General features: G+C 43.2%; 58 protein-coding genes, 1 tRNA gene and 2 pseudogenes (2 of these 61 cut by a window edge). 41 read left to right on the top strand and 20 right to left on the bottom strand.

The window, feature by feature from the left end:
* Positions 1-27, top strand: the 3' portion of a protein-coding gene (gene aspS, locus MU515_RS02755) for an aspartate--tRNA ligase (protein WP_260258846.1). Its footprint begins 1,764 nt before the window's first position; the window shows 27 of its 1,791 coding nt (coding positions 1,765-1,791); the start codon falls outside the window, past its left edge; its stop codon occupies positions 25-27.
* 69 nt (positions 28-96) lie between these two features.
* Here aspS and MU515_RS02750 read toward each other — a convergent pair whose 3' ends face one another.
* The 3 genes from MU515_RS02750 to MU515_RS02740 all read right to left on the bottom strand — a co-directional run bounded on the left by MU515_RS02750 (position 97) and on the right by MU515_RS02740 (position 2,176).
* Positions 97-510 carry a BLUF domain-containing protein gene (locus MU515_RS02750; RefSeq protein ID WP_260258845.1) on the bottom strand — a complete coding sequence of 138 codons (414 nt, stop codon included), beginning with the start codon at positions 508-510 and terminating at the stop codon, positions 97-99.
* The gene (locus MU515_RS02745) at positions 507-1,232 is read right to left on the bottom strand and encodes a GGDEF domain-containing protein (RefSeq protein WP_260258844.1); all 726 of its coding nucleotides are present in this window, start codon (positions 1,230-1,232) and stop codon (positions 507-509) included. The genes MU515_RS02750 and MU515_RS02745 overlap by 4 nt, the downstream gene beginning before the upstream one ends.
* Positions 1,233-1,489: 257 nt before the next feature.
* On the bottom strand, positions 1,490-2,176 hold the full coding sequence (locus MU515_RS02740; protein WP_260258843.1) for a pseudouridine synthase: 687 nt from the start codon (positions 2,174-2,176) through the stop codon (positions 1,490-1,492).
* A gap of 289 nt (positions 2,177-2,465) precedes the next feature.
* On the opposite strand from MU515_RS02740, the gene MU515_RS02735 reads away from it, so the two are divergent.
* Positions 2,466-4,691 carry an NADP-dependent isocitrate dehydrogenase gene (locus MU515_RS02735; RefSeq protein WP_260258842.1) on the top strand — a complete coding sequence of 742 codons (2,226 nt, stop codon included), beginning with the start codon at positions 2,466-2,468 and terminating at the stop codon, positions 4,689-4,691.
* Between the two features lie 61 nt (positions 4,692-4,752).
* On the opposite strand, the gene cspD is transcribed toward MU515_RS02735, so the two are convergent.
* Complete coding sequence (cspD, locus tag MU515_RS02730) at positions 4,753-4,974, bottom strand: cold shock domain-containing protein CspD (RefSeq protein ID WP_260258841.1); 222 nt, start codon at positions 4,972-4,974, stop codon at positions 4,753-4,755.
* 463 nt (positions 4,975-5,437) lie between these two features.
* On the opposite strand from cspD, the gene clpS reads away from it, so the two are divergent.
* From clpS to MU515_RS02715, 3 genes are all read left to right on the top strand, one after another.
* Positions 5,438-5,758: an ATP-dependent Clp protease adapter ClpS gene (clpS, locus tag MU515_RS02725; RefSeq protein WP_260258840.1), complete on the top strand. Its 321-nt coding sequence runs from the start codon at positions 5,438-5,440 to the stop codon at positions 5,756-5,758.
* A gap of 44 nt (positions 5,759-5,802) precedes the next feature.
* Positions 5,803-8,073 (top strand): ATP-dependent Clp protease ATP-binding subunit ClpA, encoded by a 2,271-nt coding sequence (gene clpA, locus MU515_RS02720; RefSeq protein ID WP_260258839.1) that lies wholly within the window; start codon positions 5,803-5,805, stop codon positions 8,071-8,073.
* Positions 8,074-8,170: 97 nt separating this feature from the next.
* Positions 8,171-8,821, top strand: a complete 651-nt coding sequence (locus MU515_RS02715; RefSeq protein WP_260258838.1) for a hypothetical protein — start codon at positions 8,171-8,173, stop codon at positions 8,819-8,821.
* A gap of 36 nt (positions 8,822-8,857) precedes the next feature.
* Here the strand turns inward: MU515_RS02715 and MU515_RS02710 are convergent, their stop codons facing one another.
* The 3 genes from MU515_RS02710 to MU515_RS02700 are packed head-to-tail and all read right to left on the bottom strand — an operon-like array spanning position 8,858 to position 11,248.
* The gene (locus MU515_RS02710; RefSeq protein WP_260259173.1) at positions 8,858-9,499 is read right to left on the bottom strand and encodes a YdcF family protein; all 642 of its coding nucleotides are present in this window, start codon (positions 9,497-9,499) and stop codon (positions 8,858-8,860) included.
* 4 nt (positions 9,500-9,503) lie between these two features.
* Positions 9,504-10,325 carry an NAD(P)H-binding protein gene (locus MU515_RS02705; RefSeq protein ID WP_260258837.1) on the bottom strand — a complete coding sequence of 274 codons (822 nt, stop codon included), beginning with the start codon at positions 10,323-10,325 and terminating at the stop codon, positions 9,504-9,506.
* Between the two features lie 29 nt (positions 10,326-10,354).
* Positions 10,355-11,248, bottom strand: coding sequence for a LysR family transcriptional regulator (locus MU515_RS02700; RefSeq protein ID WP_260258836.1), 894 nt, complete (start codon positions 11,246-11,248; stop codon positions 10,355-10,357).
* A gap of 90 nt (positions 11,249-11,338) precedes the next feature.
* On the opposite strand from MU515_RS02700, the gene MU515_RS02695 reads away from it, so the two are divergent.
* The gene (locus tag MU515_RS02695; protein ID WP_260259172.1) at positions 11,339-11,767 is read left to right on the top strand and encodes a PACE efflux transporter; all 429 of its coding nucleotides are present in this window, start codon (positions 11,339-11,341) and stop codon (positions 11,765-11,767) included.
* A 53-nt stretch (positions 11,768-11,820) separates the two neighbouring features.
* Here the strand turns inward: MU515_RS02695 and MU515_RS02690 are convergent, their stop codons facing one another.
* On the bottom strand, positions 11,821-12,051 hold the full coding sequence (locus MU515_RS02690) for a TIGR02647 family protein (RefSeq protein ID WP_260258835.1): 231 nt from the start codon (positions 12,049-12,051) through the stop codon (positions 11,821-11,823).
* Between the two features lie 384 nt (positions 12,052-12,435).
* On the opposite strand from MU515_RS02690, the gene focA reads away from it, so the two are divergent.
* The gene (gene focA / locus MU515_RS02685; RefSeq protein ID WP_260258834.1) at positions 12,436-13,293 is read left to right on the top strand and encodes a formate transporter FocA; all 858 of its coding nucleotides are present in this window, start codon (positions 12,436-12,438) and stop codon (positions 13,291-13,293) included.
* Positions 13,294-13,370: 77 nt separating this feature from the next.
* Here focA and MU515_RS02680 read toward each other — a convergent pair whose 3' ends face one another.
* Both MU515_RS02680 and MU515_RS02675 read right to left on the bottom strand, forming a co-directional pair.
* A complete protein-coding gene (locus tag MU515_RS02680) occupies positions 13,371-13,532 on the bottom strand; it encodes a hypothetical protein (protein ID WP_260258832.1) in 162 nt (53 codons plus the stop codon).
* Between the two features lie 212 nt (positions 13,533-13,744).
* Entirely contained in the window at positions 13,745-14,536 is a 792-nt protein-coding gene (locus MU515_RS02675) for an ABC transporter permease (RefSeq protein ID WP_260258831.1), read from the bottom strand.
* Between the two features lie 439 nt (positions 14,537-14,975).
* Between MU515_RS02675 and torE the strand changes: the two genes are divergently transcribed.
* The 20 genes and pseudogenes from torE (at position 14,976) to MU515_RS02575 (ending at position 34,691) form a co-directional block, all read left to right on the top strand.
* Positions 14,976-15,152, top strand: coding sequence for a trimethylamine N-oxide reductase system protein TorE (torE, locus tag MU515_RS02670; protein WP_260258830.1), 177 nt, complete (start codon positions 14,976-14,978; stop codon positions 15,150-15,152).
* Positions 15,153-15,202: 50 nt separating this feature from the next.
* Positions 15,203-16,387, top strand: a complete 1,185-nt coding sequence (gene torC / locus MU515_RS02665; protein WP_260258829.1) for a pentaheme c-type cytochrome TorC — start codon at positions 15,203-15,205, stop codon at positions 16,385-16,387.
* 24 nt (positions 16,388-16,411) lie between these two features.
* Positions 16,412-18,868 carry a trimethylamine-N-oxide reductase TorA gene (gene torA, locus MU515_RS02660; RefSeq protein WP_260258828.1) on the top strand — a complete coding sequence of 819 codons (2,457 nt, stop codon included), beginning with the start codon at positions 16,412-16,414 and terminating at the stop codon, positions 18,866-18,868.
* Positions 18,869-19,070: 202 nt separating this feature from the next.
* Positions 19,071-20,810: pseudogene (locus MU515_RS02655) on the top strand (glycoside hydrolase family 36 protein).
* 105 nt (positions 20,811-20,915) lie between these two features.
* On the top strand, positions 20,916-21,437 hold the full coding sequence (ruvC, locus tag MU515_RS02650; RefSeq protein WP_260258827.1) for a crossover junction endodeoxyribonuclease RuvC: 522 nt from the start codon (positions 20,916-20,918) through the stop codon (positions 21,435-21,437).
* Between the two features lie 106 nt (positions 21,438-21,543).
* Positions 21,544-22,161, top strand: a complete 618-nt coding sequence (gene ruvA, locus MU515_RS02645) for a Holliday junction branch migration protein RuvA (RefSeq protein WP_260258826.1) — start codon at positions 21,544-21,546, stop codon at positions 22,159-22,161.
* A gap of 14 nt (positions 22,162-22,175) precedes the next feature.
* On the top strand, positions 22,176-23,180 hold the full coding sequence (gene ruvB / locus MU515_RS02640) for a Holliday junction branch migration DNA helicase RuvB (protein ID WP_260258825.1): 1,005 nt from the start codon (positions 22,176-22,178) through the stop codon (positions 23,178-23,180).
* Between the two features lie 529 nt (positions 23,181-23,709).
* Positions 23,710-25,296 carry a cytochrome ubiquinol oxidase subunit I gene (cydA, locus tag MU515_RS02635; protein ID WP_260258824.1) on the top strand — a complete coding sequence of 529 codons (1,587 nt, stop codon included), beginning with the start codon at positions 23,710-23,712 and terminating at the stop codon, positions 25,294-25,296.
* Between the two features lie 16 nt (positions 25,297-25,312).
* Positions 25,313-26,449 carry a cytochrome d ubiquinol oxidase subunit II gene (gene cydB / locus MU515_RS02630; RefSeq protein ID WP_260258823.1) on the top strand — a complete coding sequence of 379 codons (1,137 nt, stop codon included), beginning with the start codon at positions 25,313-25,315 and terminating at the stop codon, positions 26,447-26,449.
* A gap of 12 nt (positions 26,450-26,461) precedes the next feature.
* Complete coding sequence (cydX, locus tag MU515_RS02625) at positions 26,462-26,569, top strand: cytochrome bd-I oxidase subunit CydX (protein ID WP_000270284.1); 108 nt, start codon at positions 26,462-26,464, stop codon at positions 26,567-26,569.
* Positions 26,562-26,864 carry a cyd operon protein YbgE gene (gene ybgE / locus MU515_RS02620; RefSeq protein ID WP_260258822.1) on the top strand — a complete coding sequence of 101 codons (303 nt, stop codon included), beginning with the start codon at positions 26,562-26,564 and terminating at the stop codon, positions 26,862-26,864. The genes cydX and ybgE overlap by 8 nt, the downstream gene beginning before the upstream one ends.
* A 165-nt stretch (positions 26,865-27,029) precedes the next feature.
* Complete coding sequence (gene ybgC / locus MU515_RS02615; RefSeq protein ID WP_260258821.1) at positions 27,030-27,449, top strand: tol-pal system-associated acyl-CoA thioesterase; 420 nt, start codon at positions 27,030-27,032, stop codon at positions 27,447-27,449.
* On the top strand, positions 27,439-28,122 hold the full coding sequence (gene tolQ, locus MU515_RS02610; protein ID WP_260258820.1) for a protein TolQ: 684 nt from the start codon (positions 27,439-27,441) through the stop codon (positions 28,120-28,122). Before ybgC ends, tolQ begins: the two co-directional genes overlap by 11 nt.
* A 3-nt stretch (positions 28,123-28,125) precedes the next feature.
* A complete protein-coding gene (gene tolR, locus MU515_RS02605) occupies positions 28,126-28,569 on the top strand; it encodes a protein TolR (protein ID WP_260258819.1) in 444 nt (147 codons plus the stop codon).
* Between the two features lie 13 nt (positions 28,570-28,582).
* The gene (tolA, locus tag MU515_RS02600) at positions 28,583-29,647 is read left to right on the top strand and encodes a cell envelope integrity protein TolA (RefSeq protein ID WP_260258818.1); all 1,065 of its coding nucleotides are present in this window, start codon (positions 28,583-28,585) and stop codon (positions 29,645-29,647) included.
* Positions 29,648-29,662: 15 nt separating this feature from the next.
* Positions 29,663-31,015, top strand: a complete 1,353-nt coding sequence (gene tolB / locus MU515_RS02595; RefSeq protein WP_260258817.1) for a Tol-Pal system beta propeller repeat protein TolB — start codon at positions 29,663-29,665, stop codon at positions 31,013-31,015.
* 34 nt (positions 31,016-31,049) lie between these two features.
* Positions 31,050-31,565 carry a peptidoglycan-associated lipoprotein Pal gene (gene pal / locus MU515_RS02590; protein WP_260258816.1) on the top strand — a complete coding sequence of 172 codons (516 nt, stop codon included), beginning with the start codon at positions 31,050-31,052 and terminating at the stop codon, positions 31,563-31,565.
* A 15-nt stretch (positions 31,566-31,580) separates the two neighbouring features.
* A complete protein-coding gene (gene ybgF / locus MU515_RS02585) occupies positions 31,581-32,348 on the top strand; it encodes a tol-pal system protein YbgF (RefSeq protein WP_260258815.1) in 768 nt (255 codons plus the stop codon).
* A gap of 120 nt (positions 32,349-32,468) precedes the next feature.
* A complete protein-coding gene (nadA, locus tag MU515_RS02580) occupies positions 32,469-33,530 on the top strand; it encodes a quinolinate synthase NadA (protein ID WP_260258814.1) in 1,062 nt (353 codons plus the stop codon).
* Positions 33,531-33,656: 126 nt separating this feature from the next.
* Complete coding sequence (locus MU515_RS02575) at positions 33,657-34,691, top strand: potassium channel family protein (protein ID WP_260258813.1); 1,035 nt, start codon at positions 33,657-33,659, stop codon at positions 34,689-34,691.
* Positions 34,692-34,744: 53 nt separating this feature from the next.
* Here MU515_RS02575 and MU515_RS02570 read toward each other — a convergent pair whose 3' ends face one another.
* On the bottom strand, positions 34,745-35,317 hold the full coding sequence (locus MU515_RS02570; protein WP_260258812.1) for a UPF0149 family protein: 573 nt from the start codon (positions 35,315-35,317) through the stop codon (positions 34,745-34,747).
* A 120-nt stretch (positions 35,318-35,437) separates the two neighbouring features.
* On the opposite strand from MU515_RS02570, the gene MU515_RS02565 reads away from it, so the two are divergent.
* The 5 genes from MU515_RS02565 (at position 35,438) to MU515_RS02545 (ending at position 40,630) form a co-directional block, all read left to right on the top strand.
* Entirely contained in the window at positions 35,438-37,861 is a 2,424-nt protein-coding gene (locus MU515_RS02565; protein WP_260258811.1) for a hybrid sensor histidine kinase/response regulator, read from the top strand.
* Positions 37,862-38,101: 240 nt separating this feature from the next.
* On the top strand, positions 38,102-38,551 hold the full coding sequence (locus MU515_RS02560) for an L-alanine exporter AlaE (RefSeq protein WP_260258810.1): 450 nt from the start codon (positions 38,102-38,104) through the stop codon (positions 38,549-38,551).
* A 144-nt stretch (positions 38,552-38,695) separates the two neighbouring features.
* A tRNA-Ser gene (locus tag MU515_RS02555) sits at positions 38,696-38,783 on the top strand.
* A gap of 312 nt (positions 38,784-39,095) precedes the next feature.
* Positions 39,096-40,328, top strand: a complete 1,233-nt coding sequence (locus tag MU515_RS02550) for a tyrosine-type recombinase/integrase (protein ID WP_260258809.1) — start codon at positions 39,096-39,098, stop codon at positions 40,326-40,328.
* Between the two features lie 92 nt (positions 40,329-40,420).
* On the top strand, positions 40,421-40,630 hold the full coding sequence (locus MU515_RS02545; protein WP_260258808.1) for a helix-turn-helix transcriptional regulator: 210 nt from the start codon (positions 40,421-40,423) through the stop codon (positions 40,628-40,630).
* A gap of 46 nt (positions 40,631-40,676) precedes the next feature.
* Here MU515_RS02545 and MU515_RS02540 read toward each other — a convergent pair whose 3' ends face one another.
* Complete coding sequence (locus MU515_RS02540) at positions 40,677-41,573, bottom strand: hypothetical protein (protein WP_260258807.1); 897 nt, start codon at positions 41,571-41,573, stop codon at positions 40,677-40,679.
* 379 nt (positions 41,574-41,952) lie between these two features.
* Here MU515_RS02540 and MU515_RS02535 point away from each other — a divergent pair, with 379 nt between their 5' ends.
* A complete protein-coding gene (locus MU515_RS02535; protein ID WP_260258806.1) occupies positions 41,953-42,591 on the top strand; it encodes an inovirus Gp2 family protein in 639 nt (212 codons plus the stop codon).
* 40 nt (positions 42,592-42,631) lie between these two features.
* On the opposite strand, the gene MU515_RS02530 is transcribed toward MU515_RS02535, so the two are convergent.
* The 4 genes from MU515_RS02530 to MU515_RS02515 all read right to left on the bottom strand — a co-directional run bounded on the left by MU515_RS02530 (position 42,632) and on the right by MU515_RS02515 (position 45,641).
* Positions 42,632-44,113: a hypothetical protein gene (locus tag MU515_RS02530; RefSeq protein ID WP_260258805.1), complete on the bottom strand. Its 1,482-nt coding sequence runs from the start codon at positions 44,111-44,113 to the stop codon at positions 42,632-42,634.
* Positions 44,113-44,808 carry a hypothetical protein gene (locus MU515_RS02525; RefSeq protein WP_260258804.1) on the bottom strand — a complete coding sequence of 232 codons (696 nt, stop codon included), beginning with the start codon at positions 44,806-44,808 and terminating at the stop codon, positions 44,113-44,115. The genes MU515_RS02530 and MU515_RS02525 overlap by 1 nt, the downstream gene beginning before the upstream one ends.
* A gap of 105 nt (positions 44,809-44,913) precedes the next feature.
* Positions 44,914-45,249 (bottom strand): hypothetical protein, encoded by a 336-nt coding sequence (locus tag MU515_RS02520; protein WP_260258802.1) that lies wholly within the window; start codon positions 45,247-45,249, stop codon positions 44,914-44,916.
* A 140-nt stretch (positions 45,250-45,389) separates the two neighbouring features.
* Positions 45,390-45,641 (bottom strand): hypothetical protein, encoded by a 252-nt coding sequence (locus MU515_RS02515; protein WP_260258801.1) that lies wholly within the window; start codon positions 45,639-45,641, stop codon positions 45,390-45,392.
* Between the two features lie 26 nt (positions 45,642-45,667).
* Between MU515_RS02515 and MU515_RS02510 the strand changes: the two genes are divergently transcribed.
* Complete coding sequence (locus tag MU515_RS02510; protein WP_260258800.1) at positions 45,668-46,186, top strand: ribonuclease HI; 519 nt, start codon at positions 45,668-45,670, stop codon at positions 46,184-46,186.
* 250 nt (positions 46,187-46,436) lie between these two features.
* On the opposite strand, the gene MU515_RS02505 is transcribed toward MU515_RS02510, so the two are convergent.
* Genes MU515_RS02505 through radC form a run of 3 tightly spaced genes read right to left on the bottom strand, consistent with a single transcriptional unit; the run spans position 46,437 to position 47,828 of the window.
* Positions 46,437-46,880, bottom strand: coding sequence for a DUF2787 domain-containing protein (locus tag MU515_RS02505; RefSeq protein WP_260258799.1), 444 nt, complete (start codon positions 46,878-46,880; stop codon positions 46,437-46,439).
* A gap of 46 nt (positions 46,881-46,926) precedes the next feature.
* The gene (locus MU515_RS02500; RefSeq protein ID WP_260258798.1) at positions 46,927-47,355 is read right to left on the bottom strand and encodes a DUF2787 domain-containing protein; all 429 of its coding nucleotides are present in this window, start codon (positions 47,353-47,355) and stop codon (positions 46,927-46,929) included.
* Complete coding sequence (gene radC, locus MU515_RS02495) at positions 47,352-47,828, bottom strand: RadC family protein (protein WP_260258797.1); 477 nt, start codon at positions 47,826-47,828, stop codon at positions 47,352-47,354. Before radC ends, MU515_RS02500 begins: the two co-directional genes overlap by 4 nt.
* Before the next feature lie 149 nt (positions 47,829-47,977).
* Here radC and MU515_RS02490 point away from each other — a divergent pair, with 149 nt between their 5' ends.
* From MU515_RS02490 to MU515_RS02480, 3 genes are all read left to right on the top strand, one after another.
* Positions 47,978-48,160: an AlpA family transcriptional regulator gene (locus MU515_RS02490; RefSeq protein ID WP_260258796.1), complete on the top strand. Its 183-nt coding sequence runs from the start codon at positions 47,978-47,980 to the stop codon at positions 48,158-48,160.
* 412 nt (positions 48,161-48,572) lie between these two features.
* Positions 48,573-49,421, top strand: a complete 849-nt coding sequence (locus MU515_RS02485) for a diguanylate cyclase (protein WP_279256028.1) — start codon at positions 48,573-48,575, stop codon at positions 49,419-49,421.
* A 31-nt stretch (positions 49,422-49,452) separates the two neighbouring features.
* On the top strand, positions 49,453-50,028 hold the full coding sequence (locus MU515_RS02480) for a prepilin-type N-terminal cleavage/methylation domain-containing protein (protein WP_260258794.1): 576 nt from the start codon (positions 49,453-49,455) through the stop codon (positions 50,026-50,028).
* A 15-nt stretch (positions 50,029-50,043) separates the two neighbouring features.
* Here MU515_RS02480 and MU515_RS02475 read toward each other — a convergent pair.
* Positions 50,044-50,558 (bottom strand): annotated as a pseudogene (locus tag MU515_RS02475) (helix-turn-helix transcriptional regulator); the annotation flags it as partial.
* A 187-nt stretch (positions 50,559-50,745) separates the two neighbouring features.
* On the opposite strand from MU515_RS02475, the gene MU515_RS02470 reads away from it, so the two are divergent.
* The 4 genes from MU515_RS02470 to hsdR form a co-directional block, all read left to right on the top strand.
* Entirely contained in the window at positions 50,746-54,108 is a 3,363-nt protein-coding gene (locus MU515_RS02470) for a DEAD/DEAH box helicase (RefSeq protein WP_260258793.1), read from the top strand.
* 257 nt (positions 54,109-54,365) lie between these two features.
* Positions 54,366-54,542, top strand: a complete 177-nt coding sequence (gene mads1, locus MU515_RS02465; protein ID WP_006713748.1) for a methylation-associated defense system helix-turn-helix domain-containing protein MAD1 — start codon at positions 54,366-54,368, stop codon at positions 54,540-54,542.
* Positions 54,543-55,448, top strand: a complete 906-nt coding sequence (locus MU515_RS02460) for a restriction endonuclease (RefSeq protein ID WP_260258792.1) — start codon at positions 54,543-54,545, stop codon at positions 55,446-55,448.
* Between the two features lie 28 nt (positions 55,449-55,476).
* Positions 55,477-57,671: the 5' portion of an EcoAI/FtnUII family type I restriction enzme subunit R gene (hsdR, locus tag MU515_RS02455; RefSeq protein WP_260258791.1), read on the top strand. The gene runs 226 nt beyond the window's last position; the window shows 2,195 of its 2,421 coding nt (coding positions 1-2,195); it begins with the start codon at positions 55,477-55,479; its stop codon lies beyond the right edge, outside the window.

Here is a 57,671-nt window from a genome sequence, read left to right as displayed (position 1 = left end):
AAAGCGGAAGAGAAAGACGCAGAATAATTCTCGGCGTTATCAAATTGGAAAGCCACTTGTTCGCAAGTGGCTTTTTTTATGTTTGTTTTTTGAGAATTAACTAGCGCTGCTTGCCGAGTGTTCATTCTTAAACTCGTTAGGGTAGAGGAATAGAGTTCGTTCTTTTAGGTATTCAAACCACTTTAACTTGTTGGTTTGCATTAGCATGTTAACCATTTCATCGTCATCAATGTAGACATGGCCCATATCCCACTCTTGGTATAGACGGTCAGAGAGTTCAGATTCAAGTAACGTAGTGACATTGGTGTGGCGAGGATCTTGGGAAATCACCGCATAAAGCTCATCTATCTCTTTTTCATCCCCTTCGATATATTGAATAAAACCGGATGAATGAGACATCAAAAATCCAGTAATACCTAGCCTTGAGTTCTTTTCGATGGCCGCTTTAAGAAGTGAGTTAATGTCGATGTTACCTAGCTTTGAATCGCTACTGTAGAGAACGAATTTCATGTTACTTTCCTTTTGTCTTTATACATTAAGGAGTCGGCGACTTTAATTGTTTTAAATAGGTCTAGATCCTCGTTGTATGCCCAGCCCACACTGTACGCAATGTCATCGTCTAGATGGTCGTTAATGCGATTGATAAGTTGATGTGGTTCGATGTGATTTCTCAGCAAAATAATGATGAACTCATCACCACCGTACCTAAACACTAAGTCATTGATGCGGACACTGTGTTCAAGTGCCGCTGAGAAAGATTTGAGAACGCGATTGCCGTAATCGTGCCCGTAGGTATCGTTGATCAGTTTGAAGCCATCTAAGTCAAAGAAGAAGCACATGAAGTGCTCCTTGGAGAGTCGTTCTTCGAGTGACTTGAGGTAATTGAAGGTAAGTGCACCAGTCAGATTATCTTTCATGGTGATGTCTTTCATTATACTGGTGTTGAATCGCAGTAGTTCAATGTATTTGATTCCCATGTTGCGATAGGTATTCGCATCGACATTTAAATCAAAAGCAAATTTAGCCGAGTGGTAGATGATGTCGATTTTCTTGTCGATAGTTCTGTTAGTAATTTCGTGTTGGTCAATGAGTTTGTCGTGACTCCCTTTGTCACTTAACAGGTAGCAAAGGATATCGTAGGAATAGCAAATATCATTCAGCTCAATATCGTCTATGTTCCCTTGCAGATAATCCTTGATCATTGAACATTGTTTGATTAATTGATTGTTCATTTTCTTTGTTAGAGTAGTGCGATCCGATACACGTCTAGTAGCGCAATTGTGCGCGTTCAGTTGAGTATAGTAGAGAGAGCAGTGAGAGAAAGAGATTATTTTTGAGACAAAAGCAGACTTGGAGTAAAGGGCTGATTAGGTTGGTCATTAATGAACAATGGACTGTCGATGAGCTGAAAAGTCGACATTAACTATGCTCGATACAATAATGCCGCGCGATATTGCGCGGCATTTGAAAGCGTTTAAAGGTAAGCGATTTAGATTTTTATTTCTCGCCATTCGCCCGGCTGAAGATCGCTGAGCTTTATGTTACCCATCGAATGGCGAATCAAACGTAGGGTAGGGAAGCCAATGTTGGCCGTCATACGGCGAACTTGTCGGTTACGACCTTCAATAATCGTGATGGCCAACCATGTCGTTGGGATATTGGCGCGAAAACGCACAGGCGGATTACGTTCCCAAACTTGTGGCTGTTCGATGACTTCGACTTTAGCGGGTAAGGTCATGCCATCTTTTAACTCAACTCCTTTGCGCAATTTATCTAAATCTTGTTCGCTTGGTGCGCCATCCACTTGAACCCAATAGGTCTTGGGAGATTTTGATTCAGGCTGGGTAAGTTTGGCTTGTAGAATCCCGTCGTTGGTTAATACCATTAGGCCTTCACTGTCACGGTCAAGACGACCTGCGGCATAAACCTCTTTCACTGGAATAAAGTCAGCCAATGTTTTGCGTCCGTCGCCATCGGTAAATTGGCTCAACGTGTCGAAAGGCTTATTAAAGATAATCACTTTACGATCTTCGGCAGTCACCTTGGGTTTATTTGCACTTGGCTTTTTTCTTCGATGAGTTGAAGAGTGTGGTCTAGCAGGGCCATTTCGTTTGAAACGCTTAGCTGGTGGCTTAGAAGATGTATGGGATGACTCACGACGCGAGCGAGATTGCATGTTAACTACCCTGCAAAAATGTAAATAAAGTGTGCCAATTAGTTTAAAGAAAAGTCGCTTTAAGCTATTATTTGCGCGCCAAAAACTGGAATGGCGCACAAGATAATAGACTATTCTATCGATTTTGTTTAATTATAACGAAACGCTCTCAAGGATGCTGTTGAGTAAACAGCGATAAAAAGAGACACAAAACGCAGACAAGTGAGGGGATGAAGCAATTAGCTTGTAAGCGACCACAAAGGCAAAGCCATTCATCCGACAGGCTTTGTAAGAACAATAGGGAAATTTCATGCCTACAGAAAAACCTACAATTATTTACACCATCACTGATGAAGCGCCAGCATTAGCGACATATTCGCTGTTACCGATTATTCAATCGTTTACCGCTTCTTCAGGTATTGATGTTGATACTCGTGATATCTCTCTAGCAGGGCGAATCATCGCCAACTTTCCAGAACATCTAACAGAAGAACAACGCATTGGCGACGCACTTGCTGAGCTAGGTGAGTTAGCAAAAACACCTGAAGCTAATATCATTAAGCTACCGAATATTTCAGCATCAGTTCCACAGCTAAAAGCGGCGATCAAAGAACTCCAAGACAAAGGCTTTAATCTACCAAATTACCCGGAAGAGCCGAGCACTTACGAAGAAGAAGCCATTAAAGCAACTTACGACAAAATTAAAGGTAGTGCGGTTAACCCAGTGCTTCGTGAAGGTAACTCAGACCGTCGAGCGCCACTTTCAGTTAAAAACTACGCGAAGAAAAATCCGCACTCAATGGGTGCATGGGCAGCAGACTCTAAGTCGCATGTTTCTAGCATGTCTGACAGTGACTTCTTTGGTAGTGAAAAATCACACACCGTTTCTGGTGAAACCAAAGTTAAAATTGAATTTGTTGGTTCAGATGGTTCATCTAAAGAACTGAAAGCGCCGTTCGCACTGCAAGATAAAGAAATCATCGACAGTTCAGTCATGAACAAAAAAGCCCTGCTTGAGTTCTTCGAGCAGGAAATCGCAGACGCGAAAGAGAAAGATGTTCTGCTTTCTCTGCATATGAAAGCAACCATGATGAAGGTGTCGGATCCTGTCATCTTCGGTCATGCGGTTAAGGTTTACTACAAAGACGTATTTGCAAAATACGGCGAGCTATTTGATAAGCTGGGCGTGGATGTAAACAACGGTATTGGCGATGTTTACGCGAAAATCGCAAGCCTACCAGCTGCGCAAAAAGCTGAGATTGAAGCAGCGCTGCAAGCGGTTTACGAAACTCAGCCACCATTGGCAATGGTAGATTCAGACCGTGGTATCACTAACCTTCATGTGCCAAGTGACATCATCGTTGATGCTTCTATGCCTGCAATGCTACGTGCATCAGGCCAAATGTGGGGCCCAGATGGCAAGCAGAAAGATACCAAGGCAATGATTCCAGATCGTAGCTACGCAGGTATCTATCAAGCTGTGATTGATTTCTGTAAAGAGAATGGTGCATTTGACCCAACCACTATGGGTAGTGTGCCAAACGTTGGCCTAATGGCTCAAAAAGCTGAAGAATACGGTTCACACGATAAAACCTTTATTCTCGATGCGGCAGGTACTGTACGTGTTGTTGATGCAGCAGGCGCAGTGCTACTTGAGCAAGCTGTTGAGGAAGGCGACATCTTCCGTATGTGTCAGGTGAAAGACGCACCAATCCAAGATTGGGTGAAACTAGCAGTAACACGTGCACGCGCTACAGGTGTGCCAGCGGTATTCTGGTTGGATGAAAGTCGTGCTCACGATGCTCAGCTTATCCAAAAAGTTAATGCTTACTTACCTGACCACGATACAGATGGCCTAGAGATTAAGATCCTTGCACCGCTTGAAGCGTGTAAGTTCTCTTTAGAGCGCATTAAGCGCGGTGAAGATACGATTTCAGTAACAGGTAACGTATTGCGTGATTACCTCACTGACTTGTTCCCAATCCTAGAGCTTGGTACATCGGCGAAAATGCTGTCGGTTGTTCCACTGATGAATGGCGGCGGCCTGTTTGAAACAGGTGCGGGTGGTTCGGCACCGAAACACGTTCAGCAAGTTGAAAAAGAAAACCACTTACGTTGGGACTCTTTAGGCGAGTTCTTAGCATTAGCGGCTTCGCTAGAGCACCTCAGCACGGTAACAGGTAATGCAAAAGCTCAAGTACTGGCTGATGCGCTGGATAAGGCGACCGGTGAGTTCTTGGACAACAACAAGTCTCCTTCGCGTAAAGTGGGAGAGTTGGACAACCGAGGCAGCCATTACTACCTAGCTACCTACTGGGCACAAGCACTAGCTTCGCAAACCGCAGATGCGGATCTAGCGGCTGAGTTTGCTCCAATCGCACAAGCTCTTGCATCAAAAGAAGATGCAATCGTTGCTGAGTTAAACGGTGCACAAGGTGTTGTTGGCGATTTAGGTGGTTACTACGCACTGGTATTTGATAAAGCCGCACTACTGATGCGCCCAAGCGCTACACTCAACGCTATCATCAACGGTTAATAGAATCGTAAAAATAACAAACCCGCCGAAAGGCGGGTTTTTTGTTCGACATTGGCAGCGATTATTTGGCTGGCATTGCTTCCAGCGGTGTTACTACACTAGCGTGGTATCCTTTAGGACCTTCTTCTACTTCAAAAAATACTTGTTGACCAGCTTTCAGTGTACGGTAGCCATCCATTTGGATTGTGGAGTAGTGAGCGAAAACGTCACTGTCGTCACCTTCTGCGCAAATGAAACCAAATCCTTTGGCATTGTTAAACCATTTTACTGTACCTGTAGCCATGCTATACATCCCTCATGCATTTTGTTTACTGATGTTGTTAACTCAACAACACTCCTGTGCTGTTGATGGTTTAGTGAATAACAATTCAGACGCTGCCAAATTTTTAGTCACTATTTGACCAATGTAGTCAATGATTAGGGACAGTCAATAGTAAAAAGGTATTACTTACTAATTATTTACAAACAAAATCATCCCAAAGTTTACATATTTGTAACTGATTTCACTATTTGCTTAAGAAAAACTGAATAATTTTAGGGTGATTTGATGTGTTTTTAATCAGTTGTCATGTATTTGCTGCGAGATAGAAATCTTTTATTTGCAGCGATACAATTGCTGCATTAGTCTCTAAGTATGGGCTTTGAAATGCTTGGGCTTTTTTTACTCTTACTAGAGTTCTATCCAATATTTCCGTACGGTGAAGTGTTAAAATTAAACACAGTTACTTTCTAAACAACGATTAATCATGAGCAAGCATTTTGAATGGGTAACTCCAGACTCAGATCTACTGGAGTTAGAGAAAACAGAAGTTAAACCGCCATCTTTGTATCACGTTATCTTGAATAACGATGACTACACACCGATGGATTTTGTTATCGAGATTCTAGAGCGATTTTTCTCTATGGATATCGATCAAGCGACACAAGTTATGCTCAAGGTTCACTACGAAGGGAAGGCCATTTGTGGCACTTTCACTGCGGAAGTGGCAGAAACCAAAGTAGCGCAAGTTACTATGTATTCAAGGGAAAATGAGCACCCACTGCTTTGCACTATGGAGCAAGCTTAGCGCTTGTCCGAACAACCCTTTAGTTGTTCTTTGAGGAGGTCCTTATGCTGAATAAAGAATTAGAATCGAGTCTCAACGGCGCGTTCGCCCGTGCACGAGATAAAAGACATGAGTTTATGACCGTCGAGCACCTCCTACTAGCGTTGCTAGAGAATGATGCCGCGCGAGATGCACTGACTGCGTGCCAAGCTGATATAGACGCTTTGCGTAATGAGCTAGACGTATTTATTGATCAAACGACTCCTCTTATCCCAGAAAACGATGAAACACGTGAAACCCAGCCAACTCTTAGCTTTCAAAGAGTGCTTCAACGTGCCGTTTTCCATGTTCAATCGTCTGGTCGCAGTGAAGTGACAGGCGCCAATGTTTTAGTGGCGATCTTTAGTGAGCAAGAGTCTCATGCAGCCTACTTGCTGAAAAAGAACGACATTAGCCGCTTAGACATTGTGAACTTTATTTCTCACGGTATTTCAAAAACGACTGGTGAAGCGGATGACTCATCTTCTGAATCATTCGGTAGCGAAGCACCAAGCGAAGATAACAGCTCAGAAGAGCGTTTAGAAAGTTTTGCTACAAACCTCAACCAAGTGGCGAAAAAAGGTCAAATTGATCCGCTGATTGGTCGAGACAAAGAGCTAGAACGCACCATTCAAGTGCTTTGCCGACGTCGCAAGAACAACCCGCTATTGGTTGGTGAAGCTGGCGTAGGTAAAACCGCCATTGCTGAAGGTCTAGCTTGGAGAATTGTTGAAGGCCAAGTGCCAGAGATCATCAAAGATAGCATCATTTATTCACTAGATATTGGCTCGCTATTAGCGGGTACAAAATATCGTGGTGATTTTGAGAAGCGCTTTAAAGCCATTCTTAAACAGCTTGAAAAAGAAGAGGATGCGATTCTCTTCATCGATGAAATTCATACCATTATCGGTGCTGGTGCAGCATCTGGTGGTCAAGTTGATGCCGCGAACTTAATTAAACCGCTACTGAGCAGCGGTAAGTTACGCTGTATTGGTTCGACTACTTATCAAGAATACAGCACGATTTTTGAAAAAGAGCGCGCGCTATCTCGCCGCTTCCAAAAAATCGATGTGGTTGAACCATCATTAGATGACACCACTAAGATTCTAATTGGTTTGAAACCGAAATATGAAGCGCACCATGAAGTTCGCTACACCAATAAAGCGCTGCGCGCTGCGGTAGAATTGTCAGCCAAGTACATTAATGAGCGTCACCTGCCAGATAAAGCCATCGATGTTATCGATGAAGCGGGCGCACGCAGTCGTCTTGCTCCTGCTAGCCGTCGTAAGAAAACAGTTGGTGTGGCTGATATTGAAGCTATGGTTGCTAAGATGGCTCGCATCCCAGAAAAATCAGTGTCATCTACCGACAAAGAGATCCTTCAGTCTCTTGATGAGAAGATGAAGATGTTGGTGTTTGGTCAAGACAATGCCATCGATGTGTTGAGCGAAGCGATTAAGCTAACTCGCGCAGGCCTAGGTGCAGACAACAAACCTGTTGGTTCATTCTTGTTTGCTGGCCCAACGGGTGTAGGTAAAACAGAAGTGACGGTTCAGCTTGCTAAGTTGATGGGTATTGAACTACTGCGTTTTGATATGTCGGAATACGGTGAGCGTCACTCAGTTAGCCGCCTAATTGGCGCGCCTCCGGGTTATGTTGGTTACGATCAAGGTGGTCTGTTAACAGACGCTGTGATTAAACATCCGCATTCTGTCGTGCTGCTTGATGAGATTGAAAAAGCGCACCCAGATATCTTCAATTTGCTACTGCAAGTGATGGATAACGGTACTCTCACAGACAACAATGGTCGTAAAGCGGATTTCAGAAACGTTATTCTTGTAATGACAACCAACGCGGGTGTTCAAGAGACTGAGAAGAAATCCATTGGTCTTATCCAACAGGATCATAGCCATGATGCGATGGCGGAAATTAAGAAGGTGTTCACACCTGAATTCCGTAACCGTCTGGATAATATCATTTGGTTCAATAGCTTGAGCGAAGATGTTATTCACCAAGTGGTGGATAAATTCATTGTTGAATTGCAAGCTCAGCTTGATGTTCGCGGCGTATCGCTTGAGATCTCAGATGACGCTCGTAAGTGGCTTGCCGCCAAAGGTTACGACAAAGCGATGGGTGCTCGTCCGATGGGACGCGTGATTCAAGATAAGCTCAAAAAACCATTGGCAAACGAATTACTGTTTGGTGAATTGGTCGATGGCGGTACGGTGAAGGTCACTCTGAAGTCAGATAAGTTAGAGTTTGATTTCATGAATGAGAAAGAAGCCGCAGTGCATTAATTCGAACTCGATAACGTAAAGCCAGAGCAATTGCTCTGGCTTTTTTGTTTTTGCTCTTAGGTAAAGTGTATAACAGCTGTTGTTTTATATGCGACTGATGTCTTATTTAGGTGATGAGAATGGATTAGTATCTGGATATCAAATTAATACTTTTGTATTAATTAATCTCCTAAATATAAAAGCTAAGGAAAGTTATAAAATGAAAAAGCTTGCAGCCAGAATCTTGGTCATTGCTCTCACTTCAGTTGGATTAATTGCGTGTGGCGGTACTCCGCAACAACCTGCTGCGGAAACTGTTACTCTGTCTTCCGCTATAAACGTTAAAGAACTAGATTTAAATCTTACGTTCAAACATACGCCTGAAATTAAGTATCACACTCAAGAGGAGTTAACGTCACTTGTAACATCCTTACTAAAGACAAAGCTTAAAGAAAAACAATTACTGTCTACAGCGCCAGAGGCCGACTCGATTGTGATAAATGTCGATTATTTCCGTCGATTTTTAGGTGATGCCACTCCACTTCCTAGTGATTCGTTAGCAGCCCCAGAATTTGAGTATCAGATCAAACTAGCACAAGGTCAGGAAATGAAGACTGTAGTATCTAGAGATAATTTGGTCTATAAGCCTGGGTTTGCATCTAGTTTGAAGATTATTGGTGGTGGTTTAAGAGACAAAGAAGATGAGCTTCCATTTGTTGAGGCTTTAGTAAATACCCTCATTGATGACATAGAAAAAAATACAAACTAAAAGTAGAAGCCAGAGCAATTGCTCTGGCTTTTTTCATTATCGATAGGCGGAAAGTCGTAAAGAGATGAATTGATAGGACTCTTCTACATCACCCGGAATGGGTTGCTCTATCTGAAATCCTTTCTCTGGGTATATTTTAATGCGTTCAAAGTCGCCTAACATTGCTTCCAACGCCATACACAAATCAATATCTTCATTGAAGTAATCAACGAAAGACAAAGCAGGAGAAGTGACGGTGGCACTTTCGATAGCATTTGGCCATTGCTTCATAAACGTCGCGTAGGCACGGCGCTCCATGTAAGGTTTTTGAACCAAGATGAAGCGCTGAAAATCGAGTTTAAGCTTTCCTAGCATTTGTGCAGTTAAGATGACGTTTTCACCGCTGTTAGTTGCTTGGTTTTCAAGAATGATCTTATCTGCAGGTACACCCAAGTCCTTTGCGATGGCAGCAAACGTTTCTGCTTCTGTTTGATCAAATACCCCTTCAGTCAAACGGCCAAAACCACCGGAGAAAATCAGATATTCAGCCATACCTTGGTGATAGAGATTGACAGCATGTTCAGCCACACGAGGATCATTGCTGCCCAGTACGAAAATGCAGTCAGCTTTCTCTATGTGGTGGTTTAGCTGCATGTATTGCCACAAATTTTCTATATGCTCGAACAGACGCATCGTAATGTCCTCAAATAGTTTCTAACGTGTGTTGAAAGTGGAATCGATAGCCATGATCAATGGCTTTGTCGGCCATAATTCGTTTGTCAGCAACAGAGACAGTCTCTGGTAAAGTGTCTTCACTTTGCATTCGCTCTAACGCAGTTTGATAAAACTCGGCTTTATTGGTGGTGTTTGGCGTTGTGGCATTAATGATTTGCTGGCTAAAGTGTGACGCAGCAAACACTGAGATACCAATGGCATCGTTGAGATGCAGCATGTTCGCCGGTGCTTGTGTGCTGACTTGGCGCAGTTTGCTTACAAAGCGAGAAGGGTGGCGCTCAGGGCCAATCAGGCCACTACAGCGAATGATGGTGTAATCTAAACCACTGTTAATCAGGTGTTGCTCTGCTAGCAGCATCACGCGGGCATTATCGGAAAAATCCGGATTGTCGGTAGCCTTGTCTAAGCTGGCACACTCTTCGGACATATCTTTTGGTTGATTGGGATAAACCGTGGTGGAGCTTATCATCACAATCTTTTTGACCTTACTGGCTTTTGCTGCGGAGACCAACTTCAGCCAATGTTGCGCGTATTGGTCGCCATTACCTTTGCGAAATCCAGGGGGAAAGCAGCCAAATAACAGCTCAGCATTAAGCGGGGCTATAGCGGTACGGATTTCTTCTAGCGGATTGTTAAGATTGAGCAGAGCCGAATTCAAACCTGATTGAGTGATTTCATCACAGCCATGCTGAGTTGTGCGGGTAGCGATGACTGAATGGCCTAAGTTAGATAAGCAGTGGCCAAGAGGCTGGCCTAACCAGCCTGCACCGACGATGACGATATTTTTCATTCCCTTTCTCCACTCCCTGTCACGATGATTCATTGTGTAGCTGATTCATTATGTAGCTTAGTTAACCTATTACGCAAACACTTATGCGCGGCGCAATTGCTAACGCTTTGGTGCTGTACGATATCGATATTCGCATGCCAAGTAAGGTTCTCAAATTGAGATTTTACTCGGACCAATAGCCCAGCTTCTAAGGCTGGTTGTGCGATATGGATTGGCAGCATCCCCCATCCAAAGCCATTAGAGATAAGCTCAAGGGATACATAGTGACTATCGGCATACCACACGTCTGGACTATGGGCTTTTTGAAAGCTGCTCATCTCGCTAGATTTCGAACGAATTACGATTTGTCGATGCAGCCTCAAGGCATCGAGGTGTGGAATGGTGAGCGATGCGAGTGGATGCTGCTTCGCAACGTAAACATCAAATGCGACATTGCCTAGTCCTTCAAAATCTATGGATTCATCGAGGCTTGCCTCGCTAAACATGATGCCCATCGTCGCACGGCGATCTCTAACCAATTGGAGAATGTCGATGCTTGACGCACTCAAGCATTCAAAATGAATCATCGGAAACTGTTCGCTTACGCTTTGCAGCGCAATGGAGAGTTGACTCATTGGAATACCTTCATCAACGGCCAAAGTGATGTCTTGATATTGTCTGCCATCGAGTTGGTGGGCGCAGTTAATCAATCTTCGATGCTGGATGACTGCCGCTTTAGCGTGAGGAAGAAGCTGAGAACCTTGCGCTGTTAATAGAGGATAACGGCCAGAGCGATCAAACAGCTCATAGCCGCAGTCTATTTCCATGTTCATTATATGTTGGCTGACGGCAGACTGAACTTTACCTAGCTTGCGTGCGGCTGCAGAAAATGAACCTTGCTCGACGGTTTGAATGAAGGCATCCAATTGCTCAATACTAAACATATCACTTTTGCTGATGGTATCTGACTTTCTAGTATCTTATATCGAGATGATAATAGCGTCTATTGATAGAGCATAATTTAGAGAACCATGATGCAAACTAAAGAACGAATCTTCCACGCAATTACATTTGAAGCAGTGGCACTAGCGATAATCATTCCTTCTGCGGCCATGATTACGGGCAAAGCGACTGGGTCACTTGCCGTTGTCGGTATTGGCCTGAGCTTGTTCACCGTAGTATGGAACTATTTTTACAACATTTGGTTTGACCGTTGGTTTGGTTATGACCGTGCCAATCGTTCATTTAAGTTAAGGGTGGGGCATACATTTGGATTTGAAGGTGGTTTGATTTTCCTAACAGTGCCAACGATAGCTTGGTTTCTGCAAATTTCAATTGGTGCCGCTTTGTTGTTAGAGGCAGGCTTTTTAGTCTTTTTCTTCTTCTACGCGACAGGATTTAATTGGCTGTATGACCGTTTACAACCTTATAAGTGGATGTTTGCAAGCAAGAGACAAGCTTAAGTTAACTCAATAAAAAAAGCACCGCATTGCGGTGCTTTTTCCGTCGGTGTCTATTACTTTAATACACGAAGAATTTTGTCTGCATGTTCTGCGACTTCAATACCTTCATCAGTCAGGTAGCCGCCATCAGGCAATGTACATAGTCCTTTTTCGTAGAGTTTTGTTACGGCTTTTTGCATTTCTTCTGATGCATCGTTGTGCACCTTAATGCCAGTTGCGGAGCTACTAATATCGAATTGCAGTAGCAAATTGAGTTCAGAAAGATGTTCTGGCAAGTATTTCATAAGAGATTCCTTATTTTGTCTTCCTATCCAAAGTACTGCGAACGACGTGATTCGACAATCTTGATATGAGAGAAGTGTTAGCTAATGCAAAAAAGCAGATTTTTGCATAAAAATTGCTTTTAATATGAAAAATTAGCCTAATGAGCTTAAAGTGCAAACTTCTAAAATTAGCTTTTTAACTAAAGTCATGATTAATCTAAATATAATTAGATTTTGATACAGTGCGTTTAGCTATTTTGATCGCAATGTCGGCATTGATAAGTCTAGTTTGTCTTCTCGTAAAAAACATTTTTAGTTAACACCAAAATTAGTGCTTGAATAAATGCTGAATACGAGTGATTATCCGCGCCCTCCTATTTACCTGTTTCAAAATGTTACACTAACATGAACCTTAACCAGTTTGATTCATTGCTCCCACCACAAATGGCGGAGCGCGCGGCCGAAATTGGCCTTGGTAAAGCAACCAAAGATCCGGTTAAATCATTTCTACTCGCGATCTCTGCTGGCATTCATATTGGCATCGCATTTATCTTCTATACCACGGTCACCACCGGAACATCGGAGATGGCTTGGGGTATGACACGCTTGATAGGCGGCATTGCTTTTAGCTTAGGCTTGATCTTAGTGGTGGTAACAGGTGGAGAGCTTTTTACCAGTTCGGTACTGACTCTTGTCGCGAGGGCAAGTGGAAAAATTTCTTGGAAAACGTTGTTTAAGAACTGGTTTGTTGTCTACATCGGCAATGGTATCGGTGCGTTATTGCTTGTGCTGTGCATGGTAGTAACCAAGCAATATATGTTTGACCATGGCCAAGTGGGTTTGAATGCAATGGCGATTTCGCAGCACAAATTGCATCATGGATTTTTCCAAGCGGTAGCACTAGGCATTATGTGTAATGTGCTAGTGTGTATTGCGGTTTGGATGACGTTCAGTGGCCGCACACTTACAGATAAAATCATGGTGATGATTTTGCCAGTTGCGATGTTTGTATCTGCGGGTTTTGAACACTGCATTGCAAACATGTTTCAGGTGCCAATGGCGATCGCTATCAAGACATTTGCGCCTGCTGAGTTTTGGCAAATGACCGGTGCTAACATTGCCGATTACGCGGATTTGAATCTGCTCGGCTTTCTCGTTAACAACCTTATCCCGGTGACTCTTGGCAATATTATTGGTGGTGGTTTGTTTGTCGGAATGTGGTACTGGCTGATTTACCTACGTGACGACCAACACCTAGTATAGAAATGAGGCTCGCCAATGCGAGCCTTTTTTGTATTTGCGGTTTGTATTGAGCTTTGGCCTAAGCCTTGCTGGTGGGGTCAATGATAGTCCAATAGTCCGAGCTCTGGGATGAAGTTGTCAGTGTGGATCTCTGCTGGCTCAGTCACCAACCAGTTATTCTGATCTTCTTGTTCTAATTCGGCCAATAACAGGCTTCTGCTCATATTGTCTGATGTGATGTCGTGTTGTCCCTGTTGCATTTTATCGTCCTCTTAATCCGACATTTTCGTGAGTTTAAAAAGCGATTTTGACGATTGAATGACAGTTATGTGGCGTAAAAGTGAACAATTTCATTCGGGAAAGGGCGGCTAATGAATTCTCGCAGTAGAGTTATCTTCAATACTGTTACAGTGTTATCCACAGATTCTGTGGATAACACCTTATAAATACCGTGGTTAGGTAAAAAGACTGGTTAGTTTTTGTTCGTTGTTATGAGTATTCGGCCACTTGGGGTAATGCTGTTGCGGATGGTAAGGCTTAAGGTGACTGCAACTGCGACGATTGACATCACGAAGATAGCGATCATGATCATGAGCTGATATTTAATGGCGACCATAGGACTTGCTCCACCTAATATTTGCCCTGTCATCATCCCCGGTAAAGTCACCAAGCCGCTGGTGCTCATGGTTGCCATAGAAGGTGCGATGGACTTTCTAATGGCATCACGCACAAAGGGTAAGGTGGCATAACGAGGTGAAGCACCGAGTGAAATCGCCCCTTCATACTCTGCTTTACGTTGTTCAAAGCTGGTGAATAGGTTTTGTAGAGCGACGATATTCCCGCTTAGTGAGTTGCCAAGTAACATTCCTGCTAAAGGGATAAGATATTGTGCGTTATAAAATGGGGTAGGTTTCACAACCGCTAGGCAGATGAGAAAAAGCACCGGCGTTAGGCCAATAAATAGTCCCAGAGCCACCGAACCAAGAACCGGTTTTTTAGGCAGTTGAGCTTTACCCACAATCGAGATTGCCCCAATCAATATCATCGCTAAAAGCCACAATAAATTGATTGATAGGCTATTTAGCTCAAACAAAAACTCTAGATACACACCGACTAAAATCAACTGAATCGTCATGCGTGCAACGCTGATCAACAGCTCGTTTTCGATTTTTAGCTGATAGTAACGGCTTAGCCCTAAAGGTATGGCGAGTGTTGTAAAAAACAGTGTTAAAACGGTCCAAGGAATATCGACAACAGTGGTCATAAAATCTCTCCAATTTACCGTTTTGTATTGTACCTCAAGTTAAGAATTATCCCGGAAAACAAATTAGCGAACGAGCTAAATTACGCTATGCTGATAGTTTACATTTTTATAACAGTTTGTTGTTTTTGAATGAAAATTATTGCCTTTTAACTGATTGTGATGGCCTGTTTTCTGCGAGATTTGACTCGCAAAAAGAGGGTGAATTACCCCTTTAGTGTTATTCATAAATTGTCACAAATGCACGCTTTTTTATACATGATTTTTTATTCAAACACATATTTGGATGACCTCAAAAAAGTATGGGATAACAGGTGGGATAAGGGAGTAATTGATTGAACCCTACTATTGGTATGGTCTAAAATTTTCAATAGAAATAGTCAAACTTATAGCTTGATTATAAGAGCTATCCAATAACACTAAATACGCAATAGGCAAATGTATGAGTGATGTTAACAAAATTGAAAAAGGCGAGAAATCTTCGCTGGAGTGGAAGTCTTTCCTCTTCATCACAGTTGTTCTTTTTCCAATTCTAAGTGTGGCATTCGTAGGCGGTTACGGTTTTATCGTCTGGGCGCTACAAGTGTTCTTCTTTGGTCCTCCAGGCGTTCACGGTTAAGCCTTGACCTCCGACCGCACTTATAAATTAGAATTTTAAGAGAGCAAGTCATGAAAAATATGATTATTAAACTGTGGCGCACTATGACGCGTCCTGCGGTTCATATCAGCCTTGGTGTGCTGACTATGGGCGGCTTTGTTGCTGGTGTTGTTTTCTGGGGTGGTTTTAATACGGCTTTAGAAGCGACTAACACAGAAGAATTTTGTATTAGCTGTCACACCATGCGTGACAATGTATACGTTGAGCTTCAAGAAACTGTTCACTGGAAAAACCACTCTGGTGTTCGTGCAACATGTCCTGACTGCCACGTACCGCACAACTGGACAGACAAAATTGCACGTAAGATGCAGGCTTCTAAAGAAGTATTCGCACAAGTATTTGGCAACTACGATGAAGAAGGCGTTTTTGAAGAGCGTCGTATCGAGTTAGCAAAACACGAATGGGATCGTTTCTCGGCAAACAAATCTCTTGAGTGTAAAAACTGTCACAACTACGAATCAATGGACTTTGATCTAATGTCTCCAACTGCTCGCATTCAAATGAAGCAAGCGGCAGAGAAAGATCAAAGCTGTATCGACTGTCACAAAGGTATCGCGCACAAACTTCCTGCGGGTATGGACAGCATCGGCGGTATCGTTGGTGAGCTAGAGCAACTAGCGTCAAGCACAGACTACTCAGTAGGTAATGCGCTTGTGAGTGTTCGCCACCTTCCTATGTACTTCGATGACAAAGGTACACAAGAAGCGGGTCTCCTAAACCCTGCATCTACTGTAACTATGCTTGAAGACAACGGCGACATGATGAAAGTTGAGATTGACGGCTGGCGTAAAGCAAAAGGCTTTGGTCGTGTAATCCAAGAAGACTTCGGTATGAACATCGCGGTGGGCTCTCTACTTAAAGAAGCGGCACTGAGCGACGACGTAGTAGTAAAAGGCGAGAAGAAAGTGGACGAGCTTACTGGTCTGCCTTGGGAAAAAATCACTGCAACAGTTTGGATGAAGAAAGAAGCGATGCTTAACGACGTGACTCCAATCTGGGAGAAAGCGAGCGATTCGTACAACACTAACTGTTCTGTATGTCACACTCAGCCAGACGAAGCGCACTTCGATGCGAACACATGGCCAGGTATGTTTAACGGTATGCTTGCATTCGTTAACCTAGACACAGACAGCGAAGCGCTAGTACTTAAGTACCTACAAAAGCACTCTTCAGATTTTGTTGAAGGTCACCACTAATAAGCGTCATACGGAGTAATAATAATGGCTATTACACGAAGAAGTTTTCTTAAAGGTGTAGCAACCACAAGTGCAGCGTCAGTAATTGGTCCAAGCTTATTGGCATCAGCATCTGCAAACGCAGCAGAAACAACGGGTACTTGGAAAGTTTCAGGTTCTCACTGGGGCGCATTCCGCGCCCACATCTATGCGGGTAAAGTGCAAGAGATTAAACCTCTTGAGTCTGATACTAACCCGACAGATATGATCAACGGCATCAAGGGTATTATTTACAGCCCTTCACGTGTTCGTTACCCAATGGTTCGCCTTGATTGGCTTAAGAAGCACAAATACAGTGCTGAAACACGTGGTGACAACCGTTTCATCCGTGTTACTTGGGATGAAGCTCTTGATCTGTTCTACCGCGAGCTAGAGCGCGTACAAAAAGATTACGGTCCTTGGGCACTGCACGCAGGTCAAACAGGCTGGCGTCAAACTGGTCAGTTCCACAGCTGTACTAGCCACATGCAACGCGCTGTAGGCATGCACGGTAACTACATCACGAAAGTAGGTGACTACTCGACGGGTGCTGGTCAGACAATTCTGCCTTACGTTCTTGGTTCAACAGAAGTATACGCACAAGGTACTTCTTGGTCTGAGATCCTAGAGAACTCTGACAACATCGTTCTTTGGGCAAACGATCCAGTGAAAAACCTACAAGTAGGTTGGAACTGTGAGACGCACCAATCGTTCCCATACCTAGAGCAGCTAAAAGAGAAAGTCGCGAAAGGCGAGATCAATGTTCTTTCTGTTGACCCAGTGAAGAACAAAACTCAGCGTTTCCTTGAAAACGATCACCTGTACATCAACCCGATGACAGACGTGGCGTTTATGCTTGCTGTAGCGCACGTGCTATACAATGAAGACCTACACGACAAAGAGTTTATCAAGACTTACTGTCTAGGCTTCGATGATTTCATCAAGTACGTTCAGGGTGAAACCAAAGATAAAGTGGTTAAGACTCCTGAGTGGGCAGCGGAAATCTGTGGCGTTAAAGCGGATAAGATTCGCGAATTTGCACGCATGCTAGTGAACGGTCGTACACAGATCCTGATGGGTTGGTGTATTCAACGTCAAGAGCACGGTGAGCAGCCTTACTGGGCAGCAGCGGTAGTTGCAGCAATGGTTGGTCAAATTGGTCTACCAGGCGGCGGTATCTCTTACGGTCACCACTACTCAGGTATCGGTGTTCCTTCAACTGGTTTCGCGGCACCTGGCGGTTTCCCTCGTAACCCAGATGACAAGCCTAAGTGGGACAACAACGACTTCAACGGCTTTAGTAAGACAATCCCAGTTGCACGCTGGATTGACTGTCTACTAGAACCAGGTAAAGAGATTCGTTACAACGGCTCTAAAGTTAAACTACCTGGCTACAAGATGATGGTTATCTCGGGTAACAACCCGTGGCACCACCACCAAGACCGTAACCGCATGAAGAAGGCATTCAAACAGCTACAAACAGTAGTAACGATTGAATTTGCTTGGACAGCGACTTGTCGTTTCTCAGACATCGTTCTTCCTGCGTGTACTCAGTTCGAGCGTAACGACATTGACGTTTACGGTTCTTACTCAGGTAAAGGTCTGATCGCAATGCACCGTCTAGTGGATCCATTGTTCCAATCTAAGACTGACTTTGACATCTTTACAGAGCTAACACGTCGCTTCGGCCGTCACAACGAGTACACTCGTGGTATGGATGAAATGCAATGGGTTCGTTCTCTATACGATGATTGTCGTGCAGCGAACAAAGCGAAGTTCGATATGCCAGAGTTTGAACAATTCTGGGAAGAGAGCGTTCTAGACTTTGGTGTTGGTCAACCTTGGGTTCGTCACGCGGATTTCCGTAAAGACCCAGAGATCAACGCACTAGGTACGCCATCAGGCTTTATCGAAATTACTTCACGTAAGATTGGTCGCTACGGTTACGAACACTGTCAAGAGCACCCGATGTGGTTCGAGAAGACAGAACGTTCACACGGTGGTCCTGGTTCAGACAAATTCCCGTTCTGGCTACAATCATGTCACCCAGACAAGCGTCTTCACTCGCAAATGTGTGAATCGGAAGAGTTCCGTGCAACTTACGCAGTGAAAGGTCGTGAGCCGGTGTACATCAACCCAGCAGACGCGAAAGCGAAAGGCATTAAAGACGGCGATCTAGTACGAGTGTACAACGACCGTGGTCAACTGCTTGCTGGTGCTGTACTGACTGACAGCTACCCACGTGGCGTAATTCGTATCGAAGAAGGTGCATGGTACGGCCCTCTAAATGAGAAAGAAGGCGCGATCTGTACTTACGGCGATCCAAACACGCTGACAATGGACATCGGTTCATCTGAGCTAGCTCAGGCGACATCTGCAAACACTTGTATCGTAGAATTCGAGAAATTCCGCGGTAAAGTGCCACCAGTAACGTCATTCGGTGGTCCAATCGAAATCAACTAGTTTTTGAATCTTCAAATACTGTGATTGCTAATACCAGCCTTCGGGCTGGTATTTTTTTATCTATTCTTTGATGAGAGCTGGTACTTATTGACTATTCGATTTGAAACGTGAATTACCTAACGTTTTGCATCAATGACAAAATAGACATCAAACTAGGCCAATGCTGTAATACTTTTAAATGGATCAATGTGTTGGAGTGACCATGCCAAACTCAATAGTGTTAGATTGTCAGCTAGAAATTCATATAAGTAATGCGAACCTTCGTGCTGCTTCGCAAGGGGATGAGCTGCACTTCTCTTACTCAGGTTTATCCAATGATCCTATTGATTCCGAATATTCGCTTTTTCACCTAGATACCGTCATTGAGCAGCAAGCCACCTTGTATGGCGATGGCTTTCAAATGCTTGCCCAAACCAAAGGGCAGTATGACAACTTACAAGATATTGGCCGCTGCCCAGACAACAGTTCAAGCTATCGAATTTACCCTGTAAACGCGCGCAAGCGTTTTTATAACTACTTGGTGATTGGCGACTCGATGGGTTACACCCTGTTCGGCTTTACTTCTTGTCACCGTTTTGCCGGTTATTTTTCGATTTCAGAACAAGGCAAAATGAAGCGAATCACTGCCTATATCGACGGCGAGGAAACACTACCGCAACAATGGTCGTCCTTAAACCTTGAATCTGTCGTAGTCCTGAAAGCTTCGAACTTAAGCGATCTCTATCAGCAATACAGCCAAAGAATTGCTAATCATCACCCCATCAGAAACGGTGTTGTTGCACCCGCACCAACAGGCTGGTGCTCTTGGTATGCTTATTATGCCAATGTGTCAGAGCACAAGGTGCTGACTAACCTCGCGGCCATGGCAGAGCGTTTTCCTAAGCTAGATTACTTGTTGATCGATGACGGCTACCAAGCTTACATGGGGGACTGGCTTACACCATCAGATAAGTTCACCTCAGGCGTAAAATCGGTCATAGAAAAAATTAAGGCGCTAGGTAAGAAACCGGCAATTTGGTTAGCGCCATTCATTTCACAAGCGGAATCTGAATTGTTTACCCAGCATCCCGATTGGTTCGTTCATAATTCAGACGGCGAGCCAATGAAAGCAGAGGAAGTGACCTACGCAGGTTGGCGATGTACACCTTGGTATATGCTCGATATGACCAACCCAGATGTGCAGGAGCACATTACCCAAGTGGTTTCTCACATGCGCTACGAATGGGGCATTGAGTTATTTAAGCTAGACGCCAATTACTGGGGCACTCTCAAAGGTATTCGTTATCAGTCGGGTATTACGGGCGTATAAGCGTATCGAATGGGTATGGAAGCAATCTCAGAAGGGGCAGGGGATGCACTGCTTCTTGGCTGCAACGCACCAATGTGGCCATCATTAGGCTTAGTTGACATCATGCGCGTCAGTGATGATGTTGAGCGGGATGAGCGCAGGTTTGAACAAATCGCCAAAGAAACGTTTTTACGTAGCTGGCAACATCGTAGCTTATGGCAAATCGACCCAGATTGCGCCACGTTTGTCTCGTTGCCGAATCAGGCCACTGAGAGAAAGAGTTACGACTTCCATCGTACTGTGCTGCTTGCCAGTGCAGGCTTGCTGATGTCGGGCGATCCATTATGCGATCTCACATCATTTGCCAAGCAAAGCCTTGATAAGCTTTTGATACGTCAAACGCGCAACCAAGAGGCGGTGAAGTTTTCTTGCTTGAATTTACATCATGGCTATTTGCGTTTGACCCACACTAACGATCTTCATTGTTTGTTCAATTACCAACAGCCAGCACGAGAGGTTACGCTAACCGCGGATCATCCGGTAGATTGGCATGATTACTGGAGTGGAGAGAAGCTCAACCACGAGCCGGTAGCCGCAATAGAGATAACGTTAGAGAGCGGGCTCGCAGCGAGAGCGATACTGACGGTCGGTTAAAGGGCAAACATTGAGCAGCCTAACGCACTGTACGCTCCGAGTTCTCGCCATTCTTTAGAGGCTGCTATACACTACCGCCATAACAGTGAGTGAGTAAGGTTATTAATGTCTATTATCTTGGGTATCGACCCAGGTTCCCGTATTACTGGCTATGGCGTGATTCGCCAGCAAGGCCGCCATCTGCAATACCTTGGTAGTGGCTGTATTCGTACCTCAGAGAAAGAACTTCCTGGCCGTCTTAAGCAAATTTATGCTGGCGTGTCTGAAATCATTACCCAATTCCAACCAGATGTGTTTGCCATTGAGCAGGTATTTATGGCGCGTAACGCCGATTCAGCGTTAAAGCTAGGTCAAGCGCGAGGCAGTGCCATCGTTGCTGCGGTGAACGCCGATTTACCTGTGCATGAGTACGCAGCCCGATTAATTAAGCAGGCGGTCACTGGCACTGGCGGGGCAGACAAAGAACAAGTGCAGCACATGGTGCAGCAAATGCTCAAACTACCAGCAAGGCCCCAAGCCGATGCCGCTGATGCATTGGGCGTGGCGATTTGTCATGCCAACACCAACAAAACCTTAGTCGCGTTAGCCGGCAAAGCCACAGGCGCGCGTCGCGGACGCTACCGCTAAGCCTCCCTCTCTTTATGGATAGCCTGTTTTTTACTGGCTATCCATCCAGTTATTGATTATCATCGATCCATTATTATTCAAACCAGCAATTTGAAAAGGTCTCTTTGTGATTGGACGTCTACGTGGCACTTTGCTAGAAAAACAACCGCCTGAACTATTAATTGAAGTCAACGGTATTGGCTATGAAGTCCAAATGCCAATGAGCTGTTTTTATGAGTTACCAAATGTGGGTGAAGAAGCGATCATCTACACCCATTTCGTGGTTCGTGAAGATGCGCAGCTTCTGTATGGCTTTAATACCGTTAAAGAGCGTGCACTATTTCGTGAAGTGATCAAAGCAAACGGCGTAGGCCCTAAACTTGGTTTAGGCATTTTGTCTGGCATGACAGCAAGCCAGTTTGTGGCCAGCGTAGAACGCGAAGATATTTCTACTCTCGTAAAACTGCCGGGTGTGGGTAAGAAAACCGCTGAGCGCTTAGTTGTGGAGATGAAAGATCGCCTTAAAGGCTGGAGCGCGGGTGATTTGTTCACGCCATTTACCGATGCTGCCCCTGTCGACAGTGCGCCACAAGCGTCGAACAACAATGCCGAAGAAGAGGCCATTAGTGCGTTGCTTGCTTTAGGCTATAAGCCGACTCAGGCGTCGAAAGTGGTCTCTCAGGTGTTGCAACCTGATATGAGTGCCGAAGAGCTCATCAAGCACGCTCTAAAATCCATGGTTTAACAGGAAAGATTTGAATGATTGAAGCAGATCGCCTTATCGCTCCAGAAAATCCAGTCTTCAAAGATGAGGATGTCATAGACCGCGCTATCCGCCCTAAGACGCTGACCGATTATGAAGGCCAAGATCACGTCCGTAGTCAGATGGAAATTTTCATCAAAGCGGCAAAATTGCGTGAAGAAGCGTTAGACCACTTATTGATTTTTGGTCCTCCTGGCTTGGGTAAAACTACCTTAGCCAATATCGTCGCTAACGAAATGGATGTAAATATCCGTACCACTTCAGGCCCAGTATTAGAAAAAGCTGGAGATTTAGCCGCGTTATTGACCAATTTGGAAGAAAACGACGTATTATTCATTGATGAGATACATCGCTTGAGCCCAATGGTAGAGGAGGTGCTTTATCCAGCGATGGAAGACTACCAATTGGATATTATGATTGGTGAAGGCCCAGCAGCTCGTTCGATCAAAATTGATTTGCCACCTTTTACCCTAATCGGAGCAACCACACGCGCTGGCTCGTTGACTTCACCATTGCGAGATCGTTTTGGTATTACTCAGCGATTGGAATACTACAAAGTTGAAGATTTACAGCATATCGTGCAAAGAAGTGCTGATTGTCTTGGTTTATCGATGGAAGCGGATGGCGCACTCGAAGTCGCGCGTCGAGCGCGTGGTACACCACGTATTGCTAACCGACTGTTGCGCCGCGTACGTGACTATGCGGAAGTAAAAGCCAACGGACATATTAGTGCCGAGATTGCAGACCAAGCCTTGAATATGCTCGATGTTGATGCGAAAGGCTTTGACTATATGGACCGGAAGTTACTGTTAGCAATCATGGAAAAGTTTGGCGGTGGGCCAGTAGGTATTGATAATATGGCCGCTGCAATCGGTGAAGAGCGTGATACAATAGAAGACGTATTAGAGCCGTATTTGATTCAGCAAGGGTATCTACAACGTACCCCGCGAGGCCGAATTGCGACAGACAGGGCATATTTACATTTTGGAGTAGATAAATAGAATTTTTCTCCGGGTAATTATTTTGTGCAGCTAAGTATTTATAAGTAAATACAACAAATTATGAATACTTAGCTTTTTGCCATTAATAAAAACGCTTTGCACGTAACCTATGTGTTTCAGGTCACATTTATTAAATTTGTTTAATTTATATAGAAGTAACCTTTTATCGTTGAATGTTAATACTTTTCGCGTCTTTTCATCCTTTATGAGTCGCAATTTCACCATTTATCCACCTGATTACTCCTCTACAATTGATCTGTATCAATGTGATGCTTTTTTGCGCAAAACTCAGAAATCATACTTGATCTAGATCAAAGCGAAATTTCCCTATAAACCTTTTGAAACAAGCGGGTTTTCCAAGTAATATTAGTCATAGCTATATTAGCTGATGCTTAACAATTAACTAACCAATGTAGTACATATTTGCAACAAATGTGTTTTCTTATAAACATTTCTCGAAAACGTTCAACTTTCGAGATTGGAAGCAGAAATGTAGAGCGTGTCATTCAGCCGACACATAGGAGTTATCATGATTGACATTGTTGATCTGTCGCGGTTGCAGTTTGCTTTAACAGCGATGTATCACTTTTTATTCGTACCTTTGACTCTAGGTATGGCTTTCTTACTAGCCATCATGGAATCAATGTACGTAATGACGAACAAGCAAATCTATAAGGATATGACCAAGTTCTGGGGTAAGCTGTTCGGTATTAACTTTGCCCTTGGTGTTGCCACAGGCTTAACCATGGAATTCCAGTTTGGTACTAACTGGTCTTACTATTCTCACTATGTAGGTGACATCTTTGGTGCACCGCTAGCCATCGAAGCCCTTGTCGCTTTCTTCTTAGAATCCACTTTTGTCGGGTTATTCTTCTTTGGTTGGGACCGACTGTCGAAACGTCAACACTTAGCTGTAACTTGGTTAGTTGCGCTAGGCTCTAACTTCTCGGCACTTTGGATCCTTGTAGCAAACGGCTGGATGCAAAACCCAGTTGGCGCTGAATTTAACTTCGAAACCATGCGTATGGAAATGGTGAGCTTTGCTGAGGTTGTACTTAACCCAGTAGCTCAGGTTAAATTCGTACACACAGTAGCATCTGGTTACACGTGTGGTGCAATGTTTATTCTTGGCATCAGCTCATGGTACTTAATTAAAGGCCGTGACGTTGCATTTGCGCGTCGTTCATTTGCTATCGCTGCTTCATTCGGTATGGCAGCAATCCTTTCAGTTATCGTTCTTGGTGACGAATCAGGCTATGAGCTTGGTGAAGTTCAAAAAGTAAAACTCGCAGCAATTGAAGCTGAATGGCACACAGAGCCAGCTCCAGCCGCGTTTACTGTATTTGGTCTACCTAACCAAGAAACAATGGAAACGGATTTTGCCCTTAAGATCCCTTACGTAATGGGCATCATTGCAACGCGTTCTTTCGATGAGCAAGTAACGGGTATTCGTGACCTACGTGAAGAGCACGTTGAGCGCATCCGCACTGGTATGTACGCTTACGAGCTACTAGAAAAACTGCGTGCAGGTGACAAATCAGCTGAAAACATGGCAGCGTTTGACGAAGTAAAAGGTGACCTAGGTTACGGTCTACTTCTTAAGCGTTACACAGACAACGTAGTTGATGCGAACGAAGAGCAAATTCAAGCTGCAGCGGATGACTCTATCCCAACAGTTTGGCCGCTATTCTGGTCGTTCCGTATCATGGTTGCGTGTGGTTTCATCATGCTATTCGTATTCGGTGCTGCGTTTATCCAAACGTGTCGTCAAAAAATCGAGCAGAAACCTTGGATTCTTAAAGCTGCACTTTGGAGTATTCCACTACCATGGATTGCGATTGAAGCAGGTTGGTTTGTAGCAGAGTACGGTCGTCAGCCATGGGCAGTAGGTGAAATCCTTCCTGTTCACGTAGCTGCGTCTTCTCTAACTGCAGGCGAGATCTGGACATCTCTATTCGTGATTCTAGCGCTATACACAGTATTACTGGTTGCAGAAGTATACCTAATGCTGAAGTTCGCTCGTAAAGGTCCTAGCAGCCTGAAAACAGGCCGTTACCACTTTGAGCAAAACGCTGACTCTGTAGAAGACAAAGTTAGCCGCCAAGTAGAAGCGTAAGGCAAGGAGATACATTATGTTTGATTACGAAATCTTGCGACTTATCTGGTGGGTACTGATCGGTGTTCTAATGGTAGGTTTCGCAATTACTGATGGCTTTGATATGGGCGTTGGCGCGCTTGTACCTGTAATCGGTAAAAATGACACTGAGCGTCGTGTAATGATTAACTCGATTGCTCCTCACTGGGATGGTAACCAAGTTTGGCTTATCACTGCGGGTGGTGCGCTATTCGCTGCATGGCCTCTTGTGTACGCGACTTCATTCTCAGGTTTCTACCTAGCGATGATCGTAACACTGGCTGCGCTATGGTTGCGTCCAGTTGGTCTTGATTACCGCTCTAAGATTGAAGACCCACGCTGGCGTAATGCTTGGGACTGGGCAATTTGTGTAAGTGGCTTTGTTCCGCCAATTATCTTTGGTGTAGCGTTTGGTAACCTTCTGCAAGGTGTTCCATTTAAGCTAAGCGACTTCATGATGCCAACGTACCACGGCACATTCTTTGAACTGCTAAACCCATTTGCGCTGCTATGTGGCCTTGTAAGCTTGTTCATGATTGTGATGCAAGGCGCAGCATGGCTTCAAATGAAGACAACGGATGAAGTTCACGCTCGTGCACGTAACGTTGCTCAAATTGCTGGCCTACTAACGGTTGCTCTATTTGTTGCTGGTGGTTTCTGGATTCAATCTATCGAAGGCTACGTTATCACTAGCGTAATCGATACGAACGCGGCATCTAACCCACTGAACAAAGAAGTGGTACGTGAGATGGGCGCTTGGATGAACAACTTCGAGACATACCCTCTAATGTGGGCTGCGCCTGCACTGGGTGTGGCAATGCCATTGCTAGCAGTGATTGCATCACGCTTTGAAAAAGGTGGCTTTGCTTTCCTATTCTCAAGTTTGGGCAACGCAGGTGTTATCCTAACTGCTGGTTTTGCAATGTTCCCATTCGTAATGCCTTCAAGCGAGGTATTCAGCCACAGCTTGACGATGTGGGATTCAACTTCATCTGAGTTAACGTTGAACCTAATGACAGCGGTTGCTGCTGTGATGGTTCCTATTATCCTTGGCTACACAACTTGGACTTACTACAAGATGTTTGGTCGCTTGGATAATAAGTTTATCGAAGACAACAAAAACTCACTTTACTAAGGAGCATTTACTATGTGGTATTTCGCATGGATTCTAGGTGTACTACTTGCTTGTGCATTCGGTATCATCAACGCTCTTTGGCTAGAGCACTCAGAAATGATGGACAAAGACAGTGAGTAATCTCGCTGACAAGGTGGCATGCTTGCATGCCCCTATGGATAAGGCTCTACTAAGAGCCTTATCGCTTATTTTAGGTTTCTTCCACGTCGCCATGCTGATGTGGGATCCAGAAGCGTACGCATTTGCGATCGGTGGTTTTAACAGTGTGATTTCACCACTCATGATTTGGGCTATTTGCTCAAGCATGGTGTATGGACTCTCGTTTAAGCCGTATAGCTGGTACTGGCAAATTTTATTTAGCCCTTACTTTAGCCTTTCGATTTTGAGTTACCTCACTTACGCCTACTTTTACTAGGTAGCGCGCCTAAAATAACGTCATATTGTCATTTGAATAACGCCAGTTTTTATAAACTGGCGTTATTTTTTTGGGGGGCATCTTAAATCGTTCAATCCCACTTGCACAAAATTCAATGAGATGCGTTATAGTATCGGCTTATTTGTAAGAATGTCGGACGAGCTAGTGCAATCATCCCCAAACGTTTTTGAATGGCCAGTAACGGTTTATTATGAAGATACTGACGCAGGTGGCGTGGTATACCATTCAAACTATCTAAAATACTTTGAGCGAGCAAGAACTGAGCTTTTGCGCTCGGTTAATGTTTCGCAACACTCTCTTTTGGAACAAAATACGGGTTTTGTAGTCCGACACATGGATATCGACTTTTTGCAGGGTGCACGGTTAGATGATCAGCTCACTGTAAAAACCACTATTTCTGAACTGAAAAAAGCTTCCCTTACTTTCTGTCAGGAGATCGTAAATCCTGATGGTAAAACATTGTGCCGAGCAATGGTTAAGGTAGCATGTATCGATAATCAAAGGATGAGGCCTAAGGCTATCCCTCAATCAATAATTACGGAGTTTTCTGCTAGTGACCGCTGATATTTCAATCCTTGACCTATTTTTACAAGCCGGTTTTACGGTAAAGGTGGTCATGTTACTTCTTCTTGGTATGTCTATTGTTTCTTGGGCAATGATCATTAAGCGCAGTAAAGCACTTTCTCAAGCGGCAAAAGATGCCGAAGCTTTTGAAGACAAATTTTGGTCAGGTAACGATCTCTCTGTACTCTACCAAGCGGTGAAAAAACGCAAAGATGAACTGACAGGTACCGAAGAGATTTTCTACTCTGGTTTTACCGAGTTCGCGCGCCTACGTAAATCGAATGCGACATCACCTGACTTCATCATGGAAGGTACTGGACGTGCGATGCGCGTTGCCGTTGCGCGTGAAGTCGATGATCTAGAAACCAACTTACCATTCTTGGCGACAGTCGGCTCAATCAGCCCATATATTGGCTTGTTCGGTACCGTGTGGGGCATCATGCACGCCTTCATCGCTCTAGGCGAAGTGAAGCAAGCAACCCTTGCTATGGTTGCACCTGGTATCGCAGAAGCATTGGTCGCGACGGCCATGGGTCTATTTGCTGCTATCCCAGCAGTAATGGCGTACAACCGTTTAAGCAACAAGGTATCGAAGCTAGAGCACAACTACGCCACCTTCTCAGAAGAATTCCACAGTGTGTTACACCGTCAAGCAATGGCGGGCAGGGAGTAACACATGGCCGGTTATCAACGTAAAAAGCGGAAGATGACAGCCGAGATCAACGTTGTACCTTACATCGATGTGATGCTGGTACTGTTGATCATCTTTATGGTGACCTCTCCGTTTGTTACTCAAGGCGTCGAAGTAGAATTGCCAAAAACTGAGTCGGCTCAATCAGCACAAGAAATGGCTGGCGATAGTGATGCAAGTTTCATTATCGTAGAAATCGATCGTGATGGTAATTTAGGTTTAAGCGTCAACGATGAGGAAGTGATGCGCGGCATCTCACTGCAAGACTTAATTGTTCGAGTTAAAGCAGAGATCAGCATCAATCCTAAATCACCGGTGGCGGTTGGCGGTGACGCTGCAACGCCATACGCTGAAATCGTATTGTTATTGGATGAACTAAGCCGTGCAGGTATCCCGAAAGTGGGCTTGCTGACGGACATTAAGGAATAAGTTCAATTACTCCATGAAAGACACAAGAAAAAAATCAAACAACTTAGGCACGCCGATCGCTATCTCGCTCGCCTTACATGCTGCTTTAGTTGTTGCTCTGATTTGGGGTACGGATTTCACTATGACGAAACCTGAGCCCGTTGGACGCATGGTTGAGGCCGTTGTGATCGACCCTTCGGTGGTTCGTCAGCAAGCGCAGCAAATTCGTAGTCAACGTGAAGCCGCGGCTAAAAAAGAGCAGGCACGTCTTGATAAGTTGCGTCGAGAAAGTGAGCAGCTAGAGAAAAACCGTAAAGCGGAAGAAGAACGTATTCGCAAGCTAAAAGAGCAGCAAGCAAAAGAGGCGAAAGCGGCCCGTGAAGCTGAAAAGCAGCGGGTGCAAAAAGAGAAAGAACGTAAGGCTGAAGAGCAACGTGTTCAAAAGGAAAAAGAGCGCGCGGCTAAGCTAGAAAAAGAGCGTAAAGCGAAAGAAGAAGCGGTTCGTAAAGCGGAAGAAGAACGTAAAGCGAAAGAAGCAGCAGCTGCGAAAGCAGAACAGCAGCGTATTGCCAAAGAAAAGGCCGCAAAAGAAGCTGAAGAAAAAGCGCGTAAAGAGCGCGAGGCTGCGGCTAAAGCGGAAAAAGAACGCATAGCGAAAGAGAAAGCGGCTAAAGAGGCGGCAGAGAAAGCCCGTATTGAGAAAGAGCGACTAGAACAGATTGAGCGTGAACGTAAGGAGCAAGAAGCGGCTCTGAATGACATTTTTGCTGGCCTAGAAACCGAAAGTGAGCAAAACAGTCAGGCGAAAGGACAATTTGTTGCTAGTGAGATCAGTCGTTACGCGGCGATATACACGCAGCTGATAAAACAGAATCTTAGGGTAGAGGAGTACTTTCGGGGAAAGTCTTGTCGAGTTAACTTGCGTTTGATTCCTACCGGGTCGGACGCAATTGTTGGCGATCTTAGAGTGTTAGAGGGCGATAGCCGCGTTTGTTCGGCAACAAAACGTGCGGTCGCTCAAGTACCAAGTTTTCCACTACCGACAGATCGTGATGTAGTGAATAAACTAAAAGACATCAATTTAACCGTTGAACTTTAATTAAAGGATTAGCTTGTGTTAAAGCGACTTATATTAGGATTAACGCTCGTCTTGGCGAGTAGCGTTCAATTTGCTAATGCAGCACTTGAACTTGTCATCACTGATGGTATCGACTCCGCGCGCCCAATCGCGATTGTGCCATTCAAGTGGGAGGGCGCGACGCCATTACCACAAGACGTATCAGGTGTGATTGCCTCGGATTTGCAGCGCAGTGGTAAGTTTAGCCCTGTAGCAACCAGCAAAATGCCGCAAACGCCATACAATGAAAACGAAGTGAATTTTGAGGCATGGACTCAACTTGGCGTAGATTCATTGTTAACAGGCAGCATTTCTCAAAATGCAGACGGCAGTTATGCTATTAATTACCAGCTTATCGATGTAGCGCGCGGCCAACTAACTAAAGGCCAAAGCAAAGCGCTAGGTGAAGATGGTGAGTTGGTTCTATCGAACGATCATGTTCTTTTCAATAAGCGAGCAACCGTTCCTGCAAAGCGTTTACGTGAATATGCTCACCGCATCGCAGATTTGGTTTATGAACAGCTAACGGGCGAGCGTGGTGCATTTTTGACTCGTATTGCTTATGTGGTCGTGAACGACAAAGATTCATACCCATATCAATTACGTGTTGCTGACTACGATGGTTACAACGAGCGTTTGGTTTTACGTTCAAAGCAGCCACTCATGTCACCTGCATGGTCACCAGATGGTAAGCAGTTAGCGTATGTTAGCTTCCAAAACGGTCAGGCAGAAATCTATGTGATGAATATTTATACTGGGCAACGTGAGAAACTTACGTCATACCCACGTCACAATGGTGCGCCAAGATTCTCACCAGATGGCAAAAAGTTGGCTTTGGTGTTGTCGAAAACGGGCAGCTTGCAAGTCTATACACTAGACATCAAGTCACGTAAATTGACGCAAATAACGCGTGGCAGATCAAATAATACTGAACCATTTTGGCATCCCGATGGAAAATCATTGATTTTCACTTCCGATCGGGGTGGTAAACCACAGATTTATCGAGTAAATTTGGCAGACGGGGCTACGAGTCGAATAACGTGGCAGGGCAGTCAAAACTTGGGGGGACAAATTACCCCTGATGGTCGCTTCTTAGTGATGGTAAATCGCAGCAACTCTGGATTTAATCTTGCCAAGCAAGATTTAGAAACAGGCGCGGTGCAAGTATTAACTAAAACACTATTGGACGAATCACCAAGTATTGCTCCAAATGGCGGAATGGTCATCTATAGTTCTATCTATAATAAAGCTAACGTGCTGTCGATGGTTTCTATAGATGGGCGTTTTAAGGCTCGACTACCGGCAACAAATGGGCGCGTCCGTGCACCTGCGTGGTCACCGTTTTTGTAGCAAATAAGTATCAATAAGTAAGGAAATCATAACAATGCAACTGAACAAAGTTCTTAAAGGGCTACTAATTGCACTACCAGTTCTAGCGGTAACGGCGTGTAGCTCGAGCAACGATGCAGCAAATGCTTCTGGCTCTGAAACTAACAACGGCTCTTCTAACACTGTAGCGACTCCGATTGACCAAGTTGGTCAACTATCTGAGCAAGAGCTAAAAGAAGCAGCAATGCAAGCTTCAACTATCTACTTCGCATTCGATAACGCAACTATCGACAGCGATTACGAGAAAGTTCTAGCGCTACACGCTGCTTACCTAAGCACTAACCCTGCGCACAAAGTAACTATCGAAGGTCACGCAGACGAGCGTGGTACTCCTGAGTACAACATCGCACTAGGCGAGCGTCGTGCTCAAGCAGTATCTCTATACCTACAAGCTCTAGGTGTAACTGCTGACCAAATCTCTATCGTTAGCTACGGTGAAGAGAAACCTCTTCTTCTAGGTCAAACTAACGAAGCATACGCTAAGAACCGCCGCGCAGTTCTAGTGTACTAATTCGGGGATGACCTGATGTTCAGTAACTTAAAGCAAGTTTTTACGCTTACGTTACTGGCAAGTGCAGCGAACCTAGCGTTCGCTGCACCAGCTCCAGTATCTGATATTGGCAGCAGTTCCAGTAGCTCTTCATTCTCTTCCAACGAAACCGACGTCCAACGTTTAGAACGCCTTCTAGAAAATCGCAATCGTGTTCAACTTCAAATGCAGCAGCAATTGAATGATATGGCGCTTGAGATAAGCGAGCTACGTGGACAAATCGAAAAGAACAACTACGACATGCAGCAAATGTTGCAGCGTCAGCGCGAGCTGTTTATCGAACTTGAGAAAGTTCGTAATCAAGCGGCAGCGCCTGCAGTTGTACCTCAAGAACAACCTGCAGATAACAGTGAACCGCAAGGCACGTTTAGCACTAATGTGGATGAGCAAACCGCGTATCAAAACGCCGTCGATCTGATTTTAGAAAAGCGTGACTATAAAGGCGCAATTGAAGCCTTTAACAAGTTCCAAAAAGATTATCCGAATTCTAGCTTTACGCCAAACTCTCACTATTGGCTAGGCCAGCTCTATTTTGCCAACAAGCAAGATAAAGAAGCGGTGAAAAGCTTTGCTTCCGTGATTGCGTATAAAGACTCCAATAAACGCGCTGATGCGTTGGTTAAATTGGGTGATATCGCCACGCGAAACAATAATTCAGAGCAAGCAAATAAGTATTATCAACAAGTGGTATCTGAGTACCCCGATAGTGCTTCGGCAAAAATCGCTCAAGAAAAACTTAAATAATCAAAAGAGATGCGTATGCATCTCTTTTTGTATTCATGGTTTGCTTTGAATGGACTTTGATTCTTGATGTCGATCGGAGTTACAATACTCGGATTAACGGAAGTTGCGTAGAGCAAAGCAATGAGTCACATTCTAGATACAATCGAAACTGTTTATCCTTTTCCTCCTAAGCCGACGCCTCTTACACAAGAACAAAAACAGGCGCACATCGAAAACATTAAACAGCTTTTGAAAGAAAAAGACGCGGTACTTATCGCGCACTACTATACCGATCCTGAAATCCAAGCTTTGGCAGAAGAAACCGGCGGCTTTGTCGGCGATTCACTTGAAATGGCCAAATTTGGTAACCGTCATCCAGCGAGCACACTGATTATCGGTGGCGTTCGTTTTATGGGTGAATCTGCCAAGATCCTTACTCCGGAAAAACGCATTCTTATGCCAACCCTTGAAGCGGAGTGTTCGCTTGATTTGGGTTGCCCAGCTGACAAGTTTACTGAATTCTGTGATGCTCACCCTGACCATACCGTGGTGGTTTACGCCAATACTTCAGCAGCAGTAAAAGCGCGTGCTGATTGGGTGGTAACATCAAGTATTGCGCTAGAAATCGTTGAGCACTTAGACGCGGAAGATAAACCAATCATCTGGGGGCCAGATCGTCACTTAGGCTCTTACATTGCCAACAAAACAGGCGCTGATATGCTGCTATGGCAAGGTGAGTGTATTGTGCATGACGAGTTCTCTGCTGATGCGCTGCGCAAGATGAAATCGGTTTATCCAGAAGCGGCTATTCTGGTTCACCCTGAGTCGCCAGCAAGTGTGGTTGAACTAGCAGATGCCGTAGGTTCAACTAGCCAGCTAATCAAGGCGGCGAAAGAGCTACCGCATAAGCAAATGATCGTTGCAACGGACAAAGGCATTTTCTTTAAGATGCAGCAGTTAGTGCCGGAGAAAGAGTTAATTGAAGCCCCAACCGCAGGTAATGGCGCGACATGTCGTAGCTGTGCACATTGCCCTTGGATGGCTATGAATGGCTTACACGCTATCGAAAAAGCATTGAAAGATGGCGGCGAAGAGCATGAAATTTTTGTTGATGATGAACTACGCGTCAAATCGCTGATTCCACTCAATCGTATGTTGGACTTTGCTGAAGAGTTGAACATGCAAGTTAAGGGTAACGCTTAACTCATCCCAAGAATTAAGAGACCAGCCATATGGCTGGTCTTTTTTGTATCTAGACTTTACGACAGCGGTTATCAAGTTAGGCCTCATTTGCTATAAAGAAGAGATACGAACACAAAAGGAAGATTCATGGGGATTTGGCTCTATTTAAAAAGAAAGATTCAGGCAAATCTATTCACTATCACTAATCGCAACTTACTTCTGCTGTCACTGCTTTACCTCGCAGTTTGTTGGTCTTTGCTTGTTTGGGCAGGGGAAGATGAGTTGACCTCGAGTTTTGGTCAGTTTGTGTATTATTTGATGGTGACCGCATCGACGGTGGGCTACGGTGATTACTCACCACAATCTGATTTAGGTAAGTGGGTGGTTGCGCTTATTGTGATTCCTGGTGGGCTTGCATTGTTTGCGGCGCTACTGGGGAGAGTCGCTACTGGGCTAATCGATTACTGGCGCGCTGGGGTTTTAGGGAAAAGGAAATTGAGTGTGAACGATCATATTTTATTATTAGGTTGGAACGGCCAACGCACCTTGCATATGATTCGTATGCTGCAACATGAAGAAGAGGGCAATCGCCCGATTGTACTTTGTTCTCGTTCTGATATTGAAAACCCGCTACCGGGTGAAATTGAGTTCGTGAAAGTGAGTAGCTATACCGACAGTCAAGAAATGAAGAACGCTCGTATCGCGGATGCAAGCTGTATTATTGTCGATAACCTTGAAGATGACATCACGCTTTCTTCTGCTTTGTATTGCTCCAACATCAACCCTGATGCCCACTTAGTAGCCTATTTCAAAGATGAGGCTCTGAGCGCGCTTCTAAGCCAGCATTGCCCTAATGCTGAGTGCATTCCTGCGGTCGGTGCAGAAATGCTTGCTAAGGCTGCGGTAGACCCTGGTTCAAGTGCTTTGCATCAAGAGTTGCTTGCTTCAACAAGGGGCATGACTCAGTACTCAACTTTTTATCCAGTAAGTGCCGCTGAAACTAATGTTGAGCAGGTATTCATGTTCATGAAGCGAGAATACCAAGCAACGCTCATCGCGATTCAGGGTGAGAAAAGCATCGAGCTCAATCCAGACTTGAACGTAACCATTGCGCCGGGAATGAAGTTATTTTATATCGCCGATGAGCGAATCGATGATTTTAAGTGGGATAGACTGAAATAGAAAAAGGGCTTCAATATGAATTGAAGCCCTTTTTACGTTTATTCGAGAACGCTTTATGCGTTAGCTTCTACTAGCTGCACGCCACGCATCGTTAAGCCAGAAAGCATTGTTGGGATCGCGTTGAAGATCTCTTCAAACTGCTCTAGACCCTCAATACCTTGCTCTGCAAGTGTTGCAATTGAGGTCTCTGGATCGTAAAGCATGCTCAGTGAAAGTAGCACGCCGCCTAGTAGGGCGTTATCTTCACTCTCTTCTGGCATGATGGATTCCCAATCATCACGCGCTAGTTGCCAGCCCTGAAGCAGGCCTTCACAGAAATCACGGGTTTGCTCAGAAACAATTTCTTCTTCGTCTAACTCACAACCTTCAGGCCATTGCCAAGCGTTGTTGAGCAGCGCTGGGCGGTATTCATTCCAAATCGCAATGATTTGTTCAATATAGCACTCTAGCTGTTCGCCATCTTGAAACGGTGCGACTTCTTCGCCACCCCATAAGAACGGTAGCCATTCATGAGGGTCTAAGGTGTGAGGAGCGGCAGCCATAGCGGTAATAAAACCGCGAGATTTCGCTTCATTAATCAGTTTATCTTGTAGCTCTGGCAAAGAGAGAAGTTGTTGTAGTATCAAAATGGTTACCGATAGCTAGATTCAAAAAAACAATAGTAACAGCACCAATCACACAAAAATAGGTTGCTGTTACCAACTATTGACTATAATTTTTCATAAACATCAAAAATTCAGTTGGTTATGGAAATACGATCTTCGCTCAAAAGGAAAAGCATCTTAGCGTTGGCGGCTTACCTTGCTATTGTATTAGCAACGGTGGGTACCGTGAGCTACCTTGTAGTTGAACCACCAATACGCGATCAGTTGGTACAAAACCTTGATTCCCGAACCAAAATCATTTCAAGTCAAATAGAAGCGCCGCTTAATAGCTCGCTTGGCATATTGCAAAGTATTGTCAGTATCGGTAACACGGGTAAATCCCAACCCTTGCAAGCCGAGATGCTTCAATCACTCTTCTCTGTGGTCGATGGTGTTGCTGTAAGTGGTGGCTTATGGCCGATTCCCTATTCAGTTGATGAGCAAACGCCATACAAAAGCCTGTTTTTTAATCGCGCTAGTGATGGTGTAGTGGACAGGATCTACTCGTGGGATAACCCAGAATCTGGTGGCTATGATAATGAATCATGGTATGCCTCAGTGGTTGATAAGCCGTTAGGCACGGTGAGTTGGTCTCCGGTTTATATTGATCCATTTACTCACGTTCAGATGATCACCGCTTCCGCCCCTTATTATGTCGAAGGTCAGTTTGCTGGGGTTGCGACTATAGATGTCGCATTGGTTAGCTTGGTCGAGTTTGTTCGCCTGCATGCGGAAGAACACAACTTGGGAGTCGTAGTGCGTGATGGCTACGGAGATGTCATTACCGAGCACAACTTCCAAATCACCAAAGACATTTACATCAGCCGTAATCAGTTTGGTCAATTCAATTGGAATATTGATGTGGTGAATGCCAAACGTTTGGTAACAGAGCAAGTGTACGATTTGGTGGGTAAGGTAGAGTTTGGCCTGATGCCAATTATGATCGTCTGTGTGCTGTTTGGTTATGTGGTGATCAATCGTTACTTGATCGAGCCTATTGCCATCATCGCTAAAAAGGTCGATGACTCCAAAGAAGGCGGCATCATTGATTTTAGCTACCAGAGTAAAGATGAAATCAAACATCTGATTGACGCTTTTAATCAGAAGACTGTTTTCCTTGAGCAAGAGAAGCGCAAAGCTCAAGCTTCAACCAAAGCGAAAAGCGCGTTTTTGGCAACCATATCCCATGAGATTCGCACACCAATGAATGGTGTGTTAGGTACAGCACAAATTTTACTCAAAACCGATTTGGATGATGAGCAGCGTAAGCATCTTAAAACGCTCTATGATTCAGGCGACCATATGATGTTGCTACTTAATGAAATTCTTGATTTTTCTAAGATAGAGCAAGGCCATTTAGAGCTAGAGCGAGCAGAGTTTCCACTTGAGTCCATCATTGGCAGTATCAACAGTGTGTATTACACCTTGTGCTCTGAAAAAGGGTTAGAGTTCAAGATTATCAATCATGTGGAAAAAGAGCGCTGGTATCGCTCCGATAAGGCGCGCTTAAGACAGGTGCTGTTTAATCTTCTAAATAACGCGGTTAAGTTTACTGCGACAGGCTCAGTTGAAGCCCATTTTGATGAGGTTACCGTCGATGGTCGAAACTTCCTCAACATTAAAGTGAAAGATTCAGGCATTGGCATTGATAAGAGTGCCCAACATAAAATCTTTAATCCATTTGAACAGGCTGAGTCTTCAACCACGCGACGCTTCGGTGGGACGGGGCTTGGCCTTGCGATTGTAAAGCAAATCACCGAACTGATGGATGGCGATATTTCTGTGCAAAGTACGGTTGGGGTAGGCACTACGTTCGACATTTTGCTTGATATGGAAATCTGCCCGCCAGGGGAGCTTGAAATCGTCGAACACCGCAAACTCGACTACACCGGGCTTAAAGCTCTGATTGTGGAAGATAACCGAACCAATACCATCATCATCAAAACCTTTATGAGCAGTAAAGGCTTTGAATGCCATTGCGTGGAAAATGGTGAAGCGGCAGTACAAGAAGTGGAGAGCGGGCAGTACGATCTGATCTTAATGGATAATCACATGCCAATAAAAGATGGGATTACCGCCACAAGTGAAATTCGAGCGCTTAAGGTGAAACAAGCCAACACACTTATTTTCGGCTGTACGGCTGACTTATTTAAAGAAACTCGCGAAAGGATGTTAGTGGCTGGTGTTGATTACATTATATCTAAGCCGATTAATGAAAAAGAGCTCGACGATGCACTACACCGCTACTCAAGCAAGCTTTACCAATTCAGTTCAGTGCCGACATCTCAATCCGCCAAAGAAGAGTTCAATACTGAACAACAGCTGATTTCTTTACACATTGCAGTTGAAGATCAGCTTTACGATGAGGTTTCACGAATCCTTCATGTGATTTTGGAGCACGTTGTGTCAGTTGCCCATGATTCCACTGAGAACTTGATCGCATTAATCTCCTCCTTGCTTGAAGAAAAAGAGCTACCTACCTCACATCAACTTGATGTTCTCACGGTTTTACTCAAAGACTACTGAAAATAAATTACATTTTTGGTTCAACTTACAATGATTTCTGGAGTGAATGGCTAATAGTAGTCATTTTCTCTAGTTTTATTTTCAAAACCAGTTCTTTATTTACCAAACTTATCCAAAAATAGAATCTAAATCTAATATTTTCATGTTCTAATAGCGCAACAAACTGCCATGGTCGTATAATCGTGGTGATTTATATTGTTCTTTGTTGTAGTTAATAGTGATTTGTTTTGAGGTTTTGGTATGAAAGTTCGTGGTCCTTTCTGTATTCGCCACGCTGCAGCAGATACGTTTGCCATGGTGGTGTTTTGCTTTATTTCTGGCATGATCATTGAGATCTTCGTTTCGGGTATGACGTTTGAACAGTCGTTGGCGTCGCGAACGTTATCGATCCCCGTAAACATCGCCATTGCATGGCCATACGGCATTTTTAGAGACTTCGTATTACGACAGGGTGCGAGATTCTCTGCATCAGGCCGTATTAAAAATCTTTCCGATTTGATCGCTTATGTACTATTCCAGTCACCGGTTTACGCAGGCATCTTGTTGGTAGTTGGCGCATCTTCAGAGCAAATCATGACGGCAGTGGCGTCTAACGCAGTGGTATCATGTGGTATGGGCGTGGTGTATGGCTACTTCCTAGATATGTGTCGTAAATGGTTTAAAGTGCCGGGTTACTACTCACAAGTGTAGCTGGTGGATTGTTCGTCATATCAGTTACTCCGTAACCAGTTAGCTCATCTTATCGCGATTTTTTCTCGTTAAGGGTTGACCTAACTGGTTATAATCATTAAATTAGCGCCTCGTTAGCCAACAGCGCTAACCACAATTTGATTCGGTGAGTTGTCCGAGTGGCTGAAGGAGCACGCCTGGAAAGTGTGTATACGGCAACGTATCGAGAGTTCGAATCTCTCACTCACCGCCACATTCAAGTTTAAAGACGTCTCAGGACGTCTTTTTTCTTATCTAAAACTTTTCAAAATCAATAAGTTACGGTTTCGTAGCGTTCCATAAAGTGTCGTAAAAGCGCTTGTCTAGTGTAATACCTAAAGTAATACCCAGTATTCCTACTTGATGCTAGTATTACTTTTGAGCACTAAATCAGGTATTACTTTATCGTCATTTTCTCTATCAGTTCGATCTTTAACTTTATGTAAGTTAAGCAGTTATAGACCAAAAGTAATACCTAGGTTTTTCGAAAATTGAGTTTTGTTCAGGTATTACTTGAGGGATCAAAATGGCGAATAATCTCACGGCTAGGCAAGTCCAAACGGCAAAGCCCAAAGATAAGCTCTATCGCTTATCTGATGGCGGCAATCTCTACTTCTGCGTGCGTACAAGCAATTCACGTTCTTGGCAGTTTCGTTATAAACGACCTGGTCAGGACAAAATCACTTATCTTTCCTTTGGTACTTATCCAGATATGTCTTTGGCAGAAGCACGGGAGAAAGCGTTAGAGGCTCGAAAGATGCTTGCGGATGGTATTGATCCTCAGTTGGCCAAAGAAGAGCAAAGAGCCAAAGTTATTGTTGAGCAAAATGCGACGTTCAAGTTTGTCGCTGAGCAGTGGAAGGCTGCAAAGGAAGGGCAGATAAAAGAGAAGACTCTTAATGGTAACTGGCGCAAATTGGAGCTCTATGCCTTTCCTAAGCTAGGCACAATACCCGTTAACAAAATCACGGCGCCTATCGCTATTGCGGCGTTGCGTCCCGTTGAAACACAAGGCTTATTAGAAACTGTAAAACGTACCGCCCAACTGATGAATGAGATCATGAATTATGCTGTAAACAGCGGAGTGATTCATTCTAATCCATTATCTGGTATCCGTGATGTGTTCAAGAAACACAAAGTAGTGCACATGAAAGCGCTACAGCCTCATGAGATGCATGAACTTATTCGCACGGTAGCAACAGCCAATATTCAGTACGTGACGCGCTTTTTGATTGAATGGCAGCTTCATACCATGGTTCGCCCTAATGAGGCGTCAGGCGCTCGCTGGGAAGAAATAGATATGGTAAACCAGCTATGGATTATCCCGAAAGAACGTATGAAAATGAACCGTGAGCATGTAGTTCCACTTACGACGCAAACTCTGGCAATTCTTGAAGCGATCAAGCCAATTAGCGGACATCGAGAGTTTATATTTCCATCGAGTCGCAATCCTAAGGTCCCAACTGATTCTGAAACAGCCAACAAAGCACTAGGGCGGATGGGGTTTAAAGATAGGACGACAGCTCACGGCCTTCGAGCTTTAGCCAGTACTACACTTAACGAACAAGGCTTTGATGCAGATGTGATTGAGGCTGCGCTTGCCCATACAGACAAAAATCAAATACGCAAAGCTTACAACCGCACTGATTACTTGGATTCACGTCGTAAATTAATGAGCTGGTGGAGTGAACATATCAACAAATCGAGTTATGGAAGTTACAGCGTTACAGGTTCACGTCATTTAAGCCAGGTTATCTGATTTATGGCCGTATTATACGGCCACTTGCTATCGTTCAAAATTTTTACAGGCATATGTTATCTATGTGATGTTCACACACAGAAGAGGTATGTATGTCTAAACCAACTATCCGTTTGATCCGTCTAAATGAAGTGCTTGGCATGACTGGCTTATCACGTTCTTGTATGTACCGCTTTATCGAAGCAAACCAGTTTCCGGCGCAAGTTCCGCTTGGTGGACGTGCTGTTGCTTGGGTAGAGAGTGAGGTGCAGGAATGGATTCAGCAGCGTGTTAACGATAGATATTGCTATGCTGAGTTATGATTTATTCGAGGGCGCTTATGCCCTCATTGACGATGACTCAGAGAATCTACAGAGAATCATGGCCTTCATTGAAAGCTTTCCAAGAGGAATTGACTAGTTGTTCAATTACATCAATCATGCTTGTTTCATGGAAATCGGCAACTTCTTGAAGTCTTTTTTTTGTTTCATTTTTCATTAAGAAGCTAACGCTAACTTTATTCTCATTTTCAGCTTTTTTTCTGAATTTGTGTTGGCTCCATGCGCGCTTGAACCGTTCGTAAAACTTAGCTTGCTCCCGCTCACAAAAGCACAAAGAATGGAAAATACCTTCTACGATAGGGACGTAATTTTTCTCCGTAATTAAGTTTAAAGGGAGGCTGTCGTATTCTTCCAAAATCAACTTATTTTCTGATATGTATTCAACAGCCCATCTCGCTTGTTCTTTGTTGTCATTTTTTAACCATTTGAAATTAAAGTATTTTTTTGACAAAAAGTAATCATCTTTATAAATCCTTATCAGCAACTTTATTTTTTCAGGATCTTCATTTATTGAAAGTATGGATGTTTTTAATTTAATCTTTAGTGATGTCATGTCAAAGCATTGCATAATGCCATCTGATAATGCGTAGGATAGTTCATCTTCTATCGATAAACGCATAAGCATAAATACCAGTATTGATTTGTCATCCGAATCTAAAAAATCAAGGCAATCCTCGCTAATTATATCCTCGACAATTCTGCTAATTATTGCTATTGCAACGCTGCTATTGCTAGACCTTAATGTTGAGCTCTTTGCTAACCCTTCTTCAATGAGTTCAGGTAAACGTTTTCGATTTAAAGAAATTATATCTTCAGGAATTTCTAAACAACCTTCTCGATTCCCCCTGATTATTATTTGTTCAAGTGATGTTTGAGATAATTTTTTTAAGTAACTCTTAAGTGTTTCTTCGTTCGGCTGACTCATGTTTCTACTTAGTAGTTTTTTGATAGTAACAAAGTAGCATTTAGGATGAATGATTGTAACGTTTTAGTGGTCAAATTTTATTCAATGTCTAAATTTTCTCCTGATGTAAGCTCGTTTTTTTGATGCTATTCCCACAATTTTCCTTAGATCGTAACTTCAGAGTTGTCAGTTTTGAACAGATTGACCAGCAAGTTGCATTGTTACGCTTATCTGAACTGTTTTGCATGGTCTAGTTTCGAGGTTGATAAGGAACAAGTCTTTTCTTATCTAAAGTTTAGATCGGGGATTGCGGTTATGGTTAATATACCTACATGGCAGAGTGAAATTATTTTTAACAACCATCCACCTTTCTATACCGAACCAACCAGAGGTATAGAAAATGAAAACACAAAAAAAGAAAGTCACTCATAATGATGAGTTCAATGGCCTACCTGTTTTGAAACAAAAAGAGGGGCTGTTAGTTGATTATCTACAAAGGATTTATGACACGCTCGATTTAGCTTTGGATGATCATCCTAGAACGATGGCGGTAAGAGTCGATTTGCGATTACCACTTTTAATGGTGAAGGAAGAATCAAATTTGATGAAAAATTTCATTGCTTCGTTGGATGCGCAAATACAGGCTGATTTAAGAAGGAAAGAAAGAGCAGGGAAACCGAAGCGGAAATGTCGATTAAGATATGTATGGGTGAAGGAAAAAGATAAAGCGTTACATCATCACTATCACCTTGTTCTGTTGTTTAACAAGGATGTATATAACAGCCTGGGGTCATTCTCTTACCGAAACAACCTATCTCACAAAATTAAAACGGCATGGTGTCGGGCATTAGATACTGATCTTGATGATGGCGGTCGTTTAGTGCACTTTCCTGACAATTGTGTATACCACATCGATGTAAACAGCCTTAAGTCTTCTTCTGTTCTTGAGGAGCTATTTCGCCGTCTTAGTTACTTTGCCAAAGTACGCACCAAGCAATTTGGAACTGGAAATAGAAATTTTGGTTGCTCAATAAAATAAAAAAATGAGAGGGGATAGACCCCCTCTCAACTCGTTATGATTAGTTAGCGGGCACTATGGGTAGTTGTTCACACATACCCATATGAGCTACGTCCACTAACGTATCTAAAGAGTCACCACATTGAGTTTTGTGTGTTCCGTTAGGGTAAGTGGTACGTACAATCCAGATGCCTTTATTGTTCACGTCAGTGATAACGTTTTTCTCTGATGTGTTGACAACAGATGTACGAGTCCAACGTGATGCGCCGTAAGATTCAGTTGAGTCTTGAGCAAAGTTCCAAGTTGAGAACTGGTCCAGTACTGTTGGGTCCGTGATGTTAGAGTATAGACCATCACTGATTAGGTCATCGATAACGGCATCGTTACCGTAATCGAATCCCCACATACCAGCTTGTAGTAACACATTGCCATCTTTCAATTCACGAATGACGTTAGCGTAAGGCGTACTCGATGTGTACACTAACGGATCAGCGCATGCAGTATGGTTGTCAACTAGAACAGAAGCTTGTACAGAGAACGTAACGGTGTCGTTACCGTAGTCCTTAGGGTTCTGTACGTAATCGTTCATCAAGCCACAACCATACTTGTTAAGTTCAGGGATGTAGTCGATTAGATCATCGGTGTATTTCAATACAGCACCATCTTCAGCTTTAACTTTGTTACGGTATACAATCAAGCGCCCTAAAGTTTCTAGGTCTTCTGATACTTCATACACACGTAGCAAATGAGAGTCTGCGTCTAACACGCGTTCTTCACGATACCACTTAGTGAACTCACCATGTTCATCTTTCTCTACGTAGTACTCGACCGTAGCTTTCCAAGCGTTAGGGTGCGCATCGACTAGGGCTGAAGTTTCTGAGTAGCCTTTTGCTAGACCACCAGTTAGAAGCTGAGCTAGTTGATGCTGTTCTGTATTACCAGAAGCGATGAAGTCTGCGTATAGTTCGTCAGCAGGAATGTTGTAGCGGTTACCCAACTCATATTCCTTCTCAGCAACTAGACGTGCAACTTTGTTTTGTGCTTCGGTATCGGTAGCCAACTCTTTACAGTTGCTTACACCACTTTGTAACAGGTCCGTTTCAACAGCAGACCAAATTACGGTAGTGAATGGAGTGGTTGCGAATACATCTTCACCTACGTTGTCAGAGGCAAATGAAGGCGGCAAGGTTAAGCGATAAGGTTTATCGACTAAGCCATAATCGCTATCGTACGCACCAGCAGGTACATCGACGATAATTGGCGAGTACTCTTTACAGATTAAGTCATCTTCTTCAATAGCAAAATCGAAGCGTCCGTTTTGGTCAGTGATATCACGTGGTTCATTTTCGTCCATGACACCATTGAAGTTGTAGTCGAGAAATGCAGTAGCACCTTCAACATAACCATCAATAGCTAGACCGCCAACTTTGGCAGACGTACTTGGAATAGTACTACCTCTGTTACTATCGCTACCACCGCCACATGCGGCGAGTAGTAATAACCCAGATATGCCCATGGTCGATTTTATCGTTGTGTGTTTCATTATGTGAGTTCCTTCTTAGAGAGGGGAATGTTGTTAAGTGAAAAATTGTTGGGGTAGTGATAAGCAAAAGTGGTGAGATACGCAGACAAAACCTCATCGATGAGCGCTACGTGAAAGGTATCTTGATATTGGTATGCAAGGTAAAGATGGCCTTGCTCCACGATAAATCCCAATGGATTGATATACAGACTCTGAGGTACGTTTATGAGTGATAACCTAACTTCACGTTGGTAAAACACGGCAGTACATAAGGTTTCAAAAACCATACTGCTTGTTTCCTTGGTGCGAGAAGATTCGGACTGTCGAATATCGATCAGTTTGCGTTTAGTACTTGAAGTGCTAAAAGGTGTAAAAGCACTGTCTACCATGAGATGGTAAGAAGGTGGTAAAAGCGTTTTTAAGTAGGCCTCAGCCCACAAAAACACCATGTGTTCACGAGGACCTAAAGCCAGTTTTGAATTCGCAGTACGGCGATAGCCATAAGGTTTGCTTGTCGCATCTTGTTCAACATCAAAGTAAGTCAATAAGCAATCAAGGCAACGCTGAACAGTACGTTTACTTCGCGCAATCCCTTTATCGTTAAGCGCAAGGTGCAGTTCACGTGCTGTTATTTTTCGTGTTGTGGGGATTAGAGAATAAATCTCGAATATCAATTCGAGATGCTCGGTACTTTGTCGATTTGTGCTAGTAGACATAGGACCACCAAATTTTAAGCACACTTATCTAGCCCCAAGACATCAATGTTTGGAGTGATAGCGGGAAAAATGGGAGGACTGGTGGCCACACAGTCCTAGTAAGGGTTACTTCTTAAAGTTCACTACAAGCTTGTCAGTCAGTGGGTACTTAGCGATCTCGTAATCAGGGTTTAAGGTGACTATTTTGTGTGTCGCAATGGCTGCTGCAGAGGCTAAGCCAAAGATGACCGCAGGGCCGGAGGCCAAAGCCGCTGCCATGGTTGCAGAGCGACCTGCGGTATATACACGACACGAAAGCCCTTGTTTTTCTATTAGTTGCTCTACCTTCTTCACCGCCTGGTTGAAATTTTTCACATTCGTTAAAGTGAATGATTCATGGCGACGAATAAGGTCATTAAGAGACTGTTCATCAACGTGATGTAATACGTTGCTTTTACTCATTTGTTTTATCCTCGATCTGCACGTAGAACACGATGCTATTGATTGATGAAAGAATACGGACGAGTGAGACAGATAATGTCTCACCCAAATTGGTTGATATGGTTTTGTGAAATGGCGCGCATATTGATGTCGCTGTGAGGTTAGGAGTCATTTCTTACATCACGAATATCACTGAGATAATATCCACGGTGCATGAGTTCTAGACTGGCTAAGAGGCAGTGAAGATGTAGCGCAGGATGGCGTTTTGTTTCTTCAAATAAATCGTGGTCGCTCAGGTCAATCATTTCACGCTTGACCTGTTGGTAGTGAGCACTGAGATGGTGATAGCTTGCTAGCGCAGCTTTCAGTAAGGCTTTTAAAAGCGCCTCCCGAAATGGTGACAAAGTGGTCATAGAGTCTCCTTATGAATTAGGACCGTGTGTGGCCAGCGCACTTTATTTTTCACATCGTTTCCATATCTGATGAGAGGCAAGCACGATGCGTTGTCGAAACAGAAAAGGTACGAATAATGAAAAATGAATCATGCGCTTTGTATATCGCAGTCACGGTCTCCACTGAGGGTGGTGGAATTGGTTTAGTGGTGTATGACGAGGCAGGTAAAATAGACCAACAGTGTTTACCCATGCAGGGTTACATCAATAATGCTGAGTTAGAGTTGATTGCGCTGTTGGAAAGTATGCAATATGCACGTGATGGTGATGCCATCTATACCAGCAGTGATTTTTGTGTTCGTGGGTTTAACGAGTGGATCGATAACTGGAAGCAAAAAGGTTGGCGAAAGTCAGACAAAAAACCGGTGGCCAATCGTCATCTATGGCAGCAAGTCGATGCACTTCGATCAGAGAAATATATCGAATTGTTCAGAGCAACGTCATGTGGTCATCCTGCTATGATAGAAGCGTATGAAATGGCCAAACAAGCACTTTCCAATTTATAACTAATATAGATATTTCGTTAACCTTGATAATTGTAAGTCATTGTTATTATTGTGCTTTAACGAGCGCGAAGGGCGAGTGGTTGTAAACGCATATGCCGATATAGAACCCCAGAAATGGGCGCACTATATCGGCAATCTTTTTCATCCCGAACAAACACTTGGCTTATAGCTTCAACCTAATGTGTTTAGTGAACTCATCAATCCATAGTGTTAATGAATTTCTATTTCCAATGATGGAGCCATGGATCTTTCATTGCGGCTTAACCGAGATCTCGTCATAAGCGTTCATGTTCGTGTAAACGAGAAAATTACTTTCCCATAGGTTATAGAGTTGAATCGCAGCACGGCTCCCTTTGATTGGTCCCCAACCACAGTAAGGTGCATAAAAGGATTGAGCTCGAAAATCAAAATCTAAGCTGCGTTCAAGTTCTGGGTAATAATTTCCGACATAAGCAAAGTCGGTGATGTATTCAATATTCCAGCGGCCATCTCCTAATTGGCAAAGAGCGATTTCTACTGGATGAAAACCGCCATCTTCTTCGTTGTAAGAACTGTCACGAAAATTCATGACAATAGATTGGCTGGTGGCAAGAGCTTCATCGTGCATTATGTGTTCAGTTAGGGTTTTTCTTAGCAGTGTATGTAAAGAGTTGGCGATGGGTAAGCTTGATGGGGTGAATAGAATATCAGACATGGTAAAGCCTCCTACGAGAGTAAGATTAAATTGAATAGAAAAGGGTTTAACGGATTTGGCTCAATTGGATATCGCTGAATGCTCGGCGATTTAGGTGTCGCTCTAGTGCGGTGCACCAAGTGTTGAAAAGATCTAAAACAGCAGGCTGTAAGAGATCAGCAGTGCCAGCATCGGGTTGGTAACACCAATGGTTACGTAAGTGAAAGTACAACTCAACATCAAGGGATTGAGCACTATCGCTTTGATAAGAAAAGCTGGCGATAAACGCCAATGACCAAGGCGAGTGCTCATTGTCCCTGCTTAATTGTATTTCGACAGGATGTAGCCCAATCCGGGTTCGATAGTATGTAGGATCTCTAAAGTTGAATACTAGGCGCTTAGCATCACCTGGAACCACATGGTGCTTCAATAGGTTACTTATCGTTTTACAAAAACTGACTGGCAACTGGACACCTTGGTAATCACTAATGATCATAACCACCCCCTCTCAGTAAATGAGACGCAACTGTTACCTACCACGAAATGGTCAAGCACTCGAATGTCCACCAGCGAGAGCGCTTCTTTTAAACGCTCAGTGATCCGCTTATCCGATTGTGATGGTTCAGGATCGCCCGAAGGATGGTTATGGGCGAAGATCACCGCTGCGGCGTTAACTTGCAGTGCTTCTTTCACTACCTCGCGAGGGTAAACACTTGCGCAATCAACCGTGCCACGAAACAGCTCTTTAAACTCAATCAATCGGTGTTGATTGTCCAAAAACATAACCGCGAAAACTTCATGTTCATACCCTGCCAATTTAAAGCGTAAGTAATCTGAGGTTGCAGTGGGACTTGAAAAAGCATCACCGCGAATATAGCGATCTTTGAGTATTTCAGCGGCTTCTTCGAGCACTCGGTGCTCATATTCTTTTTGAGGTAACAAACGACTGTAGCGGTCAAATTTAGACATATTCAGGCTCCCTATATCAGTCATGGAATGAATTCACAGAGATGACATATACCTGAATAATTTTTGATTGTGCGCACTCTGCGCCGATGCCACTTTTTTTTACCGAACCTGCTTATCCCATGAGGACCACAGCCATAGGAGGATGTCCCATGAGATTTCTAAAACTAAAAGAAGTAATGGAAAAAACAGCATTAAGCCGTTCAGCGATTTACCGAAAAATGAATGATGGTGAGTTTCCAAAATCCATCAGTTTGGGGGATAGAGCAGTAGCTTGGATTGAAAGTGAAGTGGAAGAGTGGATGGAGAGCTGTTTAGTGAGGAAGTCACTCTGATCGCTAACAACTGTAAACCTAATTACATAACTGCGAGATGCTTCACATATGTGACAATTGCAATGATTGTTCAAGTAAATGACTTTAATACTGACTAAAGTGTTAATAACGGATGCAATTTGAATTAACAGTATGAAAAAAATGAGTTTTCCAACAATTAATAATGATCGATACGATCATTATTAATTGTTGTGGGTGATCGTTACGATCAAAATTTTCGATCGATCAATTTCTTCAATCGTTATGAAATGCAATGTAGTTCGTAAAATAAACACTTATAGATAAAATGTTAGCAAATTAGGTGGTGTTTTATACAAAATATCACTGTTACATTGCCCATTTGGTCTTACCTTCATAGACCTTGCCTCTGCTCCTCGCCCCCACGATGGAGCAGTTTTTTAAGGTGAATACCGTGAACTCTTTTAGTGATCTATGTCAGCTGTACGACATGTTTATTCTCAATTTTCCAGGTTTCATCTCAATAAGAGATTCTGAGCATAGAATTATTTATTTGAATGAACATTTTCAAAATTGGACTAATGAATATATAGGTTTCGATATTATAGGAATGACTAATGAACAAGTGGCATATTTAGCGGAAGATAATGTAGGTGACTTGTTTAGGGAATGTCACGATTTAACAATTAGCTATATATATAACCACGATTCAAACAACAAAGTTATCAAGTTTGTGGATGGGAATAATATAAAGTATTTCGATATTTTGAAGTTCAAATGCTCTAGTGGAAATAATGACTATATATTTACTCTAGGAAAAGATATTACGTCATTGTACAACGAATCTAAAAATTATGAAATACAAGCTTATACAGACGATCTTACGGGTTTACATAATAGGAAAATATTAAAACGTATTGACTTTAGTGCTAATAGTTTATTTCTATATATAGATCTGGATGGATTTAAAAATGTAAATGACAAACATGGGCATTTGGTTGGTGATCAGGTTTTAGTTACATTTAGTCAATTGCTTAAAAAATCATTCAGAAAAGACAAAGATCATATAATAAGAGTTGGTGGGGATGAATTTCTTATTATAGTAGATAGCGAATCTTCATTTAACTTATTTGATAAAATGCTAAATATACAGAGAGAATTTGCCAAATTATTTTCCTCTTATCAAGGATTGTCTTTCTCATATGGTCAAGCAAAATTTTCTAAAGATTTGAATTCTACTTTAGAAACTATTGATAGATTGATGTATGAGCATAAATCAAACAAAAGCATGAGTTGCATGTAATCAATCTCGATGGCTATTTAAAGTGATTAATATGATTTCAAAAAAAGGTTTTACTCTAATAGAGGTTGTTATCACAATAGTTATTGTAAGCATACTGAGTGCAATTGCTTCGTCTAAATATTTAGACTTTAGACGTGATGCAAAGATTGCGGTATTGAAAAGTACCAAAGGTTCTTTGGAAAGTGCGTTTGATATATTTGCAACTAAAGTAATACTACCAAATTCTTTAGTTGAGCAATGTTCAATGAGCTTACAAAGCCGGCTCCGATGTGTAGTTATTGACAACGTTGAGATAGCGTTTTCGGACGTAGACAACCATCCTATACTCTACCCGTATCCACTAGATAATTCCCAATCTATTATTCAATTAAAGTCAATAGTAAACATTAATATCAACAATGATATTAATGGTCCCTATCAACAAGAATTAAACTTTGCTGATGACGTAGATACGCCATCTCACAGTGGATTTTGGATTTTTCCTAAAATGGAAGGTGATTGGGGAGATATTGAAAGTTATCGGTGTAAAATTCACTACATTCCTTCAGGTCATTCTCAAAATAATGGTAACAAAAGCAAGTTTATTTTAGAAATTGAAGATTGCTGAAGAATAGTTTTATTGTTAGGTCAAATAATCTATTACAAATCCTAAGTTACCAATTACAATTTGTTGTCCTTGTGGATTAGATTTTTGGATAGGATGTCAATATTGTAAGCGTCTAGAACATATCGAATGAGTGATGAGTTTGTAGCTATGCTAAGAACGTCGTCACTCATACCGAAATCTTTTTCGATCTCCGCCTTTTGCTTATCATTGAATCTCTGCTCGGCAACTAATTCGACGACAACAGATTTGTTCCATAAGTTATCTCTTGTTTTGTCGTAAGTAGCAGCATCATTTAATTCGGGTATACCATGAATTCGGCTTAAAACGAAATCGCGATAGTTACCAGCATGCTCACAGTATGCTCGCACATGCCAGCGTAGTGGTGTGCACACAAGAGTAAGCGGACAAATTATCCGTTCGACGATTTCACCATCTTTTAATGATGTGTAGCTTATATCGACACGTTTCTTTTCACGGATAGCTTGAACGAGGGGTCGTAAAATTTCAGGGGAAATGTTACGAGTGATAGGGCTGTAGCTTGGCTTGAAAGTGAACTGGATGGAGGAGTGTCTAGTTTTAAGGTAATTCGATGCCGCTTTGTTTTTAGGGGAGCCGTCACACTCTATCATTCTTCTGTCATTCTTCATCGCCTTATGCAATCAGGCTGTATATTATCGTAACTTAATGATATTTGATGGTATTGATAGGCGTTAATTCGTGGATAGTAGAAAAGAAGACTCGATAAATATATTGAAAGCCTGGCATTTAGTGGAGTTTTTTCAAGCCTACTCAGTACCAGATAAAGACGACAGTAAAATTGCACCAGTAAATGTGTCGTGTCACGAGTTGAAGTCATGTGGTAACCATCTACTTCCGTGGCTAGATCCCGCGGCTCGTGATTCGCTCGGTCTTACTCCGGGCAAAAAGTGTACTTATACCCTATATCTGGGATTATTCGATAAATCGGCGATAGATAAAAAAGTTGCGGAGTACTTTTCTACCCACAGCCAGGAGGATTGTGTCTCTGAAGAAATAGAGCAAAGAAGAGATAATGAGGGAGCGTCTTGCTTTGCTAAATTGATGTTGGATGAGTTTGGTACCCCTCGGTTGGATACCTTTTCGGTAAGCACGCTACCGTGGGCTTTAGCAGAGTTACTAGGGGGAAGGGCTGGGAGTATATCTCAGGAACGATTTGATAGTCGGTGTGACGATCTTAACGAGTTTGTGGATCGCTGGGAAGCCACCTTGCCCAACCACCCTAGCTTAGAGGGAAGGCATACTCTTTGTGTGAAAAGTCTAATGAGCTTGGTTGAGGGGCTTTACCAATGGGCTGGTATTTCTAATCAAGATTTGTTGCTTTCAGAGAACTCAAAGGCTTACCCGTTTCAGATGGCTTTTTATGAGTATGAGGCGAAGTCAGACAATCTTTTGGAGAACAAAAAGGCCCCAGGAAAAATTGAAGACGATAATGACGATTCATCTAAAGAAGACGAATCTCAGTTACCTATTTTAAACAGCTTTTATATTCGAGATATAGAGCGAGCCATTAATGCGATTTCCACTGGCAGGGCCAGCCAGCCCCTTCAAACCTACTTGGGACAATCCAGTCATAAGCATGTTGATCTGTATACCAACGATTCGATACCGTTGATTCATAATCACTTGAACCCCAAAGAAACACCAGAAGGAAGGTGGCTGACAGAGCCTGCGCATAACATGTCTTTAATGCAGCAGTTCGCCATCAATACGGTATTCAAGGAGCTGAAAACAGGTGGCGTGATCTCGGTTAATGGTCCTCCTGGCACAGGTAAAACGACGTTATTGCGGGATATCATTGCGCAAAACATTGTTGAGAGAGCGAAGGTATTAGCTTCTTTTTCGAAGGTTAGCGATGGGTTAAGTTCAGAAGGATTTCTTATTGAAGAGCTTACTGATTTTGAAATGGTTGTGGCGTCATCAAACAATGCCGCCGTTGAAAATATCTCAAAAGAGCTTCCTCAAGCAAAGTCGATAGCTGACAGATACGCTAATACCAGTTTTTTTCGTTCTGTAGCAAATCAAGTTAGTGCTGATGAAAAGAAAGGTCGTTTACAACCTTTGGACGATAAAAAGCAGAGCTGGGGAAATATCTCAGCTGCTATGGGAGCTTATAAAAAGAGGCAAAGGTTTCTCGATCGCTTTTTCTTTAAATATCACTATGAAAAAGGCAATGAACCAGCGGTTAGAGAGCCCTCTTTAGACTTCTTGAATTTTTGGCAATATCGCTCAACTTATACCGGGCCCTCTTTTCACATTGCCAAAAAGACCTTTAACGAGAAGTTATCTCGTTTCCATAAGTTGAATGACAAGTTAGCCTATTTTGATAGCCTGCAAAAGACTTTCGATGAACATCAGTTTGATGCTGATTTGCATCAAATGAACCTAGTTCTAGATGAGCTAGAAAAGCATGTTCATACGCTCTCTGTAGAGCTAGATGTCCTTAGTTCAACAAGAAATGCTGAAGTGAGAAGGGAAGAGGAAATTTCTATTTCCCTTGAGCTATTGAAGGTTAACTCACCTGGTTGGTTTAGTCGGTTCTTTAACACTAAGAAAAATAAACAATATAAGGCTTCACTATCTCAAAAACTCGGTGAGTACGAAAATGTCAAAAAATCTATTCGGTTGATTATTGGTGACGTTGATTCCAAAGAAATCGAGAGAAAAGGGTGTACAAAGAAAATTTTACAGCAGCAAGTTGATATCCAATCCAAAGAGCTTGAAAAGCAGAAGCTTTTAGATGAGTTAGATGCCTATAGAGACGAGTTTAAGGGGTATCACTTACCAGAAACTACTGATGATATTGAGGGGCATGACAGACAGAGACACGCGTGCTGGCAGCAGGAAAAGATCAATGCACTGAGGTCTGACGTATACGCTGCAGCGTTACTACTTCATGAGGCTTGGTTGATCGAGGCTAGCAACCTGAATAGTTTTCGATCTCAGATACATAAAGTGAATGATGTTGTTTTAGGGAAGAGTCGCGAGAATGCACTAGCGATTTGGCAGATACTATTTATGTTTGTCCCCGTGGTTTCGACGACTTTTGCTTCATTGGGAAATATGTTTTCTAAGCTGCCGCCAGAGTCTTTAGGTTGGCTAATGATTGATGAGGCTGGGCAAGCAGTACCACAATCTGCTGTAGGTGGTTTGCTTCGTGCTAAGCGAGCTGTGGTTGTTGGAGACCCTCTGCAAATTGAACCTGTGTTTACATCTCCACCAGAGCTGATTGACTACTTAATGCAATCTAAGTTGCAAGAAAAATCAGAGAAGTGGGACCCTTGTATGTGGTCAGTTCAGACGTTAGCTGATCGCGTTAATCCGTATGGCTGTATGATAGATATGGATGGGGAAGAACAATGGATAGGTATACCGTTATGGGTACATCGTAGATGTATCGAGCCCATGTTTAGCATTTCGAATGAAATAGCTTACAACAATCGAATGATACATGGCTCTGACAAGGCTAAAGATGTTGAACCAAGAACTCATATGGCTTTAGGGCGTAATCGCTGGAATGATTCACAAGGAGATTGTTTACACAAACAGTATAAACGTGAGTTGGGTGAAGATGTTAGAGCCCTTTTATTCGAATTGGCAGTGTACAATGGCGACTTAAGCAGCATCTATTTAATAACACCATTTAAAGCGGTAAGAAAAGAGTTGAAAGAAGATCTGAGGCGTAGCAAGTCAGAGCTGCTTAGTAACTCTAGTTGGAATGAAAAGGAGTTTAATCACTTTTTGAATAACAATGTAGGGACGGTGCACACCTTCCAAGGCAAGGAGAATGAGACCGTTATTTTGGTTCTCGGCTGCGACATTAAAAACAGTGGAGGAGCGTCTTGGGCTTCTTCAAAACCAAATTTGTTGAACGTAGCTGTTACCCGAGCTAAAAAACACTTATTTGTCATCGGCGATATTCAGGTTTGGTCCGACAAGCGCTATTTTGACAAAACATACAGAAAGTTGAATCACCTTAGTACGGATGCTTATTCGAAAGACGAGAGTCCCCCACAATGTAACGAGACATTGCTAACTCCTTAGGTGAGTGCTTGTCTTAAACTCTGTAGTTACTGAATTATCAAGATCGTGGAGAGGTTATCGTTCAAGCAATCACCGTATTGATAGTTATGAAATGCTACTAATAGAACAAATCCCCACCAGCGAAAGCTGGTGGGGATTTGTATTTTTTATGCACTCAGTCTTGTATTGAGTTATCTCACATTGCCGATTCCCCAATTTTCCCATATTCTCTCACCATCAATTCTGAAGTATTAAACCAACATGAGATAACGCTCTGAATGGTAGACCAAATTTTAACCTTGAAAGAAGTTGCAGTGTATCTAAAGCTTGCCGAAAAAACAGCATATCGGTTAGCAAGCGAAGGAAAGCTACCTGGTTTTAAAGTAGGCGGTTCTTGGCGTTTCAAGCGTGAAGACTTGGAAGCGTGGATTGAACAACAAAAAACAGGTGCCTAAATGCTTCCAAATTATCAAGAGTTAATGAAGCCAGTGTTAGAGGCTGCGAAGAATGAAGAAGTTAAGCTTAGCAACGTTGTAGACTTGCTGGCGAATCAATTCAATCTGTCAGAAGACGAGAGAACGGAGCTGCTTCCTAGTGGCCGACAAGCGGCATTCACGAACCGAGTTGGGTGGGCCAAAACCTATCTAGCCAAAGCAGGGCTTTTGGATTCAGCAAGGCGTGGTCATTTCGTGATAACAGACTTGGGGAAAGAAGCTCTAAATAGTGGTGAAGAGATTAATAACCAATACCTAAAACGTTTTGATGACTTCAATACGTTCACGAAGCAAAAAAATGGTGACGTAGAAAAAGTAGAAGCTACTGATGTTGTTGATAACGATGCGACACCAGATGAAATTCTCAGAGCTGCTTATAAACAAATCAACGATTCCTTAGCTTCAGATATTTTATCACGTACCCGTAAAGTGTCCCCTGCTTTCTTTGAGCAGCTACTTATCGACCTGTTACTAGCAATGGGTTATGGCGGAAGTGATGAAGGTATGGCTCATACGCTTGGAAAGAGCGGTGATAACGGTGTTGATGGCGTGATTAATCAAGACCCACTTGGTGTTGATCAGGTTTACATCCAGGCCAAGCGTTACGCCGATGGAAACAACGTTGGCGCTGGTGAAATCAGAGACTTTTTTGGAGCACTTAATCTGAAGAAAGCACAAAAAGGCATTTTCATTACCACATCTGAATTTACTTCATCAGCTATTCAAACAGCCAAAGACCTAGGCAAGCGCATTGTACTTATCAATGGTAAAGAGTTAGCTAAATTGATGCTTCGCTACAACATTGGTAGCCGAGATGAGCAGGTTTTGCATATCAAGCGGATTGATGAAGAGTTTTTTGAAGGTTAAAAATGGCTAGGTTTGGAGTGTAAAAAGTATGGACAAAAAATTGCTCTCGGAAAGAGATATATGCACTAAGTACATTACACCTTCGATAGAAAAAGCGGAATGGAAGCAACATCAGTTTCGTGAAGAGGTAAATCTTACTGATGGGCGCGTAATGGTTCGTGGCAAGCTTGCAGCACGAATACAGAACCCTGAAAAGAAAGGTGGTCCTAAGCGAGCTGATTATGTTTTGTACGCCAAACCAAACTTGCCGATAGCTGTTATTGAAGCTAAAAAAAATTCTTATTCAGTGGGGCATGGCATGCAACAGGCCCTCAATTATGCCGAGATGCTTGATGCTCCATTTGCGATAAGTAGTAATGGTGATGCTTTTTTACTCCATGATCGTACGGGATTAACACTACCTGTAGTACGCGAGCTGACCTTGGATGAGTTTCCAACGTTAGAGCAACTTTGGCCTATCTATCAGCAGTGGAAAGGTATTGAAACGACGCAAGCTCAAAAGATAATCGAGCAGCCGTACTATACGGACGGCACCGGTAAGGAACCTAGGTACTATCAACGTGTAGCAATCAATCGTACTCTAGAAGCTATTGCTAAAGAACAATCACGTATTCTGTTAGTTATGGCAACTGGTACAGGAAAAACTTACACCGCATTTCAGATTATTTGGCGTCTTTGGAAAGCTAAGGCAAAAAAACGGATCTTGTTTTTAGCTGATAGGAATATTCTTGTTGATCAAACTATGCAGCAAGATTTTGCTCCTTTTGGCGAGTTCATGCATAAGGTAACAAACAGACAAGCTAAGAAAAGCTATGAGATCTACTTGGCCCTATATCAGGCCGTCACAGGGAAAGAAGAGTGGAAGCAAATCTACAAGCAGTTTCCAAGAGACTTTTTCGACTTAGTTGTAATAGATGAGTGTCACCGAGGTAGCGCTCGAGAAGACTCTGCTTGGCATGAGATCCTTAAGTACTTTGATAGTGCTACTCACATCGGTTTGACAGCTACACCTAAAGAAGTAAAACCAGTCGACGGGCAGATCATCAATCCTGAATTTAACTTTAAGTATTTTGGTGAACCCATTTATACCTATTCGTTAAAACAGGGTATAGAAGATGGTTTTCTGGCTCCTTACAAAGTGATTCGTATTGCATCTAATGTTGACGCCCTCGGTTACACACCTGAGAAAGGTAAGACAGACAAATATGGTCAGGAAGTAGAGCAAAGGCAGTACAACACAAAAGACTTTGATCGGAATCTAGTGCTTGAAAAAAGAACCAGATTTGTAGCCCGAAAGGTATGGGAGTATTTAAGCTCAACTGACCCCATGGCCAAAACCATCATCTTCTGTGACGAGCAAGATCATGCAGAAAGAATGAGGCAAGAGTTGGTGAAGCTTATTCCAGCGGCAGCAAGCAACAGACGTTATGTCATGCGTATTACGGGTGATGATAATGAAGGTAAAGCCCAACTTTCCTATTTTATTGATAATGATGAGCCTTACCCCGTCATCGCTACAACATCAAAGTTACTAACCACAGGCGTCGATGCGAAAACGTGCAAGCTAATTGTTCTTGATCAGAACATAAACTCTATGACTGAGTTTAAACAAATCATAGGGCGAGGGACTCGATTAAGGGAAGACTATAACAAACTCTATTTTACTATTATGGACTTTAAAGGGGCGACTAGGCTTTTTTCTGATCCTGAGTTCGATGGCGAGCCGGTCATTGTGTATGAACCAGAACCGGATGAGCCAGTGGTTCCGCCAGAAGATGTTCCACCGATAGAAGATGATGGACCTGAACCAGAATTCCCAGACCCTCCAGAAGACCCTGACGATCCGAAAGAGCCTCGTAAGAAGTTCGTAATTGACGATGTTGATGTAGATTTAGCTGCAGAAAGGTCACAGTATCTAGATACTGATGGAAAGCTCATTACTGAAGACTACCGAGTGCTTCTCAAAGACCAAATAGAGCAGTCAGTCAAAGAGAATTTTGGTACACTTTCCGACTTTTTAAAACGTTGGAATGATAGCGATCGAAAGCAGGCGATTGTTGAAGAGCTAGCGGAGCACGGAATCAAACTAGAATTGTTGCAGCAAGCGATTCCTAACGGTGACGAGTTGGATGTGTTCGATTTGGTCGCTCATGTCGCCTTCAACCAAAAACCATTGACGCGAAAAGAGCGCGCCAACAATGTGAAAAAGCGTGATGTGTTTGG

This window comes from Vibrio intestinalis (assembly GCF_025195085.2).
GTDB classification, from domain to species: domain Bacteria; phylum Pseudomonadota; class Gammaproteobacteria; order Enterobacterales; family Vibrionaceae; genus Vibrio; species Vibrio intestinalis.
This window is presented reverse-complemented; position numbering and strand designations above follow the sequence as displayed.

What these genes read in the sequence shown, in the direction of transcription:
- MU515_RS02750 (WP_260258845.1), bottom strand. Translation starts at nt 510, where the DNA reads ATGAAATTCGTTCTCTACAGTAGCGATTCAAAGCTAGGTAACATCGAC.
- MU515_RS02745 (WP_260258844.1), bottom strand. Translation starts at nt 1,232, where the DNA reads ATGAACAATCAATTAATCAAACAATGTTCAATGATCAAGGATTATCTG.
- MU515_RS02740 (WP_260258843.1), bottom strand. Translation starts at nt 2,176, where the DNA reads ATGCAATCTCGCTCGCGTCGTGAGTCATCCCATACATCTTCTAAGCCA.
- MU515_RS02735 (WP_260258842.1), top strand. Translation starts at nt 2,466, where the DNA reads ATGCCTACAGAAAAACCTACAATTATTTACACCATCACTGATGAAGCG.
- cspD (WP_260258841.1), bottom strand. Translation starts at nt 4,974, where the DNA reads ATGGCTACAGGTACAGTAAAATGGTTTAACAATGCCAAAGGATTTGGT.
- clpS (WP_260258840.1), top strand. Translation starts at nt 5,438, where the DNA reads ATGAGCAAGCATTTTGAATGGGTAACTCCAGACTCAGATCTACTGGAG.
- clpA (WP_260258839.1), top strand. Translation starts at nt 5,803, where the DNA reads ATGCTGAATAAAGAATTAGAATCGAGTCTCAACGGCGCGTTCGCCCGT.
- MU515_RS02715 (WP_260258838.1), top strand. Translation starts at nt 8,171, where the DNA reads ATGTCTTATTTAGGTGATGAGAATGGATTAGTATCTGGATATCAAATT.
- MU515_RS02705 (WP_260258837.1), bottom strand. Translation starts at nt 10,325, where the DNA reads ATGAAAAATATCGTCATCGTCGGTGCAGGCTGGTTAGGCCAGCCTCTT.
- MU515_RS02700 (WP_260258836.1), bottom strand. Translation starts at nt 11,248, where the DNA reads ATGTTTAGTATTGAGCAATTGGATGCCTTCATTCAAACCGTCGAGCAA.
- MU515_RS02695 (WP_260259172.1), top strand. Translation starts at nt 11,339, where the DNA reads ATGCAAACTAAAGAACGAATCTTCCACGCAATTACATTTGAAGCAGTG.
- MU515_RS02690 (WP_260258835.1), bottom strand. Translation starts at nt 12,051, where the DNA reads ATGAAATACTTGCCAGAACATCTTTCTGAACTCAATTTGCTACTGCAA.
- focA (WP_260258834.1), top strand. Translation starts at nt 12,436, where the DNA reads ATGAACCTTAACCAGTTTGATTCATTGCTCCCACCACAAATGGCGGAG.
- MU515_RS02680 (WP_260258832.1), bottom strand. Translation starts at nt 13,532, where the DNA reads ATGCAACAGGGACAACACGACATCACATCAGACAATATGAGCAGAAGC.
- MU515_RS02675 (WP_260258831.1), bottom strand. Translation starts at nt 14,536, where the DNA reads ATGACCACTGTTGTCGATATTCCTTGGACCGTTTTAACACTGTTTTTT.
- torE (WP_260258830.1), top strand. Translation starts at nt 14,976, where the DNA reads ATGAGTGATGTTAACAAAATTGAAAAAGGCGAGAAATCTTCGCTGGAG.
- torC (WP_260258829.1), top strand. Translation starts at nt 15,203, where the DNA reads ATGAAAAATATGATTATTAAACTGTGGCGCACTATGACGCGTCCTGCG.
- torA (WP_260258828.1), top strand. Translation starts at nt 16,412, where the DNA reads ATGGCTATTACACGAAGAAGTTTTCTTAAAGGTGTAGCAACCACAAGT.
- ruvC (WP_260258827.1), top strand. Translation starts at nt 20,916, where the DNA reads ATGTCTATTATCTTGGGTATCGACCCAGGTTCCCGTATTACTGGCTAT.
- ruvB (WP_260258825.1), top strand. Translation starts at nt 22,176, where the DNA reads ATGATTGAAGCAGATCGCCTTATCGCTCCAGAAAATCCAGTCTTCAAA.
- cydA (WP_260258824.1), top strand. Translation starts at nt 23,710, where the DNA reads ATGATTGACATTGTTGATCTGTCGCGGTTGCAGTTTGCTTTAACAGCG.
- cydB (WP_260258823.1), top strand. Translation starts at nt 25,313, where the DNA reads ATGTTTGATTACGAAATCTTGCGACTTATCTGGTGGGTACTGATCGGT.
- cydX (WP_000270284.1), top strand. Translation starts at nt 26,462, where the DNA reads ATGTGGTATTTCGCATGGATTCTAGGTGTACTACTTGCTTGTGCATTC.
- tolR (WP_260258819.1), top strand. Translation starts at nt 28,126, where the DNA reads ATGGCCGGTTATCAACGTAAAAAGCGGAAGATGACAGCCGAGATCAAC.
- tolA (WP_260258818.1), top strand. Translation starts at nt 28,583, where the DNA reads ATGAAAGACACAAGAAAAAAATCAAACAACTTAGGCACGCCGATCGCT.
- pal (WP_260258816.1), top strand. Translation starts at nt 31,050, where the DNA reads ATGCAACTGAACAAAGTTCTTAAAGGGCTACTAATTGCACTACCAGTT.
- ybgF (WP_260258815.1), top strand. Translation starts at nt 31,581, where the DNA reads ATGTTCAGTAACTTAAAGCAAGTTTTTACGCTTACGTTACTGGCAAGT.
- nadA (WP_260258814.1), top strand. Translation starts at nt 32,469, where the DNA reads ATGAGTCACATTCTAGATACAATCGAAACTGTTTATCCTTTTCCTCCT.
- MU515_RS02575 (WP_260258813.1), top strand. Translation starts at nt 33,657, where the DNA reads ATGGGGATTTGGCTCTATTTAAAAAGAAAGATTCAGGCAAATCTATTC.
- MU515_RS02565 (WP_260258811.1), top strand. Translation starts at nt 35,438, where the DNA reads ATGGAAATACGATCTTCGCTCAAAAGGAAAAGCATCTTAGCGTTGGCG.
- MU515_RS02560 (WP_260258810.1), top strand. Translation starts at nt 38,102, where the DNA reads ATGAAAGTTCGTGGTCCTTTCTGTATTCGCCACGCTGCAGCAGATACG.
- MU515_RS02550 (WP_260258809.1), top strand. Translation starts at nt 39,096, where the DNA reads ATGGCGAATAATCTCACGGCTAGGCAAGTCCAAACGGCAAAGCCCAAA.
- MU515_RS02545 (WP_260258808.1), top strand. Translation starts at nt 40,421, where the DNA reads ATGTCTAAACCAACTATCCGTTTGATCCGTCTAAATGAAGTGCTTGGC.
- MU515_RS02540 (WP_260258807.1), bottom strand. Translation starts at nt 41,573, where the DNA reads ATGAGTCAGCCGAACGAAGAAACACTTAAGAGTTACTTAAAAAAATTA.
- MU515_RS02535 (WP_260258806.1), top strand. Translation starts at nt 41,953, where the DNA reads ATGAAAACACAAAAAAAGAAAGTCACTCATAATGATGAGTTCAATGGC.
- MU515_RS02530 (WP_260258805.1), bottom strand. Translation starts at nt 44,113, where the DNA reads ATGAAACACACAACGATAAAATCGACCATGGGCATATCTGGGTTATTA.
- MU515_RS02525 (WP_260258804.1), bottom strand. Translation starts at nt 44,808, where the DNA reads ATGTCTACTAGCACAAATCGACAAAGTACCGAGCATCTCGAATTGATA.
- MU515_RS02520 (WP_260258802.1), bottom strand. Translation starts at nt 45,249, where the DNA reads ATGAGTAAAAGCAACGTATTACATCACGTTGATGAACAGTCTCTTAAT.
- MU515_RS02515 (WP_260258801.1), bottom strand. Translation starts at nt 45,641, where the DNA reads ATGACCACTTTGTCACCATTTCGGGAGGCGCTTTTAAAAGCCTTACTG.
- MU515_RS02505 (WP_260258799.1), bottom strand. Translation starts at nt 46,880, where the DNA reads ATGTCTGATATTCTATTCACCCCATCAAGCTTACCCATCGCCAACTCT.
- MU515_RS02500 (WP_260258798.1), bottom strand. Translation starts at nt 47,355, where the DNA reads ATGATCATTAGTGATTACCAAGGTGTCCAGTTGCCAGTCAGTTTTTGT.
- radC (WP_260258797.1), bottom strand. Translation starts at nt 47,828, where the DNA reads ATGTCTAAATTTGACCGCTACAGTCGTTTGTTACCTCAAAAAGAATAT.
- MU515_RS02490 (WP_260258796.1), top strand. Translation starts at nt 47,978, where the DNA reads ATGAGATTTCTAAAACTAAAAGAAGTAATGGAAAAAACAGCATTAAGC.
- MU515_RS02480 (WP_260258794.1), top strand. Translation starts at nt 49,453, where the DNA reads ATGATTTCAAAAAAAGGTTTTACTCTAATAGAGGTTGTTATCACAATA.
- mads1 (WP_006713748.1), top strand. Translation starts at nt 54,366, where the DNA reads ATGGTAGACCAAATTTTAACCTTGAAAGAAGTTGCAGTGTATCTAAAG.
- MU515_RS02460 (WP_260258792.1), top strand. Translation starts at nt 54,543, where the DNA reads ATGCTTCCAAATTATCAAGAGTTAATGAAGCCAGTGTTAGAGGCTGCG.